At 42.0% G+C, this 57,671-nt stretch carries 42 protein-coding genes and 1 pseudogene (1 of these 43 cut by a window edge); 14 read left to right on the top strand and 29 right to left on the bottom strand.

What is annotated here, in order from left to right; all coding sequences use genetic code 11:
• Positions 1-16: 16 nt before the first annotated feature.
• Positions 17-1,783, top strand: coding sequence for a sensor histidine kinase (locus V7K49_RS12540; protein ID WP_335205754.1), 1,767 nt, complete (start codon positions 17-19; stop codon positions 1,781-1,783).
• A gap of 143 nt (positions 1,784-1,926) precedes the next feature.
• Here V7K49_RS12540 and V7K49_RS12535 read toward each other — a convergent pair whose 3' ends face one another.
• From V7K49_RS12535 to V7K49_RS12525, 3 genes are all read right to left on the bottom strand, one after another.
• Positions 1,927-2,148 carry a WD40 repeat domain-containing protein gene (locus tag V7K49_RS12535; RefSeq protein ID WP_335205753.1) on the bottom strand — a complete coding sequence of 74 codons (222 nt, stop codon included), beginning with the start codon at positions 2,146-2,148 and terminating at the stop codon, positions 1,927-1,929.
• 87 nt (positions 2,149-2,235) lie between these two features.
• On the bottom strand, positions 2,236-2,625 hold the full coding sequence (locus tag V7K49_RS12530) for a WD40 repeat domain-containing protein (RefSeq protein ID WP_335205752.1): 390 nt from the start codon (positions 2,623-2,625) through the stop codon (positions 2,236-2,238).
• Positions 2,577-4,592, bottom strand: coding sequence for an NB-ARC domain-containing protein (locus V7K49_RS12525; protein ID WP_335205751.1), 2,016 nt, complete (start codon positions 4,590-4,592; stop codon positions 2,577-2,579). The genes V7K49_RS12530 and V7K49_RS12525 overlap by 49 nt, the downstream gene beginning before the upstream one ends.
• A gap of 223 nt (positions 4,593-4,815) precedes the next feature.
• On the opposite strand from V7K49_RS12525, the gene V7K49_RS12520 reads away from it, so the two are divergent.
• The 4 genes from V7K49_RS12520 (at position 4,816) to ureG (ending at position 8,952) form a co-directional block, all read left to right on the top strand.
• Positions 4,816-7,005 (top strand): patatin-like phospholipase family protein, encoded by a 2,190-nt coding sequence (locus V7K49_RS12520; RefSeq protein ID WP_335205750.1) that lies wholly within the window; start codon positions 4,816-4,818, stop codon positions 7,003-7,005.
• A gap of 140 nt (positions 7,006-7,145) precedes the next feature.
• A complete protein-coding gene (gene ureE, locus V7K49_RS12515) occupies positions 7,146-7,592 on the top strand; it encodes an urease accessory protein UreE (protein ID WP_335205763.1) in 447 nt (148 codons plus the stop codon).
• Positions 7,567-8,259: an urease accessory protein UreF gene (locus V7K49_RS12510; protein ID WP_335205749.1), complete on the top strand. Its 693-nt coding sequence runs from the start codon at positions 7,567-7,569 to the stop codon at positions 8,257-8,259. Before ureE ends, V7K49_RS12510 begins: the two co-directional genes overlap by 26 nt.
• Before the next feature lie 96 nt (positions 8,260-8,355).
• The gene (gene ureG, locus V7K49_RS12505; RefSeq protein ID WP_152588379.1) at positions 8,356-8,952 is read left to right on the top strand and encodes an urease accessory protein UreG; all 597 of its coding nucleotides are present in this window, start codon (positions 8,356-8,358) and stop codon (positions 8,950-8,952) included.
• Positions 8,953-9,085: 133 nt separating this feature from the next.
• Here the strand turns inward: ureG and V7K49_RS12500 are convergent, their stop codons facing one another.
• From V7K49_RS12500 to V7K49_RS12475, 6 genes are all read right to left on the bottom strand, one after another.
• Positions 9,086-10,972, bottom strand: coding sequence for an ABC transporter ATP-binding protein (locus V7K49_RS12500; protein ID WP_335205748.1), 1,887 nt, complete (start codon positions 10,970-10,972; stop codon positions 9,086-9,088).
• 362 nt (positions 10,973-11,334) lie between these two features.
• Positions 11,335-12,849, bottom strand: a complete 1,515-nt coding sequence (locus tag V7K49_RS12495) for a J domain-containing protein (RefSeq protein WP_335205747.1) — start codon at positions 12,847-12,849, stop codon at positions 11,335-11,337.
• Positions 12,850-12,854: 5 nt separating this feature from the next.
• Positions 12,855-14,600: an Hsp70 family protein gene (locus tag V7K49_RS12490; RefSeq protein WP_335205746.1), complete on the bottom strand. Its 1,746-nt coding sequence runs from the start codon at positions 14,598-14,600 to the stop codon at positions 12,855-12,857.
• A gap of 75 nt (positions 14,601-14,675) precedes the next feature.
• Positions 14,676-15,500, bottom strand: a complete 825-nt coding sequence (gene grpE, locus V7K49_RS12485) for a nucleotide exchange factor GrpE (protein ID WP_335205745.1) — start codon at positions 15,498-15,500, stop codon at positions 14,676-14,678.
• A gap of 439 nt (positions 15,501-15,939) precedes the next feature.
• A complete protein-coding gene (locus tag V7K49_RS12480) occupies positions 15,940-16,515 on the bottom strand; it encodes a single-stranded DNA-binding protein (RefSeq protein WP_335205744.1) in 576 nt (191 codons plus the stop codon).
• 295 nt (positions 16,516-16,810) lie between these two features.
• Positions 16,811-18,067, bottom strand: a complete 1,257-nt coding sequence (locus tag V7K49_RS12475) for an FAD-dependent oxidoreductase (protein ID WP_335205743.1) — start codon at positions 18,065-18,067, stop codon at positions 16,811-16,813.
• A 177-nt stretch (positions 18,068-18,244) separates the two neighbouring features.
• Between V7K49_RS12475 and V7K49_RS12470 the strand changes: the two genes are divergently transcribed.
• Entirely contained in the window at positions 18,245-19,558 is a 1,314-nt protein-coding gene (locus V7K49_RS12470; protein ID WP_335205742.1) for an ABC transporter ATP-binding protein, read from the top strand.
• Between the two features lie 2 nt (positions 19,559-19,560).
• On the opposite strand, the gene V7K49_RS12465 is transcribed toward V7K49_RS12470, so the two are convergent.
• A complete protein-coding gene (locus V7K49_RS12465; protein WP_335205741.1) occupies positions 19,561-19,932 on the bottom strand; it encodes a DUF5615 family PIN-like protein in 372 nt (123 codons plus the stop codon).
• On the bottom strand, positions 19,929-20,159 hold the full coding sequence (locus tag V7K49_RS12460) for a DUF433 domain-containing protein (protein ID WP_335205740.1): 231 nt from the start codon (positions 20,157-20,159) through the stop codon (positions 19,929-19,931). The genes V7K49_RS12465 and V7K49_RS12460 overlap by 4 nt, the downstream gene beginning before the upstream one ends.
• 923 nt (positions 20,160-21,082) lie before the next feature.
• Between V7K49_RS12460 and V7K49_RS12455 the strand changes: the two genes are divergently transcribed.
• Positions 21,083-23,692, top strand: coding sequence for an AAA-like domain-containing protein (locus V7K49_RS12455; RefSeq protein ID WP_335205738.1), 2,610 nt, complete (start codon positions 21,083-21,085; stop codon positions 23,690-23,692).
• Between the two features lie 129 nt (positions 23,693-23,821).
• On the opposite strand, the gene V7K49_RS12450 is transcribed toward V7K49_RS12455, so the two are convergent.
• A complete protein-coding gene (locus V7K49_RS12450; protein WP_335205737.1) occupies positions 23,822-24,298 on the bottom strand; it encodes a hypothetical protein in 477 nt (158 codons plus the stop codon).
• A gap of 387 nt (positions 24,299-24,685) precedes the next feature.
• Between V7K49_RS12450 and V7K49_RS12445 the strand changes: the two genes are divergently transcribed.
• Positions 24,686-24,934, top strand: coding sequence for a hypothetical protein (locus V7K49_RS12445; protein ID WP_335205736.1), 249 nt, complete (start codon positions 24,686-24,688; stop codon positions 24,932-24,934).
• A 257-nt stretch (positions 24,935-25,191) separates the two neighbouring features.
• Here V7K49_RS12445 and V7K49_RS12440 read toward each other — a convergent pair whose 3' ends face one another.
• The 8 genes from V7K49_RS12440 to V7K49_RS12405 form a co-directional block, all read right to left on the bottom strand.
• The gene (locus V7K49_RS12440; protein ID WP_335205735.1) at positions 25,192-25,467 is read right to left on the bottom strand and encodes a hypothetical protein; all 276 of its coding nucleotides are present in this window, start codon (positions 25,465-25,467) and stop codon (positions 25,192-25,194) included.
• Between the two features lie 96 nt (positions 25,468-25,563).
• Positions 25,564-26,532 (bottom strand): chlorophyll a/b binding light-harvesting protein, encoded by a 969-nt coding sequence (locus V7K49_RS12435; RefSeq protein ID WP_335205734.1) that lies wholly within the window; start codon positions 26,530-26,532, stop codon positions 25,564-25,566.
• Positions 26,533-26,722: 190 nt separating this feature from the next.
• Positions 26,723-27,757: a chlorophyll a/b binding light-harvesting protein gene (locus V7K49_RS12430; protein WP_335205733.1), complete on the bottom strand. Its 1,035-nt coding sequence runs from the start codon at positions 27,755-27,757 to the stop codon at positions 26,723-26,725.
• A 539-nt stretch (positions 27,758-28,296) separates the two neighbouring features.
• A complete protein-coding gene (locus V7K49_RS12425; protein ID WP_335065883.1) occupies positions 28,297-29,049 on the bottom strand; it encodes an alpha/beta hydrolase in 753 nt (250 codons plus the stop codon).
• A 175-nt stretch (positions 29,050-29,224) separates the two neighbouring features.
• Positions 29,225-29,737, bottom strand: coding sequence for a flavodoxin FldA (fldA, locus tag V7K49_RS12420; RefSeq protein ID WP_335205732.1), 513 nt, complete (start codon positions 29,735-29,737; stop codon positions 29,225-29,227).
• Positions 29,738-29,833: 96 nt separating this feature from the next.
• A complete protein-coding gene (locus V7K49_RS12415; RefSeq protein ID WP_335205731.1) occupies positions 29,834-31,261 on the bottom strand; it encodes a chlorophyll a/b binding light-harvesting protein in 1,428 nt (475 codons plus the stop codon).
• Between the two features lie 2 nt (positions 31,262-31,263).
• Positions 31,264-32,295 (bottom strand): chlorophyll a/b binding light-harvesting protein, encoded by a 1,032-nt coding sequence (locus V7K49_RS12410; protein WP_335205730.1) that lies wholly within the window; start codon positions 32,293-32,295, stop codon positions 31,264-31,266.
• 547 nt (positions 32,296-32,842) lie between these two features.
• Positions 32,843-35,371: a mannose-1-phosphate guanyltransferase gene (locus V7K49_RS12405; protein ID WP_335205762.1), complete on the bottom strand. Its 2,529-nt coding sequence runs from the start codon at positions 35,369-35,371 to the stop codon at positions 32,843-32,845.
• A gap of 228 nt (positions 35,372-35,599) precedes the next feature.
• Between V7K49_RS12405 and V7K49_RS12400 the strand changes: the two genes are divergently transcribed.
• Positions 35,600-35,806, top strand: coding sequence for a hypothetical protein (locus V7K49_RS12400; RefSeq protein ID WP_335205729.1), 207 nt, complete (start codon positions 35,600-35,602; stop codon positions 35,804-35,806).
• Here the strand turns inward: V7K49_RS12400 and V7K49_RS12395 are convergent.
• Both V7K49_RS12395 and V7K49_RS12390 read right to left on the bottom strand, forming a co-directional pair.
• Positions 35,803-37,677 carry a glycosyltransferase family 39 protein gene (locus V7K49_RS12395; protein WP_335205728.1) on the bottom strand — a complete coding sequence of 625 codons (1,875 nt, stop codon included), beginning with the start codon at positions 37,675-37,677 and terminating at the stop codon, positions 35,803-35,805. The genes V7K49_RS12400 and V7K49_RS12395 overlap by 4 nt on opposite strands.
• Before the next feature lie 102 nt (positions 37,678-37,779).
• Positions 37,780-39,018 (bottom strand): glycosyltransferase, encoded by a 1,239-nt coding sequence (locus V7K49_RS12390; protein ID WP_334867455.1) that lies wholly within the window; start codon positions 39,016-39,018, stop codon positions 37,780-37,782.
• 1,113 nt (positions 39,019-40,131) lie between these two features.
• Between V7K49_RS12390 and V7K49_RS12380 the strand changes: the two genes are divergently transcribed.
• The 3 genes and pseudogenes from V7K49_RS12380 (at position 40,132) to V7K49_RS12370 (ending at position 43,140) form a co-directional block, all read left to right on the top strand.
• Positions 40,132-40,608: a hypothetical protein gene (locus tag V7K49_RS12380; protein ID WP_273768789.1), complete on the top strand. Its 477-nt coding sequence runs from the start codon at positions 40,132-40,134 to the stop codon at positions 40,606-40,608.
• A 477-nt stretch (positions 40,609-41,085) separates the two neighbouring features.
• Positions 41,086-41,742, top strand: a complete 657-nt coding sequence (locus tag V7K49_RS12375) for a DUF1361 domain-containing protein (RefSeq protein WP_334867457.1) — start codon at positions 41,086-41,088, stop codon at positions 41,740-41,742.
• 225 nt (positions 41,743-41,967) lie between these two features.
• Positions 41,968-43,140 (top strand): annotated as a pseudogene (locus V7K49_RS12370) (baeRF6 domain-containing protein).
• Positions 43,141-43,654: 514 nt separating this feature from the next.
• Here the strand turns inward: V7K49_RS12370 and V7K49_RS12365 are convergent.
• On the bottom strand, positions 43,655-43,939 hold the full coding sequence (locus tag V7K49_RS12365; RefSeq protein ID WP_335205727.1) for a hypothetical protein: 285 nt from the start codon (positions 43,937-43,939) through the stop codon (positions 43,655-43,657).
• A 370-nt stretch (positions 43,940-44,309) separates the two neighbouring features.
• Positions 44,310-46,682 carry a putative PEP-binding protein gene (locus V7K49_RS12360; RefSeq protein WP_335205726.1) on the bottom strand — a complete coding sequence of 791 codons (2,373 nt, stop codon included), beginning with the start codon at positions 46,680-46,682 and terminating at the stop codon, positions 44,310-44,312.
• 759 nt (positions 46,683-47,441) lie between these two features.
• Here V7K49_RS12360 and V7K49_RS12355 point away from each other — a divergent pair.
• A complete protein-coding gene (locus V7K49_RS12355; RefSeq protein ID WP_335205725.1) occupies positions 47,442-47,900 on the top strand; it encodes an MgtC/SapB family protein in 459 nt (152 codons plus the stop codon).
• Between the two features lie 744 nt (positions 47,901-48,644).
• On the opposite strand, the gene recF is transcribed toward V7K49_RS12355, so the two are convergent.
• Together recF and V7K49_RS12345 are read right to left on the bottom strand one after the other, a co-directional pair.
• Complete coding sequence (gene recF / locus V7K49_RS12350; RefSeq protein WP_335205724.1) at positions 48,645-49,766, bottom strand: DNA replication/repair protein RecF; 1,122 nt, start codon at positions 49,764-49,766, stop codon at positions 48,645-48,647.
• A 141-nt stretch (positions 49,767-49,907) separates the two neighbouring features.
• Positions 49,908-52,766: a cation-translocating P-type ATPase gene (locus V7K49_RS12345; protein ID WP_335205723.1), complete on the bottom strand. Its 2,859-nt coding sequence runs from the start codon at positions 52,764-52,766 to the stop codon at positions 49,908-49,910.
• Between the two features lie 492 nt (positions 52,767-53,258).
• Here V7K49_RS12345 and V7K49_RS12340 point away from each other — a divergent pair, with 492 nt between their 5' ends.
• Entirely contained in the window at positions 53,259-54,938 is a 1,680-nt protein-coding gene (locus V7K49_RS12340) for a transglutaminase family protein (RefSeq protein WP_334867475.1), read from the top strand.
• Positions 54,939-55,005: 67 nt separating this feature from the next.
• Here V7K49_RS12340 and V7K49_RS12335 read toward each other — a convergent pair whose 3' ends face one another.
• The 3 genes from V7K49_RS12335 to V7K49_RS12325 all read right to left on the bottom strand — a co-directional run.
• A complete protein-coding gene (locus V7K49_RS12335; protein WP_334867477.1) occupies positions 55,006-55,713 on the bottom strand; it encodes a hypothetical protein in 708 nt (235 codons plus the stop codon).
• A gap of 21 nt (positions 55,714-55,734) precedes the next feature.
• On the bottom strand, positions 55,735-57,168 hold the full coding sequence (locus V7K49_RS12330; RefSeq protein WP_335205722.1) for a papain fold toxin domain-containing protein: 1,434 nt from the start codon (positions 57,166-57,168) through the stop codon (positions 55,735-55,737).
• Positions 57,169-57,268: 100 nt separating this feature from the next.
• Positions 57,269-57,671, bottom strand: the final stretch of a protein-coding gene (locus V7K49_RS12325) for a PD-(D/E)XK nuclease family protein (protein WP_335205721.1). It continues 452 nt past the right edge of the window; only the last 403 of its 855 coding nucleotides appear in the window; its start codon lies beyond the right edge, outside the window — the gene reads right to left on this strand; it ends in the stop codon at positions 57,269-57,271.

Genomic DNA, 57,671 nt, shown 5'->3' with positions numbered 1-57,671 from the left:
GAAACACCCTCAAGGTATGGGCAAAGTTGCTCGGATGCTAATGGCTACTCCATTTACAACAGTGCAAAGCTGGTGGAGAAAAACCTTTTCTGCACCAAGAACAGATGAAACCACTACTTTTTACAGAACTTGGCGTAACCGTTTTTTGTGGCAGAGATTACGTTTATGGTTATGGCTGGCGCTGATCTGTCTGTTGTCTTTTACTTTGCGAGACATTTATGGCTTGTTTTTCCCTTTTCAAGAGTTGGAAAATCTGCCAGAAGTACTTAGAACTCAACGCCTTGTAATCAATATTGCAATGCTCCTGAGTATACTGATCTGCTTTGCTTTACATAAAACTAAATTAGGTCGTGAGCGTCCAGATTTATTATTTTTGGGGTCTTCTTGGTCAATTAGTTTAGCATCACAGTTGTTTGCAACTCTTAGAGGTTTCGCACTACCCGATACCATCGGGTGGTCACTGCTGTTCTTGAGCCAAGCTGTGTTGATGCCTGTCTGCTGGATTATTCACTTACTGACTCAAGTGAGTGTGCTGGTTTACTATTTTGGTGTGAATACGGCACTTGGGCTAAAAACACCAATCCCCCAACACCCAGAAATATATAATGTAACGTTCATTTTATACATTTTTTGGTTTTGTATTATATGTGATATTGGTGTTTATCTATACGATCGCCTGCAACGTTCTGAGTTTTACGCCCGTCAAGAACTGGAATCTGCCTACCAAAAGCTCAAGGTTGCAGAAGCTAAATATCGCAGCATTTTTGAAAACGCTGTTGAAGGGATCTTTCAAAGCAGTCCTGATGGACGTTACATTACGGCAAATCCTGCTTTAGCACGCATTTATGGCTACTCTTTCGCGGAAGAGGTGACAGCAAATTTCACTGATATAGAACATCAACTGTATATTGATCCGAACCGCCGGGCAGAATTTGTGCGCCTGATGGAAAAGGATGGCAGCGTTTCTGAGTTTGAGTCCCAAATTTATCGCCGAGACGGGAGTATTGTCTGGATTTCGGAAAAAGCCTACGCAGTGCTTGACGAACAAGGAAAACTGCTTTATTACGAAGGTTTGATTGAAGACATTACCCAGCGCAAACAAACTGAAGAAGAACTACGAGTATTTTTCCATGCAGTTTCCCACGACTTACGCAACCCAGTGCTGGGTACTTTAATGGTGCTGAAAAATTTGCTTGCGCGTCCAGAGGATAATATTTCGATTTCCCGCTCCATTTTAGAGCGGATGATTCAAAGTAGCGATCGCCAACTGAACTTAATTAATTCGTTGATGGAAGCTCATATTAGTGAGGTACGAGGTGTTTTTTTACAACTTCAAGACGTACAATTACTGGCAGTCGTCGAAGCTGCGATCGCCGATTTAGAGCCATTGCTAGAGCAAAATCAAGCCAAGCTGATAAATCTGGTGTCCGCAGATTTGCCCTTAGTGAATGCTGATCCCACGCAACTATGGCGAGTTTTTTCTAACTTAATTGTTAATGCTCTGAAACATAATCCCCCTGGATTGGTCTTGACAATCAACGCTATCCCTAAGGATGACAAAATTTATTGTACTGTTAGTGATAACGGCGTGGGAATTAGTCAACAACAAAGCGATCGGCTTTTTGACCTTTACTTTCGGGGTGCAAGTATCCGTAATTCTGTAAGTTTGGGATTGGGCTTGTATTTATGTAAGCAAATCATCAATGCTCACGGCGGCGAAATTGGTATGAATAGTGGATTGGATGCAGGGGCAACTTTCTGGTTTACCTTACCTATTAGCTGATACCAATTCTCCATGAAGATGCACTTAATATTTATTAAACGAACCGCAAAGTAGAGGCAGCGCGGTCTTGGGGGTTTCCCCCCATGAGCGACTGCCGTCACAAAGCAGAAGATCAGTAGAGCAATTAATTGTTAAGTGCAAGCTTACAGAGAATTGGTATGTTCCCGTAATATTTGCACTAGAGTACCGTTTTTGATGTCCCATAGCTTAATTGTTTGGTCTTCGTACCCACTTGCTAGATAGTCGCTATCTGGACTCACAGCCAGGGATAATACACTATTGGTATGTCCTTTGAATGTTTTCGTGCAGTGTCCTATCTGAATATTCCATAGTTTGGTGGCGTGGTCATCACCACCACTGACCAATTGTTGCTCATTGGGATGATAAGCAACCGTCCAAACGCGGCTGCTATGACCGAGAAAGGTTTTTAGGCCATTTCCGCTAGCTACATGTCATAATTTCACTGTGCGGTCAAAACTGCTGCTAGCCAACTGCTGACCGTTGGGACTAAATGCGATCGCTGTTACTGTCTGTCGATGTCCGCGTAAGGTTTGAAGACATTCTTGGGTTTTAACATCCCAAAGTTTGATGGTATTATCACAGCTGCTAGCGAGTAACTGACCATCTGGACTAAATGCCACTGAGCGTAACCAGCGATCGTGTGCTTGCCAGACGCAAAGCCAATTTCCGGTAGCAACATCCCACAAGCGAATTGTATAATCTTCGCTACAACTGGCAAGAATTTGACCATTAGGGTGAAAAGCGATCGCCCACACTCGACCTTCATGACCAACTAAAGTCTGAACTTCTGGGTTAAGCTTTTCTGATGCAACCTGCCACAAACGAATAGTAAATCTTGACCGTAACTTGCGAGAATATTACCTTCAGGACTAAAAGCAACAGCATTAACTGAGTATGTATGTCCTTTGTATGTGTGCAGACATTGCCCAGTTTCCACATCCCATAACTTCACTAGATAATCATTAGCAGCACTGGCCAGATACCGTCCGTCTGGACTAAAAGTTACAGCCCATGTCCAATGTTGGTGTCCTCGACAACGAATTAGTTGTTTGCCTGTGCAACTATCCCAAATTTGAATTTCGCCTTTGGTATCACTGGTAGCTAAATACTGTCCATCTGGGCTAAAAGTAACACTGAGTACACCGCCAACAGTTTCAGCAAAGACGGTTTCGCTAATATTGACGGCAGTAAAATTAGTATTGTGCAATCTAGCGTTAGCTAAGTAAGCTTGGCGAATAGCCAGATGAGAAAAGTCAAAGCCATTCAAGTCGGTTTGCAAGTGAGAGAATAGATTCAGCAGATTGCCCCCTGCATAGCCTGTTTGCGCTGCTGTTTGGTGTCGCAATTGGGCTAAAATTTGGCAAAGGTGCTGCTCAAGTTGGGCTTGTGTATCGAAGTAGGTTAAAAGTCGCTCCACTAATAGGTGCAAAATGAATTGAATTTGTGCTTCGCGCCCGTAGTCTTGAGTTTGGGCTTTAATTAAGGCATGAGTTTTGAATAAGTTGAGTTTGCCTGTAGTAATCTCCCGCTCAATAGTTTGGATAAATTGTTCTGTAACATATTCCATAATTACAGGTTGTTGCGTTAAACCTGTCACTTTTGTTTCCACGAAAGAGCGCCCCTTGAGTGACTCCAAGGCTTCCAAGAGTTCTCGCCAAGATACTTGCGGTAATATTTCGGTTTGTAACTTCGCTGGCGTTACTCCTTCTCGGTTAATCGCTAGCCAGTACATAATCTGCTGTTGCAGAGGCGATAAACGCTTGAACTGTTGCTTGAGTAAGTCCCACAAATCGCTAAAAACGGTATTACCTTGTGCCAAGAATGCTTGTGTATCACCACAAAATATATCTTGAATAGCTGTTGCGGCAATTTTGAGGGCGAGTGGGTTCCCACCAAAGTAGTTCACCAGGGTTTGATGTTGAGGTGTTGTATCTAACCCTTTGGCAATCAGTATTTGCTGACCTTCTATTACTGAGAGTCCTGATAATGAGAGCGATCGCACAGGTAAATTTTTTCCCGATCGCACCGCAATTTTACCTGGTTTTTCTCGTCCGGTGACAATCAGACAACTTTGGTGGGGTTCATCGCAGATCCGCTCAAATAACTGTTGGTATGCTTCAAATCCTTGTTGGTACTGTCCCCCCCGGTTCCCACTTTGTAAAATTGACTCGACCTTATCAAAAACTAACAAACAACGCTTTTGCTGTAACTGTTGCATCAAAATACTAATTGAACTATCGATTGTTGCCTTTGAACCCATCAAAATCGGCAAAATCTCGCTTAGTAAAGTATTTAGTGGCAGTGCTTGCTGTAAACTACGCCAAATCACATATTCAAACTGGGACTGAATTTGTTGAGCAAGTTTCACCGAGAGAGTAGTTTTCCCAATCCCACCGAGTCCAAAAATCCCGACGAAACGACAATGCTCATTTTCAATCCATGTTGCTAAAGTTTGCAGTTCTGCTTGGCGACCATAAAATCGAGAAACATCGATGGCTTCTCCCCAATCTTGCGTACTGCTTTGGGATTGCTGATAGCGATGCAGAACGGCTTGGATATTTTTTTTAGAGACTTCTTCACCAATGACTTGGGAAAGCGATCGCCACAACTGCGAACCAACCTGTTTAATATAGTCGTAATCATAACTTAGCTTTTCCGCAATTTCGCTATAAGTGCGTCCAAGCCAACTTTCGAGAAAGACTACAGATCGAACATCATTTAGTCCTTGCTCCCAGATAGTAGAGCGTAAAATAGCATCGACTATTTTGAGTGCCTCTTCTCCCGTCATCGTTCAGCAAGATCCACGTATCGTTTAAGTCTTTAAATTTTTCTGTTATTGGTGGGAAGATTATGGCAAAATTTACAATTATTTACACTATCTAGTCACTTTTTATTACCGACAGAGCGTTCAGGTTTCAGTTTTGATTAAGTTAAGGCAAAGCAAAAGTTGCTAAGTTGCTAACATCTGTTTGGAGTCTAGTTACAAAATAATAAGAAGTTGAGGTTTAAATATGAAAAAATTTATCTGGTTTTTGCCAGTATTGGCAGTTATAGCAACATCGCTACCAAGTTCCGATGCTGTCTGGAAATATCTTTTCTTCTTGCGCCTGCCTATTTTGATGGGTTTATTCCTTCTGCTTCTTCCTAAACTTGCCAAGGATTGGCTGCCAGCCATGTTGAAAAATCTATTTGTCCTTCGCAGCAAGTGGCAACTGGCAGTCGTAATTGTGAGCGCAATTGGAGCCGGAACATCAGTAATTTCAGTTGCAGCCATCATTCTGGATAACGCACCAGCTCGCTTTGCTGTACCACCAACAATAGAAATTTCGGAATTTTGGCAATATGGAATAGCTATTGCCTTAAGTTTATATATTTGCATTATCGCCTTTGATCTCTCCCAAGAGAAGCTGAACAACAAGGAAAGACGGTGGGGAGCATTTGTAGGTGCGGTATTGGGAATTGGGCTACTATTTGTTATTAGTTTTATCAGAGACTGGTTAAGCTCAAACACTTTCTTAAAAAAGATACTTGCTGATATCGTTTCTTTCGTAGGGAAATATAATACATTTGGTTATATTAATCCTCAAACAGGTGAATTGAGTGCGGGACATCTGACAGCAATTGCTTATCTTCTAATTGGAGTATTTATCTATATTACGGTTGGTTTACGTTTTAAGCCAAAATCAGAAACAAATCGACCTGAAGCGCCGGCACTCCTATATGTGCTACTTATTATATCGATGGTGACACTTTTCTATGGAGGTGCAACATTCTATTTTGATTACTTTCGGATTCCTGTACTAATTTTATTTATTGCTTTCTCAGCTATTAGCTATATTGCATTTGATGTTAATCACTTTTTTCCAGTCAATCAGTTCAAGGATAGTGAAGATAAAAAGAGAGGTGATAGGGATTCAACTAATTTCCAAGAAGTGCTAGAAAAGCGTCTCCAACATCAAGATGGAGAACGAACTTTAGTGATTATTTGTGCTAGTGGAGGTGGAATTCAAGCAGCAGGATGGACAGTGCAAGTGTTAAGTGGTCTCCAGGAATTATTAGGAGAGTCATTTACCAAAGCAATTGGCTTGATTAGTGCTGTCTCAGGCGGTTCAGTAGGGACAATGTACTATCTAGATCACTTTAATAAAGATGGTTTTTTAGAAGAGAGCGAACATGAAAAATCTAAAAAAACCACTAGTTTTTATGCTGCTACTAGAGATAGTTTAGATGCCGTTGGTTGGGGTTTTGTTTATTTGGACTTATGGCGATTCATCGGATTTCCATTTCTTGTTCGTCCAGAGTTTGATCGTGGTACAGCAGTTGAGATAGATTGGCAGGGTGAAATGAAGGATCCGAAAAAGATAAAAACCTTTGGAACCTGGCGAAAACAGATTTTTGATGGCGAAATTCCTATTCCTGTATTCAATGCCACTTTAGTCGAAAATGGCTGGCGATTTCTGATGACTCCAGTAACATTTGGGCAGGCTCCTGAGAAAAAGTATATAGACTTTAATACTCTTTATAAAGCCTATGATATGAATGTTGTAACGGCTGCAAGACTATCAGCAACTTTTCCCTATGTCTCTCCTATCTGTCGCAGCTATGTAAACATCCCACATCAGCAGAATTATCACGTTGCTGATGGGGGCTATTTCGATAATTCTGGCTTTGTAACGGCAGCCGAATGGCTAGATGAACAGCTTAATGAATGGTCAAAAACTGAAAATAGTTTAAATGTAAAACGAGTCCTTATATTGCAAATCAATCCTTTTCCTAAATCTGATTCAACAGAAAACGTGCAGGGAGAAAACGTGCAGGGGAATGGAGGCTGGTTTATGGCGACTATAGGGCCATTACTGGCAATGTTCAAGGTACGCGATTCGGTTTTAGCATCTCGAAATGCAAAGGAAGCAGATTTGCTGGCCAAAAAATGGGAGAACAAGGTAGATATTCAATACTTTCCCATTTTCTTCCCCTCGGAATCTGAAATACATGCAAAATTTCTTGCATCTGAATTTTACAAAGATGGTCGGTATCATCCGCCTTTATCCTGGAAGTTAACTGATAGAGAGAAGCAAGCTATTCAAGATGGTTGGACGGTAATACAAACAACAGGAGAGAACAATATTCAAAAAATTAAACAACTGTGGCATGAAACCTGGAATATGCCAGATTCCACAGCCTGTACACCAGAAGATTAACGACTTGCTTCTCCTGTGGGTAGTTAAAAGCAAGGGTACGAGGGTCACTCAAAGGGTTACAGGTGAGAGGGAATGGAAAGGTGCTAATTGGTGTTCACACTAGAACCATAATGAAAAGCGGAAGTTCAGACGAAACTTTTATGCTGACGTTTACCCAACTCAAACCACCTAATCGCGATGCCACAGTCACTTTTACTCTGGCGCTGACAGCAGAAGAACGTACCCGCAGTCGTCATCGCTTTGAAACGGCAGATGATAAGGTTGTGTTTTTACATTTACCCAGAGGAACTGTCTTACACAATGGCGATATTCTGCAAGAAGAAACCCATAGCAGTTTAGTCAGAATTATTGCCAAACCAGAACTAGTGCTGACTGCCTTTGCCCAAACACCACTTTTATTACTAAGGGCGGCATACCATCTAGGAAATCGCCATGTACCTGTAGAAATTACTCCGACTTATTTGCGCTTGTCCTCAGATGCGGTTTTACGCACAATGTTGGAACAATTGGGGTTAGAAGTTAAAGAAGAAATTTTACCGTTTCAGCCAGAATTGGGAGCTTATGGACAACACCCTCATGCTCACTGATAGCCATCTTTTAAGTATTTTGCAGCTAGCTAGCCCCGCTTTGCCTGTGGGAGCATATAGCTATTCTGAAGGCTTGGAAATACTGGTGGAAAATGGTACGATCGCTAACCAGACACATCTCAAAGATTGGTTAAAAGCAGAGTTACTCTCCGGGGCAATTCGACTAGAGGCGGCAGTGATGGTACGATCGCAGCAAGCTGCAAAAACGGGTGATATAGCGTCGCTATGCCGTTGGAATCTGTGGTTATCCGCTGCTAGGGAAACAGAAGAGTTACGTGCTTCTAGTTGGCAGATGGGGCGATCGCTCATCCAATTACTTGGTAAACTAGAACCGCAGATTGTGCCTACTGCTAATGCTGTAGGTAATCCTTGCAATTATGCGATCGCTTTTGGCATTGCTGTTGCCCATTGGCAAATCAGTATCAAAGCCGCATTACTCGGATATCTCCATAGTTGGGCAAGTAATTTGATTACTGCTGGCGTCAAACTTATCCCCCTTGGACAAACAGCAGGACAGCAGTTATTGCTAGATTTACAACCATTATTTAGCACTGCGGCATTAGAAATTTTAGCGTTGGAGGATGATCAACTCGCCTGTTGTAGTTGGGGTTTGTCGCTGGCGAGTATGCAGCATGAAACGCAGTATACAAGGTTGTTTAGGAGTTAGGAGTAGAGACGCGATTAATCGCGTCTGTACAGGAGTTAGAAAAATGGGGAGTCTCTTGGAAATTGAAAATGAGCCTTTGAGGCTGACAAATAACTTATGAATGCATTTCGAGTGGGGGTTGCTGGCCCCGTGGGTTCAGGGAAGACGGCTTTGGTAGATGCTTTGTGTAAGGGATTGCGTGAGCAGTATCAGATTGCGGTGGTGACGAATGATATTTATACTCAAGAGGATGCTCAGTTTTTAGTGCGTTCTCAGGCGTTGGCAAGCGATCGCATTTTGGGTGTAGAGACTGGTGGTTGTCCTCATACTGCTATCCGCGAAGATGCTTCGATGAATTTGGCGGCAATTGAACAGTTAGAAGAACGTTTTATCGATTTGGATTTGGTATTTTTGGAAAGTGGCGGTGATAATTTGGCTGCTACTTTTAGTCCAGAATTGGTGGATTTAACGATTTACGTCATTGATGTTGCAGCTGGTGATAAAATTCCCCGCAAAGGTGGCCCCGGCATTACTAAGTCTGATTTATTGGTAATTAACAAAACTGACCTTGCACCCTACGTTGGTGCAGATTTAAGTGTGATGGAACGAGATGCTAAAAAAATGCGCGGCGAGAAACCTTTTATTTTTACTAATTTGAAAACTCAGTCTGGACTTGCAGATGTAATTAACTTTGTTTGCACAAATATCTGTTAAAAAAGAAAATGATCATGAGGCAGCCAGGGCGAATGGAATTCGCGGATATACAAACAGAGCTTTCCCGCGTGGGGTAAAGCTTTTATAACCTACGGAGATGGGTAAAGCCTCGTGTAGATAGGGTTACCGCTTTCTACAAAGCCCGTAGATGACGACTTCGCACACGTTCAGCACTACCAGTAGGAATTGCAGCAATTAATTTTTGCGTGTATTCCTGTTTTGGTTCCAGGTAAATACTTTCGGCTGTCCCTTCTTCAACAATTTGACCGCGATTCATGACTAAAATGCGATCGCTCATAAATTTAACCACACTTAAATCGTGAGAAATAAAAATATAAGTAAGCTGAAAGTCCGACTGTAATTCTTTGAGAAGATTTAATACCTGTGCCTGTACTGAAACATCCAGCGCTGAAACCGATTCATCGCAGATAATAAATTTAGGATTTAATGCCAAAGAACGGGCTATGCAAATCCGCTGACGTTGACCGCCAGAAAACTGATGCGGATAGCGGTTAATCGCATCTGCACTCAACCCCACCCGTTCTAAGAGTTCGACTACTCGCTGGCGTCGTTGTTGCTTTGTCTTACCAACGGAGTGAATTAACAATGGTTCCATCACCGCGTTCCCAACCTTCATCCGTGGATCAAGGGAACTGAAAGGATTTTGGAAGACTATTTGCATTTCCCGCCGCAGTTTTTGCAACGGTTCTCCTTTGAGGCTAGTAATATCTTGTTTCTCAAAGATGATCTGACCACTCATCGGTTCAATTAATCGCAGCAAGGTTCTGCCAAGGGTGGTTTTACCGCAACCAGATTCTCCCACCAAACCTAATGTTTCTCCTGGTTTGACATCAAAGGAAACGCCATTAACTGCCATATTGTAGCGTTTTGTACCACCAAACACCCCGCGCACCGGAAAACCAACTTTCAGGTTACGGATTTGCAGCAGCGGTTCCTTCTGATTGAAGTTTGCCAATCTTGCAACAATCTCTTCAGTGGTAACTTCTGTGGATTGTGCGGGTTCTTTTGCCTGAATTACTATTTGTCCTGTTGGTGTCTCTTCTGCACTCATGTAGTCAGAAACGGTGAGTAATTTTTGGGGACGGCGGTCAAGTGAGGGGCGGCAGGCTATCAAACCTTTAGTATATGGATGCTGGGGACTACTAAAAATTTGCTCAGAAGTACCAGATTCGACAACTTTGCCTTTATACATTACCGCTACTTGGTCAGCGATTTCCGAAATTAGCCCCAAGTCGTGGGTGATGAAAATCATTGCCATGTCACGGCTTTGTTGCAATTCTCGGATTAACTCCAAAATTGTTGCTTGCACCGTCACATCCAAGGCTGTGGTTGGTTCATCGGCAATTAAGATTAATGGGTTGCAAGAAATTGCCATTGCAATCATCACCCGTTGCAACTGACCCCCAGAAAGTTCATGAGGGTAGCGTTCTAGCATGGCTTCTTTGTGTTCCCTAACCAACTGTGCCAACTTTGATGGTTCTGGTTTCGATGAATTGTTGTTGGTTTGAGGCCAAGTTTCGATATACTGCTGCTGTATCTCCTCATCGCTAGGTAGAAGTTTTACCTCTTGCAGACCTGCGATCGCAATTTGTCGTGCTTGGGCTGCTGACACATTTTGATGCCGCATAATCGCTTCTGTTAGCTGAAACCCGATGTTATAAACTGGATTGAGCGAACTCATCGGTTCTTGAAAAATCATCGCGATGTCGCCACCCCGATGTAACTGCATTTGCTCAGGAGGCAATTTTACCAAATCGATGGGGTTGCCATTCTCCTGAGGACGAAACCAGATTTCACCGCCACTAACTATACCGGGAGTTTGCAACAAACCCATCACAGCTAAAGCTGTCACTGATTTACCACTCCCCGATTCTCCTACTATTCCTAGAGTTTCACCTCGATGCAGCCCAAAGGAAATACCATCCAAAGCTCTGTTAATGTTGCCATCGCTGGGAAATTCAACTTGGAGATTGCGAACCTCTAGGACAGTTTCTATCATAGGAGTATGGGTAGGAATTCTAACTTAAAATTCTTTGATTTTAACAATAGTTTTAATGTATTTGTGGGTAAATTTGGTTTTTACACTTGTTGGCAGTTTTATCACTGCTTAGGCTTTAACCACAATTGATACCACATAGTTCCACAGTATACACACTTTTGCTATGTTGAACTGCTCATGATTTGGGGAAATTGCGATCGGTTCACGATATCCTTGCAAAAATGCTGCGTAGGCGTTTAACCCACAAAGGTGGGTTTTGTCTGTGTAGCCGCAAATTATATTCGCAAGGCAAGTAATAAATTAGACTTTTCAAACAACCTCTAAGGCTGCTTTGACTCACCACCTGAATCCTTACGATAAGACTAATTTTTATGGGGTAAGTATTTAGCTAGATTACCCAGTGTAAACGCCATCATTTTTTTAACATTCGGGTGCTTTTTAATGTAGCTTGCAGCTATCGGGCCAAAACGATAATAATGACTAAGAAATTTCCTTCCTAAAATGTTTTTGGACAAATATTCATCTCTGAAATAACGATATTTAATTACTTCTAGTGCATAGGGTGTACCGTAGGTGGCTGTGACAACAAAGCAACTGTCCGAAGAAGAAGAATTGTTAGTAGGTTGAGACTGGGGTTGATACTGCTGTTTCCTATAAATCTCCATAGCTGGCTTTTCTAGGTGAGCAAAAAATTCACTATTCAACAGATATATGGCAGGATATTTAGATTTTATACGCTGTGCAGATGCAATAACTTCAGTGTCTCTTGAGTTGCTAATTTCTTCGAGAATACTCTGGAAATTTTTATCTCGTTCATAGTCAGAATCTTCTGCTCCCAGAAGATTAATAATGCTAAATGCTGCTAATCTTTTTAACCCGTGGATAATTTGATAATCATCTTTGAGAACATCATATTGATTGAAAGCACCAACAACTTCTAAAATGTCCTTATGTATTTTCGCAATTTCAGTATTACCAGGACTAAAACGTTTTGCTGCTTCCATGAAAGTTAGTGCAGCTTTTAATATGTTAAGGTTTATATGTTTTGCACCAAGTTGAATCAATTCAGTACCAATTATAGCGAATTTAGCTGCAACATAATTACGTACATCTTCATCTGCTGGTAAACAAGAAATAATTCGTTCTGCTGTGGACGCAACTTGTTCTAGTTGATCGTCGCGTAAATGAATAATACAAATTAAGAAGAGTGCATCAAAATCTTGGAAATCAACCTTACCATCTGCACCTACAGCCTTCTCAGCCCAATTCAAAGCTTGTGAGTAATTTTCTTCAGCTAAAAAAGTTTGGGAAATCACTATGAAAGGTTGTGAATTAAAAGACTCTAAATCAATCGACTTCTGAAAGCAACGTCTAGCTCCTTGATAGAGTTCAGAACGCCTAGTGTCGTTTTCGGAAAGAGATTCTGCTTTTTCTTTGTAAGCATAACCGCAATTCGACCAGTATAAAGCAACATCAGGAGTTGATTCAGTTAAACTCTGATATGTTTTGATGGCTTGATTCCATTGGTGATTATGGATATAACATAATCCCAGACGATTACGAATTGCATCAGCACTAGGAGAAAGCACTAGAATATGTTTTAGGAGACGAATTGCTTCAGTCCAATTTTCCTCTTGCATTCTAACTTCAGCTTGACTTAGCAAAACTATGATTTCTCCCCCATGTTGTTGTAGTGAATCATAGTTTTGCTTGGCTTTGGGATCGGATAGGGTTTCGTATGCTTCACGAATAAGTTTGAACCTTTCAGGATCTTTCTCAGGCGAGTGTTTGCGTACCAGTCGATAGTATGATCGCCGGATTTCTTCAGTAGGTGCTAGTGTGGGAATATTTAGCGTTTGATATAGTTCGTAAGCCATCTTAATTACACCCCTACTTGATTTTCCCATTCATACATCATGTCTATTAGGCGATCGCCCGTCTCATCAATTAGTCTGGAATTGTCAGTTATCAAAGCCTCTTTTAAATCCATTACCGCACGAGAAAGAGGCGATCGTTCTTGCGGTGGGATACCTGCCATAAAGCGTTCAGCCTTATTAATCAAGCTCTCATACTGCTTTGCTCGTTCATTCTGTTTCCACAAATCCTGAATACGCTCAGTAGAGGCTCGTTTCTCCTCATCACTCATGCGCTTGTTTGAGTGTCCGTAGGCAATTTCAACACTCTTACGAATATTGGGAATACTGGCTGTAAGTTTAGCAATCCCATTAATATCGTAAGAAAATTCAATCTCAATTGGATAAGGATTGCCATTTGGTGCAGGTGGAATATCGGTAATCTGCCCAGTAATTTCCGTATCAATGGCATCTATAGGAAGTTTAGCTTTACCTGTTTTATCTTGATAGAGACGCACCTCAACTTGCTGTTGTTCAGCATGAAGTAAGGTGTACGTTTTTTTTACTGAATAAGGGATAGTAGTATTTGGTTGGATTAACGGTTCATAAGTCAACATGACTTGTCCACCGATCATGCTCACTACATCAATTCCTAAACCAAATGGGGCTACATCAGTTAAAATAATGCCACTTTCTTCATTAATCAACCCTTTAGCTAGAGCAGCTTGTATACAAGCACCAATACCAACTGCCAAATCTGGATTAACATCTAATTTTGGTTCTTTACCGAACATTTCCGCCACCATATTCCGAACTGCTGGAATATAGGTTGTGCCGCCAACTAGCAGCACTCGATCAATTGCACTAGGTCGTATTTTTTTAGCATTTAACGCTTGTCGGATACAATCTCTTGCTCGTTCTAAAAGTGGAGCGATCGCTTTTTCAAATTCTGTGCGCGTGATTTCAACATCCAAATCAATCCCTTTTCCATCTTTAGTTGCAAAATAGGGAATTCGGACATCACAATATTGCTCTACAGAAAGTGTCTTTTTTGCTTGTTCTGCTTGTCCCTTCAATTCCGTCTCACGGTTATGAACTGTAACTCCCGTATACTGTACTTCAAATTTTTTGAGCAACAGAGAACTCATGACATCATCAAAATCCTTACCACCCAAATAAGGATCACCAAAACTACACTTTGCATCTAACACTCCTTCAAACATTTCTAGAATAGAAATGTCTAAAGTTCCGCCGCCAAAGTCAAACACAACAATTTGTTCTTCGGATTCAATATTTTTGATGCCAAATGCTAGTGCTGCTGCGGTTGGTTCATTGATCAAGCGAAGTACATTTAAACCAGCTATTTCACCAGCATTAAATGTTGCTTTACGAGCAGCTTCTGGAAAACTAGCAGGTACTGAAATCACTACATCTTGAATTGGATGTCCTAACGCTTCTTCAGCATTCTCCTTTAACTTACGAAGAATCAAAGCGGCAATTTCCTCTGGGCGATAAGCTTGTTCTTGTAAGCGAAAAACGTTCTCAGTTCCCATTTCTCGCTTGCTTTCTCGAACACCATAACCCGGACGATCAACTATTCCCCGTGCTGTTTCACCAACCAAAAGTTTTTTTCGCTCATTAATTGCCATAATTGAAGGGATAATAGGAATTTTTGTCATTGGATCAGGGATTGGGAGAGGTTCGTTATTCTTGTAAATACAAATTTCTGAAGTCGATGTACCTAAATCAATTCCAATTGCGTAATTATTTTTCATTGTTTAAATCTCGTGAAAATGAATTCATTGGTAATGTAATTAAAGTTAAAGCTTTATTGCCCCCTAGAGTTACATTTAAGTAGTTGTAGAGGCTTCTAGAGGCATTGATTGTTCTAAATCATTACTGGTTATAGGTTTACGTGCCAGAATTACTTCTGCTCGTTGCAAGACTTTTGCACCTAATCTATAACCCCAGCGATCGCACTTTAGAATACATCCAGGTTTTGTCTCTGATGATTGTTTTTCATCCTTGCACTCATGTTCATTTTCATCAAATTTATCATTGGAAGATGGAACGATTCGATAGAAACCATGTTTGTTTACAATCTGTTCAAATTCTTGAATACTTTTCTTAATTACTTCATTATTATGCTCAGTTTCAATTGCTCGTTCTAGTAATTGAAAGAATTCAACGATGCTTTGATTCCAATCACCTAACTCACGCTGTAAATTACCATTTTCTTGACGCAATTCTATCAAGATTTTTTCAATAGACTTGTTACTCTCTACAAAAGAATTGTTACTCTCTTCAAGCCTGTTAATTTCCTGTTCAATCCTGTTATGCAATTTTTCCACATGATCACTATTGTCTTCAATCGCAGAAGTGTTTTTGTAATACTCTCTGCCAACTCTCTTTAGTTCATCAATTGCCTTTGGCAAGAAACCCACAAATTCTTGATCTTGATTTCGCAGGTAGATCCATAAAAAAAAGCTACAAGATACCAAAAGGTAAATTGCTGAAATAACGAACAGGGTATCGCGCTGAATTTTAATTTGGGCATTAGGTAAAACAGCAACTACAAGATCTACCAGAGAAATGATTAAAATAGTTGCAGTAATACCATAAAGAAGCCAATGTTTTTTTAAATGGCTTGGTGTTGCACTTTTATCATTACGCATTTATAAAACTCCTTTGGAAATTTCATGAAAGTACCTATTAAGAATGCTTTATTTAGAGAAAAGATTGCTGTAAACTCTTGCTGTGTATAGTCATTTAACGAAAGAAACTTTACCTTTGAGCTTAAGTAACCGATACTAAATTATTGGTTACAGATTAGTCATGCTGACGCTATTTTGCCTCCGTATATACCCTGTAATGTGTTTTTTTAGTAAAATTTCTTGCACAGATATATAGTTGGCGCGTTGACGTACTTGCTTATTTTTTCAAATTGGTATTAGGAGAATGAGTCAAATAAAAGTAGGTAAGCAATGTATTACGACAAGATGTAAAGCGTTAACACAGACAAAAAAAATAGCACATCCGAAAGGATGGCTATTTGTAAAAATTGTCTAATTCTAATGTTAGTTAGCAAATTGAATACACGCTCAACTACCAACTTTAGAAGGGAATATCATCTGGATCTGGTTCTTCCTCTTTCACTGCTGGATAAGTGGTTCGCTCATAATTTGTGGGTTGGGGTACGGGTTCGTAACTTGTCGCTTGGGGAGCAACGCCAACAGGATTTGCAGCTGGGGTAGGCGCTCCCCGTGGTGACTCGTAACTGGGAATAGCTTTCTGTGGAGGACGAGATGCTGATGATGGTTGTTGTGGAGCAGTTTCAGTGAATGATGGAGTTATGGTTGCTGAGGGCAATGGATCAGTATTAAAACTACCTCCAACAGGTTGAATTTGTTGCACCGTCAATTCAGCGCGTTTTTCTTTAAAACCTTCTTGACGATCAACAGTATTCATACTTAAACGTCCTACCAGGATAACCCGATCGCCTTGGTGGTAGTTTTGCTGAATTTCTGTCGCTAAATTCCCCCAGCCGACAACTTTCAGGGTGGCTGGCGGATCTTCTGGTTTTTGGGAATTGGGAAACTGCACCAGCATTTCCGTGACTCCCAGATTATCCGCTGTATAGCGGAGTTGTGGCTCGTTTATAATTTCCACCATCAAAACGCAGCTGTTCATTAAAATTACTCCTGACTGCAAAAAGTACTGATTGAAAAAGAGGGGGTTTTTCTATGTAGTGTCAATTAATATCTAGATATGTTTAATTGTTTGCATTTTTTAATAATGTTTGAATAAATTTTCTACATCCACTCTGAGTTTTTAGTCCTTTCTAGCATAAAAGCCAAGCGATCGCTTTGAACAGCATTGAATATGCCGCTCGCCACTTTCGCCTGACTAAATGAGCATTTAATTCTGTTTTGAGTAGTATAATTGTACCATCTGTTGAGGAAATATCAAAAATTCTCAGCAAAAATTAAGTTTTGACGTGAACTGGAAAAACACCCAAGGCAATTAACCTTGCTGGTAGGTCGCGCAAGATGGGTAAGCGTAAAAACGCAGGTGGTACAAAGGTGCGATTTGAGGTGAGAACCGGGGCCAATACCCGCTTTTGGATAAAAGTTTGAAACGCCTGAATGATGCGTGTGGGCAACTCACGTTGACGTTGTACTTTTGCGAGGTCGCTAAGTTGTACTTGTCGCTTCTTGAGCGGTTTGCCGAGTACATTCGCCGCGACTACAGCATCTTGAATCGCGTAGTTAATGCCAACTCCACCAACGGGGGACATTATATGAGCTGCATCACCGATGAGTAACAGTCCCTCACGATACCAGCGTTTGACAAGGCTGGACTCGACTGAGAGAAAAGCTATTTGTGACCAATCATCTAAATTTTGGAGGCGTTGCTGGAATTCTGGCACCACTTCGGCAACAGATTTTTTTAATTCCTCCAAACCCGCAGCCCTTAGTTGTTGATAGCCTCCTTTAGGAATAATATAGGCAAGTTGCCACTCATCACCACGGTCAAGCATGGCGATTAGCTTACCTTGACCAAAGCGCCCCATTCCCCCTTCAGGGTCTTCTGGCTGATGGGGTAGGCGAAACCAGAGGATATCCATTGGCGGCGAGGTTTCGATTGATTCAAACTCACCCAGGTGGCGTAAACGTGAGTGGCGACCGTCTGCACCAACTGTCAGTATTGCCCGAATTTCATGCCAACCACCGCCTCCTCGATAGCGGACACCTTGAATTACACCATTTTCGGCAATCAATTCCTGCACATTCGCACCCATCACCAGATGGAAACTAGGATATTTTTGCGCTTCTTGGGTGATGAACTCCAGGAATTTCACCTGGGGAAGCATTGTAATGTAGGGATAATGGGTTTTCAGATGACTAAAATCTGCGAATGTGACAGTATCTTCAGGAGTTTGAATACTAATTTGGCGCATTTTGGTATGGGGAAGTCCTAGCAAGCGATCGCTTAGTCCCAATTCCTCCATAATTTCCATCACCGATGGATGAATCGTATCGCCACGAAAATCGCGATCGAAGTCTTTGTGTGTTTCCAGCAGCATCACAGAAATGCCTTGACGCGCTAACAACAGTGCCAATACTGCTCCTGCTGGCCCCCCACCCACAATGCAACAATCTGTAGTTTGTCCGTCAACAATGTCATGGACAGGGTTAATGCTTGGGTCTTGGGAAAGATTTTTAGGTACATCGGTAGTCATAACAACACCTCCTAACAGCCCTAAAATTTAGAATAGTTTGCTTTTTATGAGCCAAGCTATTTTTTTAACTTTTCGTATTTAGATAGAACGTGTATTATTATGGGCGCTAAAGTGTCATTAGTCATTTGTCCCTTTTCCAAGCCAATGCCCAATATTCATTGACAATAATTAACAGTTGTGTCTCAAGTTATTTTAGAAAACGTTTATAAAAGTTTTTCCTCGCGTAAAGGGGAAAGTGTTACCTCACAAACCCAATCTCCCCTCACGCTTGGGGAGAAAACTGATGCAGCGCCAGAGCGGGCGGGAAGTGTCAATGTTTTGCGGCGGATTAACCTAACGATCGCAGATGGCGAATTTATGGTGCTGGTAGGCCCTTCTGGTTGTGGTAAAAGCACCCTGCTGCGGTTAATCGCCGGTTTGGAAGTGATGACTGGCGGTAATATCTGGGTAGGCGATCGCTTGATCAATGACCTACCACCCAAGGAACGCGACATTGCAATGGTGTTTCAAAATTACGCCCTCTATCCTCACATGACGGTGTATGACAACATCGCCTTTGGGTTACGCCGCCGTTTTGGGAGAGCAGGGGAAGCAGGGGGAGAAATGACTCCCTCATCTCCATATCTTCGGGCGTGGGCGGAAAATCTTTTTGTAGGGGCGACAAGAAAGTTACCTAAAGGATTGCGCTACATTTCTGACAAAGAACGGGCGGTAAATGAGCAGGTGCGTAGTGTTGCCCAACTGTTACAAATCGAAACATTGTTGAATCGCTTACCCAAACAGCTATCTGGGGGACAAAGACAACGGGTTGCATTGGGACGAGCGATCGCGCGTGACCCTCAAGTATTTTTAATGGATGAGCCGCTTTCTAACTTAGATGCCAAACTGCGGGCGGAAACCCGCGCCCAAATTGTCAAATTGCAGCGCCAATTGGGGACAACGACAATTTACGTCACCCATGATCAAACAGAAGCGATGACAATGGGCGATCGCATTGCGATTATGTCTGAAGGTAAAATTCAGCAAGTTGCTTCTCCCCTAGAACTTTACAACCGCCCTGCCAACCTTTTTGTAGCCGAGTTCATTGGTTCACCACCAATGAATTTTATTTCTGTAGAATTTCATGCCCCGCAATTGATTATTCATTCCCAGTTTCGTTTCACCCTCCCAGAAGTTTGGGCAAATGCCTTACAAAAATATGATAGAAAGACTTTAATTTTAGGTATTCGCCCAGAACACTTGAACTTGAGTTTGCCTGCCACCAAAAATCTACCAGTGCAAGTAGATTTGGTAGAGAATCTCGGCAACGATTCCTTTCTCGCTGTTAAGATTGCCGAACCAGGATCTCAACCTGCAACTACAGCCAATTACCTACAAGTACGAATCCCACCAGACCGATTTATCCAAGTTGGTGAGCAACTTTGGTTATCGCTAACTCTAGAGAAAATTCACTTTTTTGACCCTGAAACTGAATTGGCGATATTTACCTAAAACTATTCGCGTCTAATTGGTAGAATACGAACTCTGGATTGGGTTTGATCAACAGTGACCAATGCGCCTGTCTCTAGTGAGGACTCAAACTGATTCAGGGCTGAAATGACTAGATTTTCGATACTGTTTGGCAAAACATCCTGGGTACGAACCTGAATAACACTGGGAGTATCGACACCTGTCGCAGCTAGTAGGGAACCGAAGTCTAAATCGTGGGTAAAAACGATATATCCATTGGTTCTTGCCCATTCCATAATTATTGAATCTTTCTCACGGCGATCGCCAACTGTAGACCAGTGGACAGCGAAGATATTATACCTCTCAAAAACCGCAACCCAATCAGGAGAAAGGTTCATATCAATCAAAATTTTCATGCACTTCTGAGAGGAACTTCAATCTCTTCAACCCGCCATGCAGCATAGGCAAGTGCTTCATAGATGTCGGCTTCTTCGAGGTAGGGATATGCTTTGAGAATGTCGCTATTAGTGTGTCCAGATGCCATTAAGCCGACGATAGTACCAACAGTGACACGCATTCCCCGAATACAGGGTTTGCCGCCCATCACTTCAGGATTACGAGTAATTCTAGTGAGATTTTGCATAATTTTTGTAGAATGGAAGTAAGGTTATGGGATTGAGAAACCAAAAATGGCTGTGTCAATCTTTTTTATTATTGAACTTTTACCACCTTTCAGGCTAACTGATTGCTAATCTTCACTTAAGGATAATTGTAGCGACTGTTTTAAAAGTCAAGTGATCGTTTTGTTTGTGGAGATTTATGAAAGCGATGCCTACGGTGGTCACTGAGCGCAGCCGAAGTGCGGGCTACGCCTACGCACCTGTGTACTTGATCGCGGTGCGACAAAGTTTGAAGTACTCCAACACGACTTCGGAGTACCTCAACACGATTTTCAAGTACTTCAACACGATTTTGGAGTACCTCAACACGATTTTCAAGTACTTCAACACGATTTTCAAGTACTTCAACACGATTTTGGAGTACCTCAACATGACTTTCAAGTACCTCAACACGACTTTCAAGTACCTCAACACGACTTTCAAGTACTTCAACATGACTTCGAGGTATCTGTTGCTTATATAGCAGTCCGAAATCTTTGAGATCGTTTTAACCCCCCTGTAGTCTTGCCTTGGTAAGCTACGGTGTATACACAAGTCTGAAGTAGTTGATAAATCTCGGTTTTACCCCACCCTAACCCTCCCCTTATAAAGGGGAGGGAACAACATTTTTTCTGTTTCCCCCCTTTATAAGGGGGGATTAAGGGGGGTAATTCGACTTGTGTATACACGCCTTGGTAAGGGGGGACGGCTCAGACATTGAGATCAAAAGTGCGATGCCTGCTCTGGGCTACGCGATCGCCTGATATTGTAGATTGGGTTGTAGCTTGCTTCTCCTAATTGGTAAATCAAAATTTTCATGCACTTATGAAAGAAACTTCAGCCTTCAAGTAGTATATTGTGTCTTAATTGACATATCACTTGAGTATTAGCCATGTAGAGTATGACTATGAACTCGCCTGTTCCCCAAAATTATCAATATCAATTTGGTGGTAGTCTTCCTGCTAATGCACCTACCTACGTCACACGCAAAGCTGATGCAGATTTGTATCAGGCTGTGAAAGCTGGAGAGTTTTGTTTTGTCCTCAACTCTCGACAAATGGGAAAATCCAGTTTGCGTGTCCGCACAATGCAAAGCTTACAGCGTGAAGAAATTGCTTGTGTATCTATTGATTTAACTGCAATTGGGACATCAGAAATAACATCTGAACAATGGTATTCTGGGATTATTGATACTATTGCTGGTTCTGAAAGCATAAAGTTAGGTGAGCAGTTTGATATAGATGAGTTATGGGAAGAAAATTCCCGATTCTCTCATGTGCAGATTTTCGGGAAATTTATTGATAAATTACTAAAATTAGTTTCCACACAGATTGTTATTTTTATAGATGAAGTTGATAGTGTTCTAAGTTTAAATTTTCCGGTTGATGATTTTTTTGCTTTAATTCGTGCTTTCTTTAATCAAAGAGTTGATAATCCTGAATATCAACGCATTACTTTTGTGCTTTTGGGAGTAGCTACCCCTTCTGAGTTAATTCAAGATAAAAAGCGTACTCCTTTTAATATTGGCAAAGGAATTGAGTTAACCGGATTTGAATTTGCAGAAGCTTTACCTTTAATCGACGGATTCTCTGGACAAACGAGTAACCCGGAAGTCGTACTAAAAGCGGTTTTAGACTGGACTGGAGGACAGCCATTTTTGACTCAGAAAGTCTGTGAATTTATCCGTCAATGTGAAACTGTAATTACCCCAGGTGAAGAAGCTGCTTTTGTAGAGGATTTAGTCATAAATAGAGTGATTCAAAATTGGGAATCTCAAGATGAACCGGAACATTTTAGAACGATTCGGGATAGAATCTTAAAAAGAGATGAACATAAAGCAGCATATTTATTAGATTTATATCAAAAAGTATGGTACTCAGGCGGAATTGATATTGATAGTAGTATTGAACAGAGTGATTTACAGTTAGCGGGAATCGTTGTTAAAAAAGAGAGTAAATTAAAGGTTTATAACCTAATTTATCAAACCATTTTTAACAATTTATGGATTGAAAAAACTCTAGGCAGTTTGCGTCCTTATGCAGAGAATTATCGTCAGTGGATATTATCAGGAAAACAAGATGATTCTAGATTATTGAGAAAAAATGCTTTAGCAGAAGCCGAAGCTTGGGCAAAGGATAAAAGTTTAGGTTTTCAAGATTTAGAATTTTTAGCAGCTAGTCGGAAACGAGAGCGAGAAGAGGAACTAGCAGAAACAGAAATCAAAGCAGAATTAGAAAGAGAAAGGAAAGAAAAGGAAGCAGCAGAAAGGGCTAGACAAATTGAAGGTAAAGCTAAACAGAAAGCAGAAAAGCAATTGGTAACTGCTAGAAAAAGAATGCGTTTTGGAGTGGTGGTTTTATTTATCACTTTAGTGATTACAGGCTTGTTAGGAATAGCTGCATTTATAGGGCTTGAAACCGCTAACAGAAATACAAATGAACTAAATCAATCAATTGCTAAAATTAAAGAATTATCAACAGTAGCTTCTCAACTTCAACAAAAAGGAGAAATAAACCAAGCCAATCAGTTTTTGAATATTGCAGGTTTGGTTTTGCAGGGTAAAATTAATAATCCCAAGCTAAAAGAGGCTTTATTAGATAGTTCTCTGGTTTTAGGATATCGAGACTTGTTTGAAAAAAATGAGATAATGATAATGAAGAAAGCAGCAAATGATTCAATAAATGCTGAAAACAATTTTAATAAACTTCTGCCAGAATTATCAGAAATAGAAAATAAAATTGATCATAATTTAACTAATCTAGCTACCTTAAGTTATATTAACTATACTAAAGGTAAGTTAGAAGAATCTTCAAATCCAGGTAATAGTTTAGCATATTACAAGAAAGCATTTAATAATATCAGCAGTCTAAAATCTAAATTTAAATCTAATGTTGAATTATTTACCTTAGACCTAAATATTCTCTACAATGGCAATGCTGATATTGTAGCTTTGCTTTATCGTAAACTTAAAGAATTAGACGGTTCCAAACCAGTTTATGATCTATCTTTAAAAGAACATTTATTGAATGAATTAGACTATTTAATGAAGCAACAAAGATGGAGGGAAGCAGATTCAAAAAATTGGCAGTTTATTCTCTATTCAGCAGGAAAGGAAAAACAACCCTATTTAGATTTAATTGATGTCAAAAACTTTAATTGTAAGGATTTAAAACAACTAGATACACTTTGGGTTAATAACTCTAAGGGGTATTTTGGTTATAGTGTCCAGAAAAAAATATATTTGTCCAAAAAAAATTCTCTCGATTTTAATTGGGAGAAGAGAGAATGGAAAAATTGGAACGAGAAAGGGTTTAATGATTTTACAAAAAGTGTGGGATGGAGAGGACAGGATGGGGAGTGGAGAAGATATGAGGAATTACCCATGAACCTGAAGGATAAGGGAGGAGTATCTATATCTTTGAGGGGAGAACTCCCTATTAGGGGGGTGGCAAGGAGGGTTGAGGAGGATTTAATACCTATTAATCTATCTATCCTCTCTTCTTGCAGAGACTTGTAAATTGTAGCAGATAAGGCTTTCATAGGTAGGATTGTAAAGATTTATTTCTGGGAAATTTTCCACGCAGTTTGCTAGGCAATGCACAAGGCAAAGAAAAAAGACAAACAACACAAAGGGAATTGAGAAGAGCTAATTTAGAGTCGCTGATATTACCAGTAAGTAGCAAATTCCTCTAAAAAAGACATCTTTAGTGATAAATAGAGACACTGCTCCTATCTTCATCTCAAATTGTTGACTGTGATCTCTAAAAATCATCCTTGCAACTTGCAGATTATAACAATTAGCAAAAATAAATTTCTCAGCCACATCAACAATTTCTGGATTACTTGCTTCCCAACTATCCCAAGGCAATCGCATCTGTCCTGGTGATGTTTTTTTATCTTTGCCTTTAATTATTTTAGGCAAAAATTGATTACCCCAAAAATAGTGTTTTTCTGTTTTCGCTTTTGGTTTATACTTCTTACAAAAACCTCGATATTTAGCAGCACATTCATTCAAACTTTTACCCAGAGCCAAAAAAGCCGGATGCCAAGTTGTTAAACCATCATCTCCCAATCGGTCATACACTCCATAATTACTAAAATCATAGAAAAAGCCTTCTTGCATTCCTGCAGCTTTCGGATTCGCGTGAATATATCGCAGCGTATTCAATGCCCGTTGATGGTCACTTTTAGGACTTACGCACTCACATCGACCAACCCCCTTAAAAAGGGGGCTTTAGAAGTTCCCCCCTTTTTAAGCTACGGTGTACACATAAGTCTGAAAATAGCTGAAGAAGACAGGTTTTACCCCACCCTAACCCTCCCCTTGTGAAGGGGAGGGAACCGGAAATCTCATTTCCCCCCTTTATAAGGGGGGATTAAGGGGGGTGATACGACTTGTGTGTACACCGTAGTCCGAGTAGTGACGCGATCGCTGTATCCTAGTTTTAAGTCGCGCTGTGGCCGTGGCATAAGAAGAATTTGTCATCCTCTAATTCTCCCCATAATATCTATGCCCTTTAACATTTTTTCTAAACCTCCAAAACGTCAACCCGCAGAGATGACTGGTTTAATAAAAATATCAGGATGTGACAACCCAAAGCGGTGCGGGGATGTGATTTTTGTTCACGGCTTAGGTGGTCACGCACGCGGAACTTGGCATCCGCAAGAACTACGCGACGATGATAATTTCTGGTTAACGTGGCTGGCGCAAGAAAGACCAGATTATCGCCTTTATTTTCGAGAACGCCTATCCGAATAATTACACCCAACTTGAGAGGATGAACCATCAATATTAGCGGGAAAATAATTTGGCAAGAAACGCGATAAATCGCCTTCAGGACAAAGGACTGATTATTGTAGAGGCGGCGATTTATCGCGTCTTTGCGAGCAGCGAATTTTTATCAAAAAACCTTAACCGAAGCGTGTTGCAGTACACCTCATCACAAGTGCGTAGCCGTAAGGTTTGTCGTCAGACATCGCACTCTTGTATCTTACTGAACGAGTAATCAAATAAATTTAACAAAGCTTTCGTCGTCCCTTTTGGCAAGCATTACAAGAAGAAGTTTTCGGCTCAAAATCAATACAAGCGATCGCTTCCTCAGAACAAGCTTTTTTTGGGTGTACAGTACATTTGAGGCGGTAGTCGTTGGTGAAATATTCACAACCAGAACAAGGAATTTCATGCAGCGTTTTTAAATGAATTATCCCTTTTTTTAGCGTTAACCAGACACTACCAATAAATAGAATCATTATTGTCCAACCACAGAAGGCGCACAAAATCATAGTTAACATTAGTTATCCTCATAAAAATTCCAAGAAATGCCCACAGTCAACTGCTGTTAACCGCAGGCATAGGAGTTTATTTAGCTAGGGTTGAGCGAAACTTAATTAACTATTAGCTTGACGCGATGATCGCCAATAGTGCCAAACATAACCTAAGAAGGCCACTACACCAAGGAAGAACTGAATATCTGCCAATCCCAGACGTTCATAACCGTAAAACTCTCTTGGATAAACTGTTGTGTTATATGCCACGAATACGGCAGAAATCCAAGCCATAAAAGCTAAACCTAGCAAGCTGTAAGAAAGAATTTCTTCACCATTTTCTATCGGTAAAATTCGTCTTACCCATGTAAAAGGCTGCACAAGAATATGCCACGCGCCACCAGCAATTAAGATGAAGCCAACCCAAATGTGACCACCAATGACATCTTCTAAGTTGTCAACACTTGCCATCCCTAAAGGAGTCCAGCTACCATCTTTCAGACCAACTAAATAGCCAAAAATTCTGACTGGGTTTAAATTAGGATTGCTAATTAGGCGGACATTTCCCACGTTAGTATCATAAATTCCGCCAAAAATCGTCGCCTTTAGCACTAGCAAAAATGCTCCCAAACCCAGAATAATTAGGTGATGACCTAGAATCAAACCTAATTGCTTGGGGTCATTCCATTCATAGTGAAATTTCGCCGCTTGTCCACCGGCATTATATAAAATTGCCGGACTACGAAAAACATGAAAAAGTCCACCTGCACCCAACACAGCAGATGCAACTAAATGCAAAATGCCAATTACAAAATAGGGATAGGTATCGACTACTTCACCTCCAGCACCTACACCCCAGCCCAAAGTTGCTAAGTGGGGTAACAAAGTCAATCCCTGTTCATACATTGGTACGCTAGGAATAAAGCGTGTAACTTCAGATATTGTTATTGCTCCCGCCCAAAACATAATTAAGCCTGCATGAGCAACGTGAGCGCCTAATAATTGACCAGACAAATCAATTAAACGGGCATTACCCACTAACCACGATAAATTTGTATCTTCTGCTAAGGTTCTATCAGTTGTAATTGTCATAGTTAAATACCCTTGTGAGCATTTTAAATTTTGAGATTTTGCGGAAAGTCTGAGCGCCGATTTCCGGCGTTAGCGTAGCGGTAGCGAGTCCGCGTTCGCGCAGCGTCTCGTAGAGAGCGTCTCAGAACTTTCCAAGACGGATTTTAGATTGTCATAATCTAAAATCCCAAATCTAAAATATAAAATTGTTTTACGACTCGCTACCTATGGCATTTATTGCCCTTTCAATTTGGCTAAAGTCAACGCCAATTGCTCGGAGGGCGTGCCACAGATGACCTTGCAAGAAGAAGAAAGCTAAGAAGAAATGGGCATTTGCTAACCATGCTCTGGAAGTATAACCACCGTTAACTAACTTAATGCTGTCGGCAAAATAAGGACTAACTCCGAGTTTTACTTCCAAGATAGGGCCATAAAATTCCACGGGATAAGCTAAGGTATTTACCGCACAGAAGTAAGCTGCAACAAATCCTGCTAAGGCAATACCGCCTAAAGAGTAGGAAAGGATGGCTTCACCAGAGAAGATTAAAAGCTTTTTCGCCCAAGGTAAAGGCTCTATGAGGATGTGCCAAATACCGCCGCCAATGAGTAACAAGCCTACATATATATGACCGCCGACTAAATCTTCTAAATTGTTAACACTGGCAAAGTGGGTTTGATAGCCATAGATGACTAAGGGGTTAAGGGTGGGGTCGGTGACAACTCGAACATCGTGAATTGTCGAGTCGTACAGTCCTCCCCAGAACATGGCTCTACCTACCAGGAGTAAAGCACCTAATCCCAAGAAAATTAGGTGATGTCCTAAGATAAACCCAAGTTTTTTCGGGTCGTCCCATGCAAAATGAAATTTCCGAGGGCGACCAGTGGCATCTTTTAAGTTTTTTGGACCTTTGAAGGTGTGGAAAAGTGCCCCTGCACCAAGCACAGCAGAGGAGATTAAGTGTAAAGCGCCGATAACGAAATAAGGGTAAGTATCAACTACCTGACCACCTGCGCCCACACCAAAACCTAAGGTGGCTAAGTGGGGAAGCAAAATTAGCCCCTGTTCGCCCATAGGCACTTGGGGATTGAAGCGAGAGATTTCAAACCATGTAAACGCCCCGGCCCAGAGCGTCGTCAGCGCTGCTTGTGCCACATGAGCGCCGATAAATAAGCCCGAGAGGTTGGCGAAGCGGGCGTTACCATTCCACCAATCAAATTTGACGTTGGGATTGCCGTATGTCTGCATTGTTAAGCCGATTAGGAATTGTTGCTAATAATACTCAATTAATTAGTTCTTATTTCAGCAGTTAAATGTCGCGTGAGTTCAACAAATCAGCTAGCACATGTGTAGAACTGAAGCTTTTACCTGAAGGAGGATAGCTTCTTTCAATTTACCGCAGGTGTTACCAATTGTTGTTAGATATCACTTCTTGCCACATCCTCTACTTATTGAAGCTAATTACCAATTATTGAGATTACAAATTTAGTTTATTGAAAGTAATTCTTATTTAGACTATATCTTTACAAAATGTAATCATCAAAACTGGAAGGAAAAATAGACACCACAAGCAAAGCGACAATAGTAACTACTACCGCTCTAACTACTCTTGCCTGCAAGCAAATATCAGTTTTTGCTTGCAGTTTTTTCTGAGGCTGATATCAAGTTTGGATGAACACTTATAATTCAATCCGCTTGGGTTAAGACTTAATCCTCCCTAACCCACGCCAGTCACTCCCCTTAAAAAGGAGGGAATTAGAGCAAGCTTTTTTAAGCGGATTTTATTGCTAATTTGTAGAAGTGCTTAGGGATAGTGCAGATGTTTCCAGTGGCTGCGGATGGTGGCATTGCCAAAAACTCAAAATCTGTTTGCCAACCTGTTCCGGATAGAAGTAGTGAAAAAAATGATACCCTTCTGGGCATTCCCAGAGCTTATCTTCTGGCTTGAACCAATTCAACCAGTCATGTAATGCAGGTGGATTGACTACCGGATCACTCTTGCTACCACATACCATCATTGGCATAGAAACTCCACCCTTGGGTAAATAAACCAACTTAAACAAAGAGTGGGACGAGGGAGATTGTTGTAAATCTTTATCTAAGGCAGCTACTAACTTCTTAGTGATATGAGGTGGTTGATTTCCAAAAAGACTGCGAACGCTGCTTGCCAAAACTAGTTCACGGCTGATCTGAAAAAGTTGTCGTTGAAAGTAATAGTGAGCGTGCCAATTGTTTGCAGGTTGAGCTGCTACAGCCAGTAGAGTGAGCGATCGCACTTTTTGAGGAAATCGACGAGCATAGCTTAAGGCGATCGCACCACCCATACCATGACCTGCAAGATGCACAGGGCGATCGCGGCATTCTAAAAATTCATCCACTAACTCCACAGCTTGATCTATGGAACTGGCTTCATCTTTGGTTTGATGGTATTCCCACTGGGCGACGCTTATATACCCAGATAAGTATTGAAGTAATGGTTCATCAAAACGCTTCAAAATAGGACTAGCATTTAACCACAGAACATCAAATGAATCAGACATAAATACCTATAACTTCTGAATTATCAATTTCAGCTATAAGAGCGATTAGAAAACGCGTCTACACTAGGCTCTACCCATCTGCACGGGTTAAAAAATCTTGATTTTCTAGCCCACGCAGGTGTAGTTCCTGTTTGTGTAGCCGCGTATTCCATTCACCAAGGCTTAAGTTGACTTTCTACAAACCAAATTCTGTCTTCAACTGAGTAACCCAAGTTTTAATTCGCTCGTCTGTTAACTCAGATTGACTACCTTCATCAAGTGCCAATCCGACAAACTTGCCATTTCTCAAAGCTCTAGAATTCTCAAAGTCATACCCTTCAGTTGGCCAGTAACCAACAGTTTTACCGCCCCGCTGGGAAATTTTTTCTTCGATAATTCCAATTGCATCCTGGAAATTATCAGCATAGCCATATTGGTCTCCATCACCAAAATAGGCAACCAGCTTACCTTTAAAATCTATTTCACTCAGATCAGGGAAAAAACTTTCCCAATCGCTCTGAAGTTGACCAATATCCCAAGTGGGAGAGCCAATAATCAGCAATTCATACTGATCAAAAGTGCTAGTATCCGCTTCGTAAATGGGATGTAATGTTACAACATCACCACCAAACTCATCCCGAATTTTTTCAGCATCAGATTCAGTGTTACCGGTTTGAGTACCGTAGAACAGACCAATTTTTTTCGACATATTGTCACCTGATAAGTAGATGGTTGTGTGTTCAAAAGGACTTATGCAACAATAGCCATTCGTCCTGTACGTAAACCTCAAACAAGTTGATGCAACTTAGAAAAACAAACTGCTATTGGTTAACAGCAGGAAGGCAAACAAAGCTCCTCCGCAGCTACCCACTGTCCAGCCAGCATTAAACTCGCTCCAAGACTTAGCCGTTTTCATGTTTTCTGGTAGTTCCCCTTGAGCAGGTTTGCGTTTTTGAAATGACACACTACCATACAACCACAAGCAAATAGACAAAATCAATAGCAGACCAATTGTCGCAAGTAGCCCTGCTTGATTCGCCAACTCCGTATCCCGCAGTGGCCCTAGTTTTACGAACGGTCTAATCAAGAAATAGCCGTGCGCCATACCAATTTCCAGCCCCCGTGAAAAGGGAGACAAGCCTTGACGGTAAATAGGAAGATTTGCCAACAATTTTAGGGTGATATCAGAAGCATTCACCGGGGTGTCGAAATTTCCGATTTCAGGACTCCCCGCAGGATTGATAACTCCCTGCTTAAAATCAAGTCCAGCCGCTATGACACGCACCCTCAAGGCGTGCCAGATATGACCAGCTAAAAAGACAACTGCCAAAGCAAAGTGAGTGGTTGCTAGCCAAGTCCGAACCGTAATCACTCCCGATGCAGTAGTACTCAGTCCTAACGGGCCATAGAACACTGTGGGATAAACGGTATCATTTACCGTTACAAAATATGCTGCCAACAAACCCATGTAAGCCAGAGCGCCCAGGCTATAGGATAGGTAAGCCTCACCAGACCAAAATAGTACCTTTTTCGCCCAACTAAAAGGCTTGGTGAGAATGTGCCAAAATCCCCCGACAATGCAGAGTATTCCTACCCAGATATGTCCACCGATGACATCTTCTAGGTTATTAACTGCTGCCATTCCCTGTTTGCCAAAAGCACCGAAGAGATAGCCAAAGATGCGACCAGGGTTAATAGTCGGTTCAGTAATCACTCGTACAGATGCCACTGCTGGATCATAAAGACCATCCCAAAACAGCGCCTTTGCCACCAACAACCAAGCCCCCAACAACAGCAAATGAATGCCGATGATCGTGGTCATCTTGTCTTCATCTTTCCAGTCGTAGCCAAACAAGCCAGGGAAAGACGGGTTATCATCCAACACTGCTGGGCCTAGAACGGCATGGTAAATGCCACCAGCACCTAGTACAGCAGAACTAATTAGATGTAAAACACCAATGACAACATAAGGATAGGTATCAACAATTTGGCCGCCGTCGCCAACACCGAATCCTAAAGTTGCCAGATGGGGCAGCAAAATTAATCCCTGCTCATACATCGGTCGGGAGAGGTCGTATTTGGTGATTTCAAATAGGGTCATTCCTCCTGCCCAAAGGACAATCAACCCAGCATGAGCAACATGAGCGCCCAAAAGCTTACCCGATAGGTTAATGAATCGGGCATTGCCAGCCCACCAACCGGATTCCTGCGGGATTATCGTTGCAGTTGCCATTGTTAGATTGCCTCCCCACGAGTTGAACGGACGACTCTCCAAGCGCGGAAGTCAAATCCAGCAGCGCGTAAAGCGTGCCAGAGATGCCCTTGAAGAAAGAAGAAACCTAGCCAAAAATGAGCATTCGCCAGCCAAACGCGAGAGGATAGTAAATTTTCACTCTGGAAGTAGGGAAAACGGTCAAACCCAATACTCAGGTCTGGCCCATAAAATTCCGGTGGATAAGCTAGTGTGTTAACAGAGACAAAATAAGCGGCAATAAAACCCATTAGAGCTAAAGCACCCAAGCTGTAAGAAAGGTATGCTTCTCCTGACCAGATAAAAAGCTGCTTTGTCCAACCAAAAGGTTGAGTGGTAATGTGCCAGATACCGCCAGCAATGCAGAGAATGCTGACCCAAATATGACCACCAACCAAGTCTTCCAGGTTGTTGACTCCAGCAATCCAGTGTTTGCCACCGCCACCAAATAAGTAGCCAAAAATGACGACGGAGTTCAAAGTAGGGCTAGAAACTACGCGCACCTCACCCACCGTAGAATCGTACAAGCCGCCAAAGAACATGGCTTTGGCAACCAGTAAGCCTGCTCCCAGACCCAGTAACACTAGGTGAATACCCAGAATAGTGGTCATTTTATTAGCATCTTCCCAGCGATAGCCAAAGAAGGAAAATCTCTCTTCTAAGATGGCAGGCCCACGTAGGGCATGAAAGATACCGCCAAATCCCAGGAAGGCGGAGCTAATTAGGTGCAATACTCCAACGACGAAGTAAGGATAGGTATCTACTATCTGTCCACCACTTCCAACACCCCAACCAAGGGTTGCAAGATGGGGCAATAGAATTAAGCCCTGTTCGTACATTGGTTGCGCTCTGTTGAAGTGGGCAAGTTCAAAAAGGGTTGTTGCACCAGCCCAGAGAACAATTAACCCTGCATGAGCAACGTGAGCGCCCAAAAGTCGTCCTGAGAGGTTGGTTAACCGGGCGTTCCCTGCCCACCAGGGAATTGACTCCGGTTTTTGAACAGCCACGCTTGTCATGGCGTTATCTCCTGAGAAAGTTTGCAAATAACTGAACTAATTAGCTTAATGAATATCTATCTCAAAAAGCCTGAAGATATACTACCAGAGTAATTGCAAAAAATTATCATTTGATTAAGTAAAGTTTTATAAAGGATTTCAGAAACAAACTGAAAAGGCGGGCGATGGTTCATTCCACCCCAACAAAGAGTGGGTTATAAGCCAACTCTTATAAGTGCCTTACGATATCCTCACACAATATTCCGAATGATTACTAGTTTCAAAAAATACATCGGTAAAGGAAGCTAGAGAAAGTAACTTTTTTGTGCATTTTATGAAATTAATCCAAATACTAAAAGTAGCAGTAATTCCGGTTTTGACTGTATTGAGCTTGTTGTCTGCATCAAATAAAGTACTAGCTGACTATTTAACTAGTCAGGGTTCAGGAGGTAATTACCGTTATGAATTATAGTGGTTCTCAATTGCATCCAAACAAAACCGCATAATTCGTAGTTCGGAATTCGTAATTAAAAAATTCAATTACGAATTCCGAATTACAAATTACAAATTACACTTCGGCAGGTTGATATTCTTGTTGTCTTTCCACAAACGCCTGAACACGGCTGCGGTAGTTTCTTACAGTCTCATCTACCCAATCGCGATCGTTGCTATTTGCATACAAATGCACCAGTGGTTCGCTGGCATCTGGTAAAACTAACAGCCAACTGTCATCGTAGGGTTGACAAATTTTCACTCCATCGATGAGTTCTAGGTTTTGGGCTGGGTGAGTTTCTACTAAGTAACGCATCAAAGCACCCTTGGCTGTCCAGGGGCAGCGGATTGTATAAGTTTTGTGAATTACACGGGGCAATTCTGACCGCGCAGCAGCGAGCGATCGCTCCTGGATAGTCAACATCTCAATTATCTTAGCAATGCAGAACATGGAATCAAATCCTGGATGCAGTTGTGGAAAAATAAAACCAGTTTCTCCACTTCCTCCCAGCACTACATTTGGATTTTTCTGACAAGCCTCCATCAAAGCTGTAGGGTTGGCTTTGGTGCGAATCACTCTGCCATCGTGGCGACGGGCGACTTGTTCAATAGCACTGGAAGCATGAACTGGCACTACTACTGTTCCTCTGGGGTTAGCCGTCAGAATCATGTCCACCATCAGTGCTGTTAAAGTTTCCCCACGAATTGGGTAGCCTGATTCATCAACTAAAATCAGCTGTTCTCCATTAGCCGTGACTTGCACACCAAAGTTAGCTTTCAATGCCTCGACTACATGACCTAACTGAGTCAGCAGTCCTTCTCGGTCAGTTACTGACATCGCCGTTTTATTAACACTGGCATTCAGCACCACCGCATCAGCACCAAATTTATCCAACATTTGGGGTAAAACTGCCCCCGATACGGCATAAACATAGTCAATCACCACTTTTGCCCGACTGTTGCGGAGTGTATGAACGTGCAACAGCTTCTCAAAGGCTGTACAGTAGCGGTCAATCACTTGGCTGGGGTAAGATACATCGCCAATTTCATGAATTAGCGCCCGTCGCATATCCTCCTTAAAGTAAGCCCCTTCAATTTTCTTTTCTAGGGCTTTGGAAATATTAATCCCCTTGGCATCCATGAATTCAATCAAAATGTAGTCGGGGCGATCGGGGTGTACCCGCACATGGATACCACCAGCTACCGACATTGTGGGTATAACCGTGCGGGCAATGGGGATAGCTGTAGCATCAAGGTTTTGAATATCAATACCTACTGACATCAAACCAGCAATCAGCGATCGCGTCACCATCCGAGAGACATTACGCTGGTCACGAGAAACCGTTACCTTAGAAGCAGGTTTTAAGGTAGAACCGTAAGCAGCTCCCAATTTTACGGCGAATTCTGGGGTGAGGTCGATATTAGCTAATCCTTGCACACCACGTTGCCCAAATAAATTCCGTTGGGCGGTGTTCCCCCAAATCAAGTTAATATTTAAAATTGCCCCTGACTCAATCTTTTTACTGGGCCAAACACGGACGCCGGGGCTAATTTGGGCTTCTTCTCCCACCGTAGAAAGCGAACCGACAACAGCAGCTTCTAATACTTGAGCGCGGCGGTCTACACGAGTCCCACGGGAAATCACACAGGCAGAAAGAGCTGCTTCCTCGCCAATGAATGCTCCATTCCACACTATGGGACGTTTGAGATTCGCATCAGCACCAATAGTGACATTATCGCCAATTACGGTTCCTGGCTCAATCTGTACTCTTGCACCGATGCGGCAATTATCACCAATCACTGCTGGGGTTTGAATCACAGCCGTTTGGTCGATGTAAGTATTTTGACCCACCCATAATTTAGGGGAAACTTCTTTATAGGCACAATCCAGTTGCACTTTCTGATCTAAGGCGTCATACTGAGCCTCACGATAGGCATCTAAGTGACCAACATCACACCAGTAACCTTGAGCAATGTAACCATACATTGGCTCATCTTTTGCTAGTAACAAAGGGAATAAGTCTTTGGAAAAGTCAGATTCAGTGTTTGCTGGCATATATTCCAAAACTTCTGGTTCGAGAATGTAAGTGCCAGTGTTGACGGTATCAGAAAAAATTTCACTACTAGAGGGTTTTTCTAAAAATCGCCGAATCCGTGCTTCCTGATCGGTAATCACCACTCCAAATTCAATCGGGTTGGGAACCCTGGTTAAAATCAAAGTAGCTTTTGACTTTTTTTGTTTGTGGAATGCGATCGCTGCCGTGAGGTCAAAATCTGTTATGCTATCACCGCTAATGACTAAAAAGGTTTCATCAAGGAGTTCGGCAATGTTTTTCACACAGCCTGCTGTACCCAAAGGCTGATCTTCTTCGACAGCATAGGTCATCTGGACACCAAAATCACTGCCATCTTGAAAATAGTCTCGCAAGACATCAGGTAAATAATGCAATGTTGCAATAACTTCTGTAATTTGGTGTCGTTTGAGAAGATTGATAATATGTTCGGCAATTGGTCGATTTAGAATGGGCACCATCGGTTTGGGGAGATCGCAAGTTAACGGGCGAAGCCGCGTTCCCGAACCGCCTGCCATCAGTACTGCACGCATAAATCCTCCTTCTTCGCTATTTACAGCCTTCGCTGCTTCAAGACCCATGAGATATGTTTTGTTCTTCCTTCTTTAGTTTCCTATGGATCTTGATATTTGACGAACTTCCACAAGATGCATCTAGATTAGGGCATTGGGCACTTGTACTGAGCTTGTCATGAGCGTAGCCGTTGGTGCAGCCTCTCCAAGAGTTGGGCGACTTGTGCCGAGCAAAGCCGAGGTAAGCCGTTGGCGCAGCCTCTCGTAGAGAAGTATCGGGCATGGAGCATTGGAAGCTTTGAGGTTCTGAGGTGGATGAACGAGTATCAAAGGTGGATGAACGAGTATCAAAGGTGGATGAATGAGTATCAAAGGTGGATGAACGCGTATCAAAGGTTGATGAATCCAGTTTTAACTCTCCCCTGCTCCCTCATCCCCCATTCCCCAGCTTATTAACTCTGCTGGCAATGATAAAGTTGATATTCGTAGCCGTTTATGCTTGGCAAAGATTGAGTATCAGACTTAACGCATGTTTTGACGGTTTCTGCTACGGGTGCGTGAAAGTTTACCAGCCACAAGTCAAAAGGTCGTGGTAATTTCTTTAAAGTATTTTCCAAAGCAATGGTGGAAGTATTCGGGTCTTGGTCTTGATGGGCAAGAAGAAACAAAGGTTTTTGAGGTAAATTGGCAAGTTTAATCTCTCTAGCTACCCCCATCATTTCCCCAGTATGTACATAAGTTTTGTGGGTAGTGGCAATCAGTACTGGCACTGGGGATATTTGTTGGATTAGTTGCACAAAAAGGTCAGGGCGATAATATTTTTGATAGCCGAGATTGCAGAATACTGTAACTGCACTAAAAAATCCCATTAACCAAATTAACATCACGGCTTTTTTCCCGTTTATCCCCCATTTACCTATGCTTTTTATGCCATTTTTCCCTTGTTCTCTTCCCATCAATTTCTTGGGAGGATGCCAACACACTGCCAGACTTGCCCCTAGTAAAATAACAATGGCGGGAAAGTAAACAAAGTTATAGCGAGCACCCCTGGTCAAGTCAATCCCCAAAAAGTACGTAAAAATAAAGAATAAAGCGATCGCACTGATAACGACTCCAGCAAACACCTGAATCATAATCCGGGTTTCTGGGTGCTGTAGTTGAATCTTGATCCCACGCAGCAAAATTGGTACTGCCCAAATAAAGAAAGTCAACATTACCAGTCCAGAAGGAATCACAACCAATAGCTGTGAAGATTCAACTGGCATCAGGGAAATCATTGCAATCAATGTTCCTAAAGCTTGAAAAATTGGGCTGAACCAATCTAGTCCGACGCGAGAACCTCGAATCCACTCGGTCAAATTATCACGATTTCTATTTTCTAAAAAGATTGGTAGCCAAATTAAACTCGCAACAATTGTACCTGTAGCAACGGCATAGATGCGCGGCCAGGGAGGAGAGAATAAAAGAGAAAATTTGCTCCTAGTCTGCAATTGATGCCAAGCAAGAAAAATCAAAACTACACCTTCTGTGCAGAGGGTGAGAGTGAAGAAGTAATGAGTAGCAACACCTAAAGCATTAATTCCTACCCAGAGAAGTGCTATCCAGATGGGTAAAAGTGTGCGGTTTTGAATATGACGGGTGGCAATTATTAAGCAGGTAAGGGAAACAGTTACCCATAAGGCTGCCAAACTGTATTGGCGTGCTTCTTGTGCTAAAAAGACGCCGTAGGGTGATACTGCCATCATGGCAGCAGCCAAGTGTCCCACTAATGGCGAACGAAACGCTAGCCTACCTAATATGTAAATACATGGAATAGAGGCAGCACCGATTATAGCTGGTAGCGATCGCGCAGCAAACAGCGATACTAATCCTCCTTCGCTGGGAAATAATTTCATCCACAAGTAAGCCAGCACAAAATACAGTGGTGGATGGTTATCTTGTGTAACTAAGTTATGAATGACATCACCAATACTAGCTGCTGGGTTTGGTTGCAGTGGTTGCAATAGGATATCAGGTGCGATCGCTTGATCTAAGGGTACTGATAAAAAAGTATTCCCCAAGCTAAACACCAGCGTAGAAAACTCATCAGTCCAAGGAGGCTTTGCAGTCAAGTTGGCTAGGCGCAAGTTGATGCCGATGATCAACCACATCAAGTTCAGCAATGGGTGAAGCCAGGAAGGAGGGAGACGAGTCTGCCAATGATGCCAATGCTTGTGTTGTAAGCCAGAGTTTGTATCTGCCAGAGACAGGAAATGGGTAGCATAGGCAGGTAGCAACGAGATAATTTTTCTGTAAAAATCAAATGCACCTTGAAAAAAAACTCTCATTGCTGGTCCTCACAGGAATGGATTTGTAGATTTGACGTTTGAGATTTAAGTTCGTTCTAAAGTCTAAAAACAAAAATCAAAATCTCAAATCCCTCGTTGTGATTATTTCACGTCGGTGACGCGCCAGCTAAGTTTCAAATTAATCCAAAAATTCCAGATGGTAGCAACTGCGATCGCTATCAACTTAGCTAAATACTGATTTATCCCCAAGACATTATAGAGAAAGTTAATTATTAGAGCTTGTAATATAACTCCTGCCAAACAGATCACACTGAACTTCAAGAATCGCTTAAAACGTTGATGCGGATCACGTTGCCTCCGAGAAATATCACCAAAAGTCCATAAATCATTCCATAGAAAATTATTTATGATTGCCACTCCGGCCGAAAGAATCGTACTGCGAGTTAAACCTAAATGAATCACGGTACGCAGCAAGTAAAACACCGTTAAATCTACAAACACACCACTAAAGCCAACCAACCCAAAGCGGAGGAATCGACCAACGGGGAAATTGACTTTTCTACTCAATCGTCCGACTCGCCCTGTGGAAAGCCGCAACCGCACTAAGTGGTGGATGTAATCTATATATTGCTTCCATGTAACTTTACTCTCACCCTCTTTGCGTTCGCAGAACACATACCCAACTTCGGCAACTTGGTCTACTTTTCCCCGCCCGATTACTTCTAGGAGAATTTTGTATCCGACTGGATTGAGTGTTGCATTGGCGATCGCACTCCGGCGTACCATAAAATAACCACTCATGGGGTCGGAAACTCTGCCCAGTACCCCTGGTAAAATCACTAAGCCTAACAACTGAGCGCCACGAGACAAGAAACGCCTGACAACACTCCAGCTACTTACACCGCCTCCTTCTACATGACGGCTGGCTACTGCTATATCTGCTCCCTGCTCAATACTACGCAACAGTTGCATCAGCACCTCTGGTGGATGCTGCAAATCTCCATCAATCACCCCCAACACACTCCCCGTAGCTGCTTGCCACCCACGAATCACTGCTGAGGACAGCCCCCGTTCCTGTTGGCGTCGCATCACCCGCAACTGTGGGTATTCTTTCGTCAAGGATTCTGCTACTTCCCAAGTTCGGTCTGGGCTATCATCGTCCACCACAATCAACTCATACTTTCCTGGAATAGATTCATCCAGTAACTGACTCAATATGCTAACCACATTCTTAATGTTGTCACGCTCTTTGTAAGTAGGAATTACTAGGGAAAGATGGGTAGATTCACTACTTGTACCCACACCGTTAGGGGGCAACTCTGAAATCTTTAGTGGGCCAGTTGGTACTGTTAACAGCGAGTTGGATGAGTTTGTCTTCATAATTTCACATTACAGAACGAGGATGTGTAAAGACCGAGGGAAATCAAGCCAAACATCTGCTGGCTTTCTTGACTAAACCTGGTTAGTCAAAATTTAATGAATACTTTTGTTACAGTTAGCTGTTCTGAAAAGTTTAGTAATTCCCGCACCTCAATTCAAAATATTTACCTAAACTTCATCTAAACTTTAAATTTTACCACTCGTTTTCATCGTACTATTTCAGTTTTTATGGAATCTTTTTATACAAAAAACTATTTAATACTGTACCATTAAGTCAGCTAAGTCAGCAAATATACAGTTTATCAAGACTATGTGAAGATTTTTTAGTATTTAGTAAGGCTAATATACCAATCCAAAATCATTAGTGAGAAAATAGAGAAATAAATATAAAGTAGTGATTGCGACTAAATGAAAAATGTAGTAGTGGGTGAAATCACTAAAAGACTCGCACTTTTGGGGCGCATGGCTTTGCGCCCCTACTGAGAGGTTATTTGAAAAGTGTTTACCCGTGATTTTAGGCACTTATTGATCTCCCCTAACCCACGCCAGTCGCTCATGGGGAGCCACTGCGTTGGGTGGGCAATCCCCGACTTGTACCCCTGGAAGCAAGCTACGCGCAGCATCTCACGCCACTTGCTACAACTTTTGTCACCACCAAGGGCGCAGGGCTGCCCCTTCTCACATTGCCAAAGCCTAATGCCTGCCGTAGGATGCCCGAACGCAAGAGCGTCTCCTGTCTAGAGAAGGGCTGTAGGGAGAAGCAAGTGGCGTAGATTTAGGGGGATCTAAAAGCTTTTGCTTTTCGCTTAGAGAACTTTTAAAACATCCTTTAAGACAGATGTGTTTCAACGCGCTTTGGTAGTGTCTGGTGGTCAGCATTTAAATAGACAGCAATATTCAGCCGCTTTTACAAGATGGTGCTACTTTAGACCAGTTGGGTTTACCGATAGACTGGTGATTGCAGATGAGGGGAGTGGGGAGTAGGGGGAGATAGAAAAGATGAGGGAGATGAGGGGAATAACCCATGCCCAATGCCTAATCCCTCTACTTAGTTCCTTTTTTACTCATAATACTGGATACTATATTCTGGGTTTTATTGCTGTTGGGGTGTTAATGTCTATTTCACATAAATATACTGTTATTGCTTTTGTTAGCCTGAGCATTGCTTTGTTCATTACTAGTTGCAACGGAAATAAAGTCTCCCAGTGCCAGCGACTGATTCGAGTTGTGAATGCTGGAACTTCTTTGATTGATAAAAATAAAGGAACGCAAGTGATCACCAGCTTACAACTGTCTAAAGATTTAGAATTTGTAACTAAATCCATTGGGGAACTGAAGTTAACAGACCCCAAGCTGAAAGAATTTCAAAGCAGTTTTGTCAAAATTTTTCAGAATCTCAGTGAAGCGATCGCCAAAGCAGCTAGGGCACTTGGTGCGACTAAAACAGCAGAAGCCTCGGCATCGGGTAGAGAAAAAATTGAAAAGGCAAGAGTCGAAATTGATTCAGCACTGACAGCAGCTACAACTGTTGGCAAGCAGTCCGATACCTTAGTGAATGAAATGAATAAGTATTGTAGCCAGCCAGAATAATCCAATTTGGTGAATTCGTTAGTTCTGAAGGGATTACACGATTATTTTAGGTCTCTTGGCAAAAGCTTTAGGATGCTTCTGGAACTCGAGTTGGGCAAAAGAAAATCAATCTAATAGCCAGGACAAGGGCAACATTCCCATAAAAAAAGTCCACAGTCAGTTATTGTGCGGCGTTTTTGTGGCTGAGACTTTCTTTCTGTGGTAAATTTTACCCTAATGATTTTTCTGGCTATACTATTGATTTAAGCTGATTGATTGATAAATTTCATCCCCCAATATGAAAGATATAAAAACTCGAAATTTCATACATATATCATATCAGTGTGCATTTTCTTTCAAATGACACAAAAGCCTTGTCTGGTCTTGGAGGAAATAAATTTCCTGGGGGTACAAAAATTTCATCAGTCAATCACTGAGGTTAATACTAACACTACAGAGTGAATCTAGATCAATCAAACGTCTTCTGAGTTAGCACCTATGAAAGAAGAATTGATAGCCAGAGTTGTGCAGGTCTTGCGAATTAATATGAGTTGGATGACTTGGAATTTATTTCTGGCTTTTATACCTTTAGCTTTGAGTGTGTGGCTATTTCGCATCAAGCGTGGTGGCACTTGGCTTTGGTGGCTGGGATTCTTAGTTTTCTACGCTTTCTTACCGAATGCACCGTATTTGTTGACTGATGTAATTCACTTGATAGACGATATCCGCACAATTCAATCGATTTGGATGATTACTTTGGTACTCATTCCTGTGTATTTGTTAGTAATTTTAGGTGGATTTGAAGCTTATGTAATTTCGTTAATTAATTGGGGTTACTATTTACATCGCATTGACAAAAGCCAATGGATTTGGCGCTTTGAGTTGATCACACATTTTCTCTGCGCTGTTGGTGTTTATTGGGGGCGATTTTTGCGTTTCAACAGTTGGGATTTTATTACTCAACCCGATGCTGTACTAACCAAAGGAGTAGAAGAAATTCTTGGGAAACAGCCCCTAGTAATTATTGCTATCACCTTTGTGGTACTAGCCGGTTTGTACTGGATTATGAAACGAGTAACTTTAGGTCTTAGCCAACCAGATAGTAAAATAGGGATAAACTCAGGACGCGCAAACTCTAACACGCCAAATGTTTGATGTTCGTGGCAATTTGGGCTTTGAGATTTGGGGTTTTAATTAGTAATTCTCCTGAGAAATATTTCCTGTTAAAAGAAAGATGCAACTAAACCATTTTTGAGGTGAAATAAACTTAGAAACAAACGGTTGGACTTCAACCGCCACCATCTGAGAATAACGTCCTATCAGATCATTGAATATCGATGGTCTGGTCTGATGTATGTGATCACGTTGATAGGAGGGGATATGAAATTAATCTCTAGAGAGGAAATAAAGACATTAATAGAGCAGCCAAAATGAAATTGTGTTTCAATTTATATGCCAACGCACCCAGCGGGACCAGAAATGCGACAAGATCCAATTCGCTTTAAAAATTTGGTCAAGGAAGCGGAGACTCGTTTAATTGATGCGGGTTTGGAACAGAAAGAAGCGATCGCATTGTTGGAAAAATCCCATGAAATTGATACCCAAGAGTTTTGGGAGCAAATGGGAGAGCAAGGGCTAGCGATTTTTATTTCTGAAAATATTTTTCGCTATTATACCCTGCCAATTGATTTTCAAGAATTGGTCGTGGTTACAGACCGATTTCACATCAAGCCACTGCTGCCAATTTTAAATGGCAATGGTCGTTTCTATATGCTGGCTTTGAGCCAAAAAGCTGTCAGGTTCTTTGAAGGAACACGCTACAGCGTCAATGAGGTGGAAGTAGAAAATCTCCCTAAAAGTCTAGATGAAGCTCTGCAAAAAGACGATACTGCCAAAGAGGGTCAGTTCCGCATCGCAACATCAAAAGGGGGAACCGCCAATTCTTTTTCACAGCCGGGTACGTTTCACGGGCAAGGAAGCCCCGACAGGGATAAACACCAAGAAGACATAGTACAATTCTTTCAGATCATTGATGGCGCATTGCACGAAAAACTGCGAGAGCAAAAAGCCCCTTTGGTACTGGCTGGGGTAGAGTATCTCTTGCCCCTGTATAAACAGGCAAATACTTACCAGCATTTGATGGATGAAGCTATCACTGGTAATCCAGAAATTCTCAGCGCCCAAGAGTTACATAATCAAACTTGGCCAATTGTCGAGGCTGATTTTCAGAAGTCCCAGCAAGGATTTTTGGAACAATTTCACGAATTGTTTGGTGGTGATACTGGTAAGGCATCTAACAACCTCCAAGAAATTGTCTCAGCAGCTTATTACCAACGAGTAGATTCATTACTAGTTGCAGTTGGTCAGCAACAGTGGGGTTTATTCGATCCAACCTCAGAAACAGTTTATTTGCACCCAGAAAAAGAGACTGGTGATGAGGATTTGTTAGATTTTGTTGCTGTTCATACCTTATTAAACCGTGGCACGGTTTATGCTGTTCCCCCAGAACAGATTCCATATAGCATACCTGTTGCGGCAATTTACCGATATTGAACATTTTGGCGGTGTTATATAAAGTTGAATCTGCTATAGCAGTTTTAAATGAGTTGTCAGAAAATTCACCTTTGGCTAAAGCCGTCCCCATTATGAAGCTACGGTGTACGCACAAGTTAAAAAAAGCTCAATTTCCCATTGTTCTCTCGTTCCTATGCGGAGCATAGGAATGGCTGATTAGGGGCTGCTGCCTCAAGTTAGATATTGAGTCAGAGCCTCAATGAATGCATTCCCATGCAGAGCATGGAAACGAGGAAAATGTGTATTGAGATCCCTTATATCAGTACTTGTTGCAACATGCAAAGATAAACTGTTACGCTTTTAGGTGCGTTACCTCGTTCGGGGTAACACACCTAAAAGCGTGACACAGCTAATTTATTGTATTACCAATGGACAGGTAAGATGCCCATACCACAAGAAAATTTAGCTTTTATACTTGAATTTATTACAATTATTTTAGTTGTGTTGCACTACTACAGCCTAATCTCTAACTCCGAGCTATATTTGCTTGGCATTATTGATTAAGTATACTCTTAAAAGATTCGATTTGTTTCACATTCAAAGCAATCTGTGTCTCTAGTTCCTGAATCTTTTTCTCTATTTTTTGCCTTAAATCATCATTTTTCGGGTCTTTAACCGTCTGCTCTTGGGCAACCCCATTATTAGGATAGTAAAACAAACCACTATTATCGCGGCAAATATTTTTAAGCGTGAAGGCATTATTAGCTGTCTGTTCAGGAAGCCCTGTCTCTAGGGCTAACTGTTTAGCCGTGGATCGCCTTTCTGGATACTGTTTCATGTGTGTAACCAGTTTACTCGTGTTTGAGTTGGGCTTTTTAGGAGACTTGATTTGTGCTACCATTATCTCATTTTTTATAATTTTGTTTAGCTTTACTAATCTAGATTAGTAAGGCTTTTTTCTATATTAACACCTAATTTTAGTAAGTTAATCTAGTGTAGTTAATTTATGTAGAAGATTTAATAACTATTAGAGTTAATCCGGCTCTTGCCAAACGCTTGGCATACCTGTGCAAATGCCTCTCTCAGCGCTCCTATCACTGATAGGTTAAAGCTACAGAGCTTTTGCCAATAAACACTGAAAATCGGGTTAGTCATGTCCTCACTTCAACAGATGGCTGTCACGCCTAGAATCATTGAATTACTCCTAACTAATGAAGTTTTCGTCGTGCTGCTGCTAAAATTAAGCGTTGTTCAGCACGAGCGATCGCCTGATATGTTCGCTCGACTGCTTCCGGTTCAACGGAAATGGAAGTTATGCCCCATTCCACTAACTTATCAATAATTTCTGGATAAAGGGCTGGTGCTTGACCGCAAATTGAACAAGGTATCCCAGCACTTTTAGCCATTTGAATCAGTTGAGCGATCGCCCTCATAACTGCCGGATGAAGTTCATTAAATACTTTTGCTAACTGTCCTTGTTCTCGATCCACTCCTAGCAGTAATTGGGTTAGGTCGTTTGTACCAATAGAAATTCCAGCTGCACCTGCTTTGACATATTCTGGCAGTAAAAACAGTACACTTGGCACTTCTGCCATCATCCACAATTGAAACTGTGACACCTCAGTTAAAAGAGCTTGCTCAACTTTGCGACGGCAAAAGACAAACTCTTCTACAGTCCGAACAAAAGGCAACAGTAGATTGACATTGCTGTAGCCAGCTTGCTGTACACTCGCTAAAGCTTTCAGTTCTAACTCAAATACTGCGGGATTTCGTAAATAGCTGAAGGTGCCACGTTCACCTAACATCGACTGGGGTGAAGATTGTAAATTATCATTCAATGAAGGGAAATCCTGCGATCGCCAATCTAAAGAACGATAAAAAACTGGTCTTGGTGCAAAAGCACGGGCAAACTGCATAATCTGCTCAGACCATAGCTCTAACAATTCTGCCTGACGCCCGCCTAAAATCCAACTATTGGGATGTTGCCCAGACAAGATATTTAGTACCATTAATTCTGAGCGCAACAATCCCACCCCATCTACAGGAAAACTTTGCACTTGTTTTATTAAAATCGACTGACTCAAGTTAACCAGCAGTTGGGTAGCAATCATAGGTAGATGAGAAGTAAGAGGAAGATGGGGTGTTTTGGGGTTGGGGTGATTTGGGGAAATAAAATTTTCTCCTCTCAGTCTCCCACTTTCCTCCTCTCTACCTCTTTCCATCTCCTCCTTTGAGTTTCCTTTGATCCGATAAACTTCTCCTCTGTCGCCATCGAGCAGCAGTCGTTCGCCAGTTTGGATTAAGCTTGTAGCAGATGTTGCGTTCACTACTGCTGCGATACTTAATTCTCTAGCAAGAATTGCAGCGTGGCTGGTTAATCCGCCTTGTTCGGTAATAATACCAGCAACTTGTTGCAGTAATGGTAGCCAATCAGGTGCGATCGTTGGTATTACTAAAATTACTCCCTCAGGTAGTTGTTCAGGTTTGTGTTGCGGATTGGTAATTACTAGGGCATTCGCCACAACCCGTCCCCCTGCCGCCCCTAGTCCCCTAATGAAGTGTCCGTGGGGAATTACAGATTGGGGAGAACTAACTTGTGTTATGTAGAGCTTGCCAGATGTAATTTGTTGAGCGATAGTCCATTTGATGGTAAAAGTTTTACCTAGTTCACTTACCAGTTGAGTTCCCAAAGCAATTATTTGTTGTAAGTATTCTTCTTGTAAAGCGTACTGTTTTTGTTGGGCTGACTGAATTACGTAGCTACTTAGACAAGTGTGATCTGGCGTTAACACTGAGTTCGGCACGGGTTGCAAAAAAGCTTCAGGGGCTGGATCATCAACACCATAAGCCAGCATTTTATTGCCCAGATGTTGCTCAAGCACAACCCCAGTTGCCTGTTGAACGTAGTAAACATCTGGCTGGACTTCGCCAAGAGAGATCGCAACTCCTAATCCCCAAGTAGCTTCAATTTCCCACCCAGAGGAGTTGGCTCTAAGCAAGCCACTGGCGATCGCATTCTCAACTGGTTGAACCAAAACTGCTAAACTGATTTGTTGCAGGTTAATTCCTGAGTGCTGCCAATATAGTAGACTTCTAGCACGAAATATCTGGCTCCAGGTACGCTTTAATGCAAAAGCGATCGCTTCGGGTTCGCACTGGCAAAACACCGACTCCAGCAAACCAGATATATTCTTTAGACCTGGGGTAGCAGTCGATACTGCCAAGGTAGGTCGAAGAATCAAACAGCCAGTTTGCCATTCTCTAGCTGCTTGGAAAATTGTACTCACCCACTGTTGTGGCACAGTCGCAGTGAGGATTTCTTGGCGCAAGCGACCAGCCACCTGCTGAAGTTGACGCCAATTAGTGACATCCAGGTGTAACGAAGAATGGGGTAAGTCAGCCACTAATGACTCTGAACTATTGAGATTTTCGAGAAATTGTCGCAGAAATTCTGCCGAAACGACAAAACCAGGCACCACAGGATAGCCACGCTGGATAATTTTGCTCAAGTAAAACGCTTTGTCACCTACTTTAGCGCGGTCTTGTAGTTTAATTTGGTCTAGCCAGTAGAGTTTGTCCACTCAATTTGTTAGTGTCAGTTGTCTATTTGTAATCACAGCCATTCCCTCTTGGTACATTATCAGCCGTAAATCCATTGACTACTTACTAGCAAGAGTTTCCAGCATTTACGTATAATTTGCCGATCTTATTAGTGGTTAATTGCTAGTTACACAATGTATTACTGTAATTCAACTCCTTTGTAAATCAAATTTTTTCCTTCATTTCGCCTCTTTTCGCTGAAACCGGGGGTTTAGTTGTTTGATCGAGTTGTAGATGGCGGTATCTAATTATTGAGTGTATGAGTTAAATCTAGCAATTTGAGGTAGAATTTTATGGCTCAGTCATTTTAAATAGTTCAAAACCTATTTAATAAACTGATAAATTCATGTCGGTTGACCAGATTATGATCATTGTCATAATTTAAGAATGCAAACCTTCATTTATTATTGACAAAAATAATATCTTATTGTTAAATAATATTAACAATGGAAGATATTAATTTGCACCTAACAAAGTATTCCTAAATTGATAGAATCCAAATATTATATAGGCTTTTAAATTACACCCGTTGAATTAGACCCCATCAATAAAAGATAAAATATTTTTGCACTATTTTTGTAAAAATATTACTAATTAACCTAATACAGTTTGAGGGAAGTCTGCCTACCTTTAACAAGGGATTTTGCTGCAAGTCTTGTTAATTGAGATGGTAGCTGGATTTTTGCCGTGCTGTACTAATATTTATTATATAAATAAAATTCTCTATACCAGACTAAGCATTGCCAAACACTTACTACCTTGCAACTAATGATTGGCTAAATATCAGCCTCAGGCTATGCCTTGCCTTACTTATTGGAGCAATTATCGGCTTAGAACGCCAAATTAAGCGCAAACCAGCGGGTTTAAGAACTCATATGCTCGTGAGTTTAGGTTCAGCCATGTTTACTCTCATAATTATCCAAACAGGTGGGTCACAGTCCAGTCCTGATGCACTCAGCCGCGTGATTCAAGGGATTGCAGCCGGTGTAGGATTTCTTGGTGCTGGAGAAATTGTCCGCCAATCTTCCCAAAAATCACAGCAACCTGAAATTCACGGACTCACCTCAGCAGCGGCTATTTGGGTTTCGGCTGCTTTGGGAATTGCTGCTGGCTGTGGTTTGTGGCAGTTAGGATTAATTGGTGCTCTGCTGACTTTTCTGGTTCTCAAAGTTTTTAAAAGGTTAGAAAAACATCCATAGTCTATCAATGTCTAAGTCTTATATCAGTCAAAAACGCCCAAAATATAGACTATAGCGGTTCTCGTTTGGATGCATTACAGTCTGACCTCACTTCCATTCCTCTCTCCTAAAAAGAGGAGCCACTGCGCCCTTGCGCTCTGCCGACTTGTCCCTTGCGCGTCTCCCCTTCTCCCAAAGGGCTACGGTGTACACATAAGTCTGAAAATAGCTGAAGAAGACAGGTTTTACCCCACCCTAACCCTCCCCGATGTATTGGGGAGGGAACTGGATTTCCGGCTTCCCCCCGATGTATTGGGGGGATTGAGGGGGTAATTTAACTTGTGTGTACACCGTAGCTTGTGAAGGGGAGGGAACCGGAAATCTCATTTCCCCCCTTTATAAGGGGGGATTAAGGGGGGTGATACGACTTATGTGTACACCGTAGCCCAAAGGGAGAGGCTAGCGCTAAGGGAGAAGCACGTGGCATCAGAGGCTTTGAGGCTTACTCCTCAACGCTACAAGGGTTGGGGCTGTTCTTGTTAGGTCTGGATTTCATGCAATTGAGAATCGCTATAGATAAAGGTTATGAGACTTGCCAACGCCTAACTTGTGAGAAATACGAGCTAAGTAAGGATTGTTTGTATTAAGCTGAAGTGCAACGATGAATCTTCTTGAATCTGTAGTTATTAGATTTTAGAATATTAAATAATTTGGTGTTGCTGAGTAAAAAGATGAATTTGCATAACAGGTTTTCAACCAGAATTATTAGACCTGTGGGATTATTTCTCCTGCTTTCACAAAAAGAATTTGGGAGGACTTCAACCACTGGGAATCAAAAGAACCCAAATGAGTGGTAGTAATCAGCGTCTGAAAGCGGTCTTGAATAGCATCAAGCAATTGATTTTGGCGGGACAGATCGAGTTCGGCAAGAACATCATCAAGTAATAGCAGCGGTGGCTCTTTGACGACTTCTTCAATTAATTGTAATTCTGCTAATTTTAAGGCTAGAACCAGCGTTCGTTGTTGACCTTGAGAACCGTATTGACGAGCGGGTGTCTGATTAATAGTTAATTCTACTTCGTCTCGATGGGGGCCGACGAGAGTAGTGCCTTGGTGCATTTCAGCGATCGCTCGCTGCTGAATTTTTGCTAAAAAAGCTTGCTGCACTTCTTCTGGATGGTTATCCTCTAAAGGAATATTAGGCACATACTTGATTTGTAAAACTTCTGTACTACCGCTGATACTGGCGTGGCAAGCACTAGCAATGGGAGCTAATCTTTGTATAGCGCGATCACGTCGTCTAATTACCCGTGTCCCTGTGGTGGCTAACTGTGCATCCCATACCGCCAGTTCTGAATCCTGATTGCTAGGTGCTGAGTCTTGAGTTTTTTTTAAAAAAGCATTGCGCTGGCGTAACACATGATTATACTGCTGCAAAATGTGAGCATAAACTGGTTCGAGTTGAATTAAGAGTGTATCTAACCAGTTGCGGCGACCTTCTGGGCCGCCGCGTACTAGTTCTAAATCCAGGCTGGAAAATTGGACTGCATTCAGAACGCCGAGAAAATCCATTTGACGGCGGATAGATTCACCATTGAGAGCAACGCTACGGCGACCGTTGCGGCGTAAGGTTAAGGTAAGGTCACTCACACCTGTTTGTCGCTCAAGAGTAGCATTAATTTGAGCTATAGCTTCCCCTTCTTGAACTAAATCGCGATCGCGGGTCATTCGGTGCGATCGCAATGTCGCCAGCAACTCCACCGCCTCCAACAAATTCGACTTTCCCTGAGCGTTATTACCTACCAAAATTGTTTTGGCAGCATTAAACTCAACCTTTTGGTCTTGGTAATTGCGAAATTGTCGGAGGTTTAGAGTTTTGAGGTACATAAGTGCGATTTTGGATTTTGGACTTCGGCTTACCTCGACTCCTTTCGGCTACGCTCAGGGCGAGTCGCTCAGTACAAGTCGCTCAGTCGAACGATTTTAGATTTTGGATTAAAGATAAATCTAAAATCTAAAATCTCTTTTTTAGACAGCCTTCTTGCCCATAATCCGCAAAAATATCTTCTCCAATTCAATCCACACAAACATTAAGGCGCTGAAGCCAATACAAACCCCTAATTCCTGCATATTCAGGTAGTGAGTACCAAAGAAATCTCGCAGGGGCGGGACGTAAACTAGCATCAGTTGCAAAATCGTGGTTACAACAACAGCCGCTAGTACAAATATATTGGAAAAGGGATTCATCTCAATAGTCAATCGGTTGTTGGAGCGAATAGCGATCGCATGACCCATTTGGGCGATACACAAGGTAGTAAATACCATTGTCTTCCAAGTATCGCGATCGCCCTGATACCCAGCAGCATGGGTATGTTGATAAGCCCACCACATCAAGGCAATGGTGATAATGGCAAATATTATACCAATGCGAATTATGTAAGAACCCAATCCCCTAGCGAAAATACTTTCGCGGGGACTAAAAGGTGGACGTTGCATCACATCCGGTTCTGGAGGTTCCACAGCTAATGCCAAGGCTGGTAAACCGTCTGTTACCAAGTTCATCCACAGAATTTGTAAGGGAGTAAGGGGAACGCCTCCCAAACCAATTAAGGGTGCAGCTGCAATTGTGAGAACTTCGCCAATGTTACTGCCGAGGATGTATTTAATAAAGCGGCGGATATTGGTGTAAACAACTCTGCCTTCCCTGGTGGCGCTGACAATGGTGGCGAAGTTGTCATCAAGTAACACCATGTCGCTGGCTTCTTTGCTGACATCAGTGCCAGTGATGCCCATTGCAATACCGATGTCAGCTTGTTTGAGGGCTGGAGCATCGTTGACACCATCGCCTGTCATTGCTACAAATCGGCCCCGGCGTTGCAATGCTTGAACAATTCGCAGTTTGTGTTCTGGAGAAACCCTAGCATAGATGCTTACCAGGTCAACATTTTGCTCTAATTCCTGGTCAGTCATTCGCTGCAACTCTTGACCTGTGAGGAGGCGATCACTTTCTTGGGCTATTCCCAAATCGGTAGCGATCGCTCGTGCTGTTAACTGGTGGTCACCAGTGATCATCACTGGGCGAATGCCTGCGTCCCGACACTCTTGGACTGCTAACCTCACCTCTGGGCGTGGCGCATCTAGCATTCCCACTAATCCTAGCCACACCAAGTCTTGCTCAAATACTTCATCTGAACCTTCCGGTGGGATCTGTGCCAGGGGTTTGTAGGCAAAACCTAGCACCCGCAAACCTTTACTCGCCATTTGGTCATTTTCTACCAAAATTTTCTGGCGTTGTTTTTCGGTCAAGGGGGCTGTATGATTGCCCAAATGAATCTGAGTGGAACGTCCCAAGGTTAACTCTGGAGAACCTTTGGTAAACATTAAGTAAGGTTCAGATTGGAGAAAACCAGCGATGGCTGGGTCAACACCTCTCGAAGACGCTTCACCTGTGGCAACTTCCTGCACCTGAGAAATCACGCTCATCCGCTTGCGTTCCGAGGAAAAGGGAAACTCCGCAACGCGAGTTAATTTACTGCTCCACTGGTCTTTTTCAATTCCCACTTTTCCCGCCAGTGTTAACAATGCCCCCTCTGTCGGATCTCCCAAAATCGCCCATTCCCCTTGTTCTTTTTGCAACACCGAATCATTACAAACGGCACAGACGACTGATAACGCTGAGATTTCTGGCGACTCCTCTGGGGAAATTTTTTGACCATCTAACTGGAAATCCCCTATGGGAGCATAACCTTCTCCAGTGACGCGAAAGGTTTTGTCGTTAGTGGAAACCGATTGCACCACCATTTTATTTTGAGTCAGGGTACCGGTTTTATCAGAACAGATGGTAGTTACAGAACCCAATGTTTCCACTGCTGGCAATTTGCGAATTAAGGCATTCTGGCGCACCATTCGCTGAGTTCCCAGTGCCAAGGTAACGGTAATTACGGCAGGTAAACCTTCTGGCACTACAGCAACAGCCATACTCAAGGAAACTTCCAAGAGTTCTTGGATGTTTTTAAAACCTCCGTCCTGGATCACACCGCCAGCGACGACGATCGCCACGAGAATCAAAGAACCTGTAACCAGGACGTTGCCCAGTTGAGTCATCCGCTGCTGTAACGGTGTAGGTTCACTTTCCACCGACTGCAACATCGTGGCAATTTTGCCTAGTTCTGTTGTCATTCCGGTGTTAGTCACCAGAACCTTGCCTCGTCCTTGGACTACTTCAGTTCCTTGAAAGACAATATTTAGGCGATCGCCTAAATCTGTTTCTTCGGGCAATTTTAATGTTGCCTGTTTATTCACCGCTTCGGCTTCACCAGTCAATGCCGACTCACGTACTTGTAAATTAGACTCTTCTATCAAGCGTCCATCTGCGGCTATCTGCATCCCAGCTTCCAGCTGCATTACATCCCCTGGCACTAGTTCCTTAGCTGCTATCTCCACCAGTCTAGCGTCGCGGAAGACCCGCACTAAGGGAGAGGTCATTTTTTTCAAGGCTGCCAGGGCTTTTTCGGCACGGCTTTCTTGGACGTAGCCGAGTATGCCATTGAGGATGACAATTGCTAAAATAGCGATCGTATCTTTAAATGGCACTTCACCAGGCTTCAAATTGCCCGACTGCAAACGCATCAGGTCTAAAAACCCAGAAATCAGAGCTACGCCAATCAGCATCAACAACATAATGTTCTTGAACTGATCCAGCAGAATTTCCCAAGCACTACGGCCAGCAGTTTCTTCTAATTCGTTGGGGCCGTATTGTTGCAACCTCTGTTGAATATCTTGGGATGTTAAGCCACTGTCTGCGTTACTATCGAGCAGGTCTAGCGCTTTATTAACTTCTAAACTATGCCAAACGGCGGCACCTTCAGGCAGAGAATTAGCAGACATCGTGTAGGTCACAGGAAATGGTTACAAAATTCGATCATAATTTAGTGATGGCAGGAATTCCATCTTCTAAAGTTACATTAAGGCGATCGCCCAGTTGCATGAGTGGATCTGTAATTCTTAAACATTTGTAAATTTCTTCTTTTTTCAGATAGTATTATTTCTCACGAAAGAGTTTTTCGGAAAACTTTGTACCGATAATTATGAGTAATAGAGCTTGGAAGCTTTGTTACATAGCATATGCCACAATTAATTTGAGGCTGCCATTTTTAATTTACATCTGCTCAATAGCCAAAGTGCATGGCACGATTGCATTTCTTCTCTACGATCCGCTATGCGAACATTTTGAATTTTGCCCAAAGTTGAGCCAATCGCTTGCGTATTTACCCCCGCTCAAGCGAACTGGTGTGCTAGTAAGGTTTCCTCAGCTAGCAAACTTTTCCAGCCGAATTTTTAATTTTGAATTGCTTCGGCGTGCTAAATCATTCAATAAATATGCTTAATATTAGTTTCACACCCCCCACTGTGACCGCAAGCCAGATGTTTGGGCAAAAAACAATTCGACCGCTTACTGCTGCTACCCTGTGTGGCATTACTTTCATTAAAGACAGACTGATTGCCATTGACAGTATTAAAGGGCATCTACTGGAGATTGATCCCACCTCTGACAACAGCAAAATTCTCAATCCCCATCAAGTTAAAGAATTTACCGATGTCACTGGTCTGGCGGCGTGGGAAGATACCCTCTGGGTGAGCCGAGAAAATAGTGTTTACTTGTGCAAGCTCAATGCTTTGGATCTAGAACATTTTGTGACATTGCCTTATGAGGCTGATGGCGTTGCTGTTTGGGAAACAACAGTTTATGTCAGCTGCCAAAGACTAGGCTACATTCTGATTTTTGACCGCCAAACGCGAAAAGAAATTACCAGATTTTATGCCCCTGGAGTTGGGATAGAGAATTTAGCAGTGAGTCAGGAAATGCTGTGGATTTGCGATCGCACCGAACAATCAGTTTACGCGATGGACAGGGCAACGGGAGAACTTCAATTCAGTGTCCTGACACCCTTTGAATCTCCCACAGGCATCGCAATCCATAAAAATGGCGAAACAGGCAAAGAAAGTATTTATGTCGCTTACGCCTCAGAGGAGCCTTATATCCGGGACAACCCAAATGCTGATCCGAGTCATGAGCTAACGTTCCGCGATCGCACTTTTATTCATCCCCTGTATTATGATTACCAGCCAGATAAGCGTTACGCCCTCTCTAATGGCTATCTGATTGAAATGTCGTATGCTGAGGAAATTGCACCCTTAGACGAGGTTTATTTACCTGATGTGGAATGGCGCATCGCCCTACCCTCGGAAACTGAGCGTCAAAAGGTGAAACACGTTGAACCCATTGGTATACCCTTTACCGAAGATGTGGTAGAGGGGCAACGTGTAGCAGTCTTTAAATTTGATTCTCTTACTCCAGGAGAACGGCATGTATTTGGCTGGAAAGCCCTTTTGGAAGTTCGAGGGATTAAGTATCGCATCACACCCAGAGATGTGGAAGATATACCAAAAGTGTCCCCAGAATTACAAACACGCTACCTAGTGGATGACGACGATTTAGCAATGGATACTACCATTGTTCGCCGTGCCGCCAGAGAAGCTATTGGTTCTGAAACCAATGTGCTGCGGAAAATGCACAGCATCCGCAACTACGTCTATGATCAATTATCTTACGGTATTAAACCTTACATTGACGCGCCAGATACAGTTTTAGAACGGGGCGTTGGTTCCTGTGGCGAATATGTCGGCGTCTTACTTGCCCTATCCCGTTTAAATGGCATCCCTTGTCGGACTGTAGGTAGGTATAAATGTCCTCCCCATAGTGACTTACAAGGTGTGCCGCTACAACCCGACTTTAATCATGTTTGGCTGGAGTTCTACGTCCCGAATTTTGGCTGGTTGCCAATGGAATCAAATCCTGACGATGTGGCTGAAGGTGGGCCTTATCCGACGCGCTTTTTTATGGGCTTATGCTGGTATCACATTGAAATTGGCAAAGGCATCACCTTTGAAACTGTGACAAGCAAAGGTGCGCGCCTAACCAAAGAAGATATCCCCATTGGTGATTTGGCGATAAATCATATTCGGTTCACAATTCTTAAAGAATTACCGCCCTTTTGAATTTGGGTATTGGAAAAAGAACCCTAAGAAAGTGAGTAGGGTGTGTTATGCCGTAGGCTAACGCACCTTAATCCTCTCTGCTTAACCTACTATTTTCATCTACTTCTGAACTCTTGTTACTATTCAAGTATTCTTCAAACAATTCAAAAAATTTCTGTAGTGCTTCATGCTCATCTACAGAATAGAAAAGAATTATTTTAGACCATGACTGACCTGACTTAATTCCATATTTTTCTTGAACCCATGATTGAAAACCTTCAAATTCTCTTTCTGGCTCAGTTGGAGGTACGCCAACTTCTCTTCGAGCCAGACTATATCCCCGCAAAACCATATCAAGCTTAGTAATTGAGCTAGTACCTAAGAACATACCTGGTCTCTTCTTTATGCCCTTTAAAATCTCGTTATAAATATCAAACTGACGAAACCTCAAATCCTGACGAAGCCTTAAAACGTCTTCATTTTCTGGAATTTTTGAATCATCTTTCTGTTTTAGGAACTTTTCAAATAGTTCAAAAAAGCTATAGAAAGCATTTCTCTCACTACCACAAATAAACAAAATTATCCCAGCCCATGATTGTGAAACTTTAGTTTTGGCTCTTTCTTGCATCCACTCGTTAAATCCCTCGGTTACATAGCCTTCTTGAGTAAATCCTAAGTGGCTTAAACTACTTAAATAACCATTCAATAATGAATAAAGACAAGTAATTGATGGTTTGTCTATGTACATAACCGGATTATCTTTAATCTCTTGAAGAAGTCTAAAAAAATTACTCATATTGATTACCTACGCTTAAATTTAGAATAAGTATCCTGATTGTCGAAAACTTGCTCCGCTATATTCTTTACTATAAAATGTGAGATTATTCATCCACTGCTGTGCTGGAACCCCATCAGGGTGGTGGTTATCAAAAACTATCTCTTCTCCATTGATTCTAATCGCAATGCCTTCATGATGACCATTAATTGAGATAGCATCTGAGCTTGCTGGAAGACTATCATCCATAATAAAATCATCCTCTCTGACTTGTCTTGTCGTATCAAGTGTGACACGCCTTCCATGAATACTTTGCTCTTTCAAGTAAGCCTCTATTTGATCAGCGCATTCAACACATTTTAAATTTTCATCTGGTTTGTAGCTGTTTATAATATCGCGGATGTCTTGAAGAACTTCAGGAGTAACTTTTCCTGACTGATCGGGCGCACTGCTTGCGAATGGAACATTAGGATTGTACGGTTCTGGATCATTCGTATTTACTATTCCGTCATTATCATTGTCTAAGTCAATTGAATCTGGAATGCCATCTTTATCAAAATCAGGAATTCCAGGAAAAGTAAAAAATCCAGACTCCTTTCTCAACAAACGCTCATCTGCGGGCGTATTAGGGTCGTCTGTCTCTTGCCCTGGAATTACAATTGTAGGAGCATGAATCTTATCTCCAGGATTTAATATGCCTCCTGCTGGCATTGAACTAATTAAACCTTGCCAATCAGAGGATGTCAGGGAATTAACAGCTTGATTCCGTAAATATTGGCTCCAATTCTTCCACTGGGTTGGATCACCTTCAATAGCAACCTGACCAACACATCCTGGAACGGGAGAGAAGTCAACAAGTAAAAGATATGGGTTAGTAAAGTACCCTAAACCAGAAGCATAATTAGGAGAGGCAGTACAGTTAGGAGTTATCCACTTTCCATAAAGATAATAGCTCCCATCAGACTGCTGAGTAAAAGTTATTGTATTAGGAAACCAAGCAGTACCTGTGGGGCCACCTTTCCCACCACAAGCAACAATATCAGCGTGAGACTCACAATACCTTTCCTTAGCCTTTTCCTGAGCCTTCTGATTTTGACCCTTGTTCCAAATATAATAAGCCGCAACGCCAGGTAGGCGCATATCCCCAACAACTGTAGTCCCAGCAACAGCTTCCACAGAAGAAGTAGTAGCTCCTGTAGCTGTAGTTGTGCTAATTGCTGTTGTTCCGGCAGCCTCCGCAGTAGGGGCAGCAATAGTAGGAGATAATTCCAAGCCTATAGCCGCAGCACATTCAGGTTGAACAGCACAAGCATCTAGAGACGACAGCAATGCATAGGCAGGTTGAGGTAAAATCCCTTTAAATATTAAAAGTAAAAGAAAAGTCCAAATTCCAACTGATTTAGAAACAAATTTATTTATCATTAATCGCATTAGTCTTAACCCCTGACAACCCAAAAAAAAATCGGTGTAGTTCATATCTAGGTTGTCTGATAGGAGTGATAAGCGAGAATAGTAAAAGTACGATAACTTAGCAGCTATTTTTTGAAGATTGAACCAAGATAAAGAGGTAAAACAATTAGCTATTAACTCTTAAACTGGGCAGGGGATATGATTGAGGCTGCTTAAAATCTGCAAAATCACAGATTGAGTTAAATGGGCAAAAGCGGCAGTGAGAGCCAGGATTGGGAGGGAAAATTTTACTGAAATTAGTAGTCTCTTCCTGATACTTTTGCAAATCGTGCTGGTGCTTGTGGGCAACATTAGCTAACTCGAATTTTAAGGATTCTAATTCACTATTATTGATGCTAATTAACTCTGACTTTTTAGATATTTCTAAATTATAAAATGATGCAACCGCTTCCCGTCCTGGATAAAGATAACGAGCAGCTAATAAATAAACTAATGCCTGTCGTCGGTCAAAAGCCGACTTCCCAGTTTTGAAATCTAAAATATGTAAAGTGCGATCAGATTCAATGAAA

The sequence above is a fragment of the Nostoc sp. genome (genome assembly GCF_036919675.1).
In the GTDB taxonomy this organism is placed as follows: Bacteria; Cyanobacteriota; Cyanobacteriia; order Cyanobacteriales; family Nostocaceae; genus Nostoc.
The sequence above is the reverse complement of the archived record's forward strand: the minus strand, read 5'-3'. Positions and strand labels throughout refer to the sequence as shown.

What these genes read in the sequence shown, in the direction of transcription:
- V7K49_RS12375 (WP_334867457.1), top strand. Translation starts at nt 41,086, where the DNA reads ATGAAAGAAGAATTGATAGCCAGAGTTGTGCAGGTCTTGCGAATTAAT.
- V7K49_RS12345 (WP_335205723.1), bottom strand. Translation starts at nt 52,766, where the DNA reads ATGTCTGCTAATTCTCTGCCTGAAGGTGCCGCCGTTTGGCATAGTTTA.
- V7K49_RS12435 (WP_335205734.1), bottom strand. Translation starts at nt 26,532, where the DNA reads ATGACAATTACAACTGATAGAACCTTAGCAGAAGATACAAATTTATCG.
- grpE (WP_335205745.1), bottom strand. Translation starts at nt 15,500, where the DNA reads ATGCGTAATGATAAAAGTGCAACACCAAGCCATTTAAAAAAACATTGG.
- V7K49_RS12365 (WP_335205727.1), bottom strand. Translation starts at nt 43,939, where the DNA reads ATGAAACAGTATCCAGAAAGGCGATCCACGGCTAAACAGTTAGCCCTA.
- V7K49_RS12465 (WP_335205741.1), bottom strand. Translation starts at nt 19,932, where the DNA reads ATGAAAATTTTGATTGATATGAACCTTTCTCCTGATTGGGTTGCGGTT.
- V7K49_RS12425 (WP_335065883.1), bottom strand. Translation starts at nt 29,049, where the DNA reads ATGTCTGATTCATTTGATGTTCTGTGGTTAAATGCTAGTCCTATTTTG.
- fldA (WP_335205732.1), bottom strand. Translation starts at nt 29,737, where the DNA reads ATGTCGAAAAAAATTGGTCTGTTCTACGGTACTCAAACCGGTAACACT.
- V7K49_RS12480 (WP_335205744.1), bottom strand. Translation starts at nt 16,515, where the DNA reads ATGAACAGCTGCGTTTTGATGGTGGAAATTATAAACGAGCCACAACTC.
- ureG (WP_152588379.1), top strand. Translation starts at nt 8,356, where the DNA reads ATGAATGCATTTCGAGTGGGGGTTGCTGGCCCCGTGGGTTCAGGGAAG.
- V7K49_RS12525 (WP_335205751.1), bottom strand. Translation starts at nt 4,592, where the DNA reads ATGACGGGAGAAGAGGCACTCAAAATAGTCGATGCTATTTTACGCTCT.
- V7K49_RS12450 (WP_335205737.1), bottom strand. Translation starts at nt 24,298, where the DNA reads ATGCAAGAAGGCTTTTTCTATGATTTTAGTAATTATGGAGTGTATGAC.
- V7K49_RS12540 (WP_335205754.1), top strand. Translation starts at nt 17, where the DNA reads ATGGGCAAAGTTGCTCGGATGCTAATGGCTACTCCATTTACAACAGTG.
- recF (WP_335205724.1), bottom strand. Translation starts at nt 49,766, where the DNA reads ATGTACCTCAAAACTCTAAACCTCCGACAATTTCGCAATTACCAAGAC.
- V7K49_RS12405 (WP_335205762.1), bottom strand. Translation starts at nt 35,371, where the DNA reads ATGCGTGCAGTACTGATGGCAGGCGGTTCGGGAACGCGGCTTCGCCCG.
- V7K49_RS12495 (WP_335205747.1), bottom strand. Translation starts at nt 12,849, where the DNA reads ATGGCTTACGAACTATATCAAACGCTAAATATTCCCACACTAGCACCT.
- V7K49_RS12395 (WP_335205728.1), bottom strand. Translation starts at nt 37,677, where the DNA reads ATGAGAGTTTTTTTTCAAGGTGCATTTGATTTTTACAGAAAAATTATC.
- V7K49_RS12460 (WP_335205740.1), bottom strand. Translation starts at nt 20,159, where the DNA reads ATGCAAAATCTCACTAGAATTACTCGTAATCCTGAAGTGATGGGCGGC.
- V7K49_RS12415 (WP_335205731.1), bottom strand. Translation starts at nt 31,261, where the DNA reads ATGGCAACTGCAACGATAATCCCGCAGGAATCCGGTTGGTGGGCTGGC.
- V7K49_RS12520 (WP_335205750.1), top strand. Translation starts at nt 4,816, where the DNA reads ATGAAAAAATTTATCTGGTTTTTGCCAGTATTGGCAGTTATAGCAACA.
- V7K49_RS12330 (WP_335205722.1), bottom strand. Translation starts at nt 57,168, where the DNA reads ATGAACTACACCGATTTTTTTTTGGGTTGTCAGGGGTTAAGACTAATG.
- V7K49_RS12510 (WP_335205749.1), top strand. Translation starts at nt 7,567, where the DNA reads ATGGACAACACCCTCATGCTCACTGATAGCCATCTTTTAAGTATTTTG.
- V7K49_RS12475 (WP_335205743.1), bottom strand. Translation starts at nt 18,067, where the DNA reads ATGACTACCGATGTACCTAAAAATCTTTCCCAAGACCCAAGCATTAAC.
- V7K49_RS12380 (WP_273768789.1), top strand. Translation starts at nt 40,132, where the DNA reads ATGTCTATTTCACATAAATATACTGTTATTGCTTTTGTTAGCCTGAGC.
- V7K49_RS12390 (WP_334867455.1), bottom strand. Translation starts at nt 39,018, where the DNA reads ATGAAGACAAACTCATCCAACTCGCTGTTAACAGTACCAACTGGCCCA.
- ureE (WP_335205763.1), top strand. Translation starts at nt 7,146, where the DNA reads ATGCTGACGTTTACCCAACTCAAACCACCTAATCGCGATGCCACAGTC.
- V7K49_RS12490 (WP_335205746.1), bottom strand. Translation starts at nt 14,600, where the DNA reads ATGAAAAATAATTACGCAATTGGAATTGATTTAGGTACATCGACTTCA.
- V7K49_RS12410 (WP_335205730.1), bottom strand. Translation starts at nt 32,295, where the DNA reads ATGACAAGCGTGGCTGTTCAAAAACCGGAGTCAATTCCCTGGTGGGCA.
- V7K49_RS12340 (WP_334867475.1), top strand. Translation starts at nt 53,259, where the DNA reads ATGCTTAATATTAGTTTCACACCCCCCACTGTGACCGCAAGCCAGATG.
- V7K49_RS12430 (WP_335205733.1), bottom strand. Translation starts at nt 27,757, where the DNA reads ATGCAGACATACGGCAATCCCAACGTCAAATTTGATTGGTGGAATGGT.
- V7K49_RS12445 (WP_335205736.1), top strand. Translation starts at nt 24,686, where the DNA reads ATGCCCTTTAACATTTTTTCTAAACCTCCAAAACGTCAACCCGCAGAG.
- V7K49_RS12335 (WP_334867477.1), bottom strand. Translation starts at nt 55,713, where the DNA reads ATGAGTAATTTTTTTAGACTTCTTCAAGAGATTAAAGATAATCCGGTT.
- V7K49_RS12455 (WP_335205738.1), top strand. Translation starts at nt 21,083, where the DNA reads ATGAACTCGCCTGTTCCCCAAAATTATCAATATCAATTTGGTGGTAGT.
- V7K49_RS12440 (WP_335205735.1), bottom strand. Translation starts at nt 25,467, where the DNA reads ATGTTAACTATGATTTTGTGCGCCTTCTGTGGTTGGACAATAATGATT.
- V7K49_RS12500 (WP_335205748.1), bottom strand. Translation starts at nt 10,972, where the DNA reads ATGATAGAAACTGTCCTAGAGGTTCGCAATCTCCAAGTTGAATTTCCC.